This window comes from Pseudomonas sp. B21-015, from assembly GCF_024749285.1.
Classification (GTDB): Bacteria; Pseudomonadota; Gammaproteobacteria; order Pseudomonadales; family Pseudomonadaceae; genus Aquipseudomonas.
The window spans coordinates 2,803,236-2,860,906 of record NZ_CP087196.1; the positions used below are offsets into that span (position 1 = coordinate 2,803,236).

Annotated in this window: 6 protein-coding genes (2 of these 6 cut by a window edge); all 6 read left to right on the plus strand. The window is 62.6% G+C overall.

Features of this window, described 5'->3' with window-relative positions:
* On the plus strand, positions 1–13,410 hold the 3' portion of the coding sequence (locus LOY38_RS12665) for an amino acid adenylation domain-containing protein (protein ID WP_258700299.1). 6,567 nt of this gene lie to the left of the window's left edge; the window shows 13,410 of its 19,977 coding nt (coding positions 6,568–19,977); its start codon lies beyond the left edge, outside the window; the stop codon is at positions 13,408–13,410.
* A gap of 57 nt (positions 13,411–13,467) precedes the next feature.
* Positions 13,468–28,347, plus strand: a complete 14,880-nt coding sequence (locus tag LOY38_RS12670) for an SDR family NAD(P)-dependent oxidoreductase (RefSeq protein WP_258700300.1) — start codon at positions 13,468–13,470, stop codon at positions 28,345–28,347.
* Positions 28,344–40,430, plus strand: a complete 12,087-nt coding sequence (locus LOY38_RS12675) for an SDR family NAD(P)-dependent oxidoreductase (protein ID WP_258700301.1) — start codon at positions 28,344–28,346, stop codon at positions 40,428–40,430. Before LOY38_RS12670 ends, LOY38_RS12675 begins: the two co-directional genes overlap by 4 nt.
* Positions 40,427–41,836: a cytochrome P450 gene (locus LOY38_RS12680; protein ID WP_258700302.1), complete on the plus strand. Its 1,410-nt coding sequence runs from the start codon at positions 40,427–40,429 to the stop codon at positions 41,834–41,836. Before LOY38_RS12675 ends, LOY38_RS12680 begins: the two co-directional genes overlap by 4 nt.
* Positions 41,837–41,903: 67 nt before the next feature.
* Positions 41,904–54,281 carry an SDR family NAD(P)-dependent oxidoreductase gene (locus LOY38_RS12685; protein WP_258700303.1) on the plus strand — a complete coding sequence of 4,126 codons (12,378 nt, stop codon included), beginning with the start codon at positions 41,904–41,906 and terminating at the stop codon, positions 54,279–54,281.
* An 80-nt stretch (positions 54,282–54,361) separates the two neighbouring features.
* A protein-coding gene (locus LOY38_RS12690) for a type I polyketide synthase (RefSeq protein ID WP_258700304.1) crosses the window boundary here: on the plus strand, positions 54,362–57,671 show its start. Its footprint extends 4,304 nt past the window's final position; only the first 3,310 of its 7,614 coding nucleotides appear in the window; its start codon is at positions 54,362–54,364; the stop codon falls past the right edge of the window.

A 57,671-nucleotide genomic window follows, 5' to 3' on the forward strand; every position in this document is an offset into this window, starting at 1 on the left:
TTTGCCGACTCGCCGTTCTACATTCCTCAGCAACTGCAAGCGTGGCGTCGACCGCTGCTCAATCTCGATGGCCGCGAACGCGAGTATCCACTGGTAGCCTCGGTCTCGTCTTTTGGCTCTGGCGGATCGAACGGCCATGTGATCATCGCTCAATACGTGGCGCCTGTCCGGGACGAGCCGGTTGCCGGGCAGCCCGCGATCATTGTGCTGTCGGCCAGAACCCCGGCCCAGCTGCAACAGCAAGTCGAGCGTTTGCAGCAGTTCCTGCAACGGTGCGACACGGAAGGCGAGCTGCCGCGTCTGGCGGACCTGGCCTTTACCCTGCAACGGGGCAGGGAAGCGCTGGAATATCGCCTGGCCTTCAGCGTCGCCGCAATCAGTGAGCTGCAGGAGCGCTTGGCGCAGGGCCTGGCGCAACTGATCAAGGCCCCGGAGCACTTTGGCTGCTTCGACGGCCTGCATATCGGTCGGGTGCAAGACAACAAGGCCGCAATAGCGGTTCTGGCCCACGATGAGGACATGGCGGCAACGCTGGCGGCCTGGGCCGATAAAGGCAAATACCAGAAGTTGCTGGAGCTGTGGGTCAAAGGGCTGACGTTCGACTGGGCGCTGTTCGGGGCGGCGACCACGGGCGCGGCCAGACGGATCAGCCTGCCCGGTTATCCCTTCGCCCGCGAGCGGATCTGGGTGTCCGGCGACTTCCATTTTCCGCCTCAGGCTGAGCAGGTCGGCGAGGCCCGCTTGCACCCGTTGCTGCACCGCAACGTGTCCGATCTGTCGCAACAGAAATTCACCTCGGTGTTCAGCGGCAATGAGTTTTTCCTGAGAGATCATCGCGTGCGTAACCAGAAAGTGCTGCCCGGCGTGGCCTACCTGGAGATGGCGCGAGAAGCCATCAGCCGCTCCCTCGGCGAGCTGCCATCGTCCGGCGCCGTGAGTCTGTGCAATCTGGTATGGTCGCAACCGCTGATGCTCGGCGAGCAGGGCGATGAACCTGCCACCGTCGATATCCACATCAACAGCGTCGAGCCCCATCGGCTGACGTTCGAGATTCGCGAACACCAACAGCAAACCCTGTGTTGCCAGGGCGAAGCCGTGTTGCTGCAAAACTCGCTCGAACCGGCTGCATCGCTGGCGTCCTTGCAAGCCGCTATCAAGGGTCATCGCCTCGACGCCGATGCGCTTTACCGGCTGTTCGATAGCATCGACATCCACTACGGCCCCAGCCACCGACCGGTTCGCGAACTGCATATCGACGACGGGCAGTTGCTGGCGCGGATCGAACTGCCCCCGTCCCTGAGTGCCGGCCACCGACAATTTGTTCTGCACCCGAGCCTGATGGACGGCGCCTTGCAGTCGACTGTGGGCCTGCTGGTAGCAGATCAGCTTGGCCAAGGTGCAGCACCGCAACTCAGGCAAACCCGAGTGCCTTTTGCGCTGGCCCGGTTACAGCAGAGCGGTGGGGCACTGGGTGAGCAGATATGGGCTTGGGTGCGGCCCGGTGCCGAGAACACGGAGGCGGGGCAGTCGAGCTTTGATATCGACATTTACAATCAGCAGGGCGAGCATTGCGTCGCACTTCAGGGTTTTGTCTTGCGCGAAATGAAGGCGTCGTCACCGCTGGAGATGATGCTCGACGACCGCCCACAGACCGACTGCTATCTGGTGGAAAAATGGCGCCGGGTCAGTCCTCAACCGTTGCCACCAAGCAGCGCCCGGCTGTTGCTGATAGCCAATGATCCCCAAGGCCAGCAACAGTTGACCGCCCGCTATCCGCACGCCGTTTCGCTGTTGCTGGATGGCAGCGAATCCATCGAAAAACTCACCGGGCTGCTGGGCGAGGCAGGCCCGGTGGAGCATCTGCTGTGGCTGGCGCCGACGGAAAAGGCGATGGGCGAAAGCGCCGACGGCATGATCAACGCCCAGCAGACTGGCGTGCAGAGCTGCTTCCGCTTGATCAAGGCGCTGTTGGTATTGGCGCTGGATCAGCAACCTCTCAAATGGACGGTAATCACCCGCGCAACGCTGACGGTGTTCGGTGAAGCCAGCCCGCTGCATCAGGCCACCACTGAACCGGTGGCGCCCGCTCACGCCAGCCTCCACGGGCTGATCGGCGTGATGGCCAAGGAATATAGCCACTGGCTAGTGCGGCTGGTGGACTTGCCGGCAGGCGACAGCTGGCCGAGTCTGGATCTGTTGTCGTTACCCGCCGATCCGCGTGGCGACACGCTGGCCTGTCGTAACGACGTCTGGTATCGCCAGTATCTGGCGCCTTGCCTGCCGCCAGCCGAAGTGGCTGCCGAAAGTCTTTACCGCGATGGCGGCGTGTACCTGGTCGTCGGCGGCGCTGGCGGCATTGGTCGGCTGTGGAGCGAACACCTGATCCGCACCCGTGGCGCCCAGGTCATCTGGCTGGGGCGTCGCGAGCAGGACAGCCGGATTGACGCGGCGATCAGCGAACTGGCCCAGCTTGGCCCCGCGCCACACTACATCAGCGCCGACGCCGGCAACCACGCCGCGCTGCAACAGGCGGTGAAGCAAGTGCTGGCCGGGCATGGCCGGATTCACGGGGTGATCCATGCGGCGATCCAGCTTGAGGATCAAAGCCTGGCGCGCATGGACGCGCAAAAATTTGCCGCAGGCCTCGCCGCCAAGGTCGATGTCTGCGTACGGCTGGCCGAGGTGTTCGAACACCAGCCGCTGGACTTCATGCTGTTCTTCTCGTCGTTGCAAAGCTTCACCAAGTCGGCTGGCCAGAGCAATTACGCCGCCGGTTGCACCTTCAAGAACGCCTTCGGCCACTATCTGGCGCAACACCGTGGCTACCCGGTGAAGGTGATCAACTGGGGTTATTGGGGCGATGTCGGCTCAGTGGCCAGTGATGACTATCGGCGCAGAATGGCCGACGTCGGACTCGGTTCAATCGAAGGCGAACAGGCGATGCTGGCGCTGGAAACACTGCTGGGTGCCCGTGATGAGGGTGCCCCGCTCAGCCAGTTGACCTTCCTGCGCACTTCGCAGCGATTGAGTGACACGTTCAACCACCTGGCGCTGGCACGACATCCTGCCGGGCCTTTTGGTGAGTACGGCGAAATTCATCCGCCTGCCTACCCATCGCTGATCACCCGGATGCAGAAAAATCTACGGGTGGACAATCAGCAGGTTCGCAGCGCAACGGCACAGGTACAGACACACAAGGCGGCCCTCGACGAACTGCAAGTTCGCTTGCTCTACGCCCAGTTGCAGCAACTGGGCTACTTGCGTCGCGAGCGCGAATCGGTCACCGAAATGATGCAACGCAGTGGCCTGTTGCCGATGTATCAGCGCTGGCTCGACAAGAGTCTTGAGGAGCTGGCCCAACGCGGCTACGTGCAGCTGGAGGGCGACATCTGCCGTGTCACCCACCCGCAACCGCTGGCGGTCGAAGCCCTGTGGCACGAATGGGAAGCGCAACAGCCGGCCTGGCTCGAACAACCCAGCCTTAAAGCCGAAGCACTGCTCGCCGAAGCGACCCTGCGTGTATTGCCGCAGATACTCGATGGCCGGATCGTTGCCACCGACATCCTGTTCCCCGACGCCTCGATGTCCATGGTCGAGGGCATCTACAAAGACAATCCGGTGTCCGACTTCTTCAACGAAGTGTTGCTCGATGCCATGCTCGAATTTGTCAGGGGCCGTCTGGAACAGTCGCCACAGACGCCGCTTCGGATCCTGGAAATCGGCGCCGGCACCGGCGGCACCAGCGCGCGGGCCTTTGAAAAGCTGCGGCCGTATCAAGCGCAGATTGCTGAATACTGCTACAGCGACGTCTCCCAGGTGTTCCTGATGCACGCACGGCAGGTCTATGGTCCGCAAACCCCGTACCTCAGCTATCAGCTGCTCGATGTCGACAAGCCGCTGGCAGCACAGGGCATCATGCCCGGCGCCTACGATCTGGTGATTGCCACCAACGTCCTGCATGCGACGCAAGACCTGCACCGGGCCCTGAAAAACGCCAAGGCCGCGCTCAAACACAATGGCTTGGTGTTGATCAACGAGATTGCGCGCAATGGTCTGTTTACCCACCTGACCTTCGGTCTGCTCAAGGGCTGGTGGCTGTTCGACGACCCGGAGCTGCGCATGCCCGGCGGCCCGGCGCTCGCGCCAAAACAGTGGAAGCAGGTGCTGGAAAGCGAAGGGTATCGGCAGGTGTACTTCCCGGCGCTGGCCGACCACGACCTCGGGCAGCAGATCGTCATCGCCCAGAGCAATGGCATGGTCTGGCAGGACCGCAGCGATAAAGTCGAACCGGCCAGAACAGCGCCCGTCAACTGGGCGAAAGTGGCTGCTCAGGCGCCGCGAACGCCACAATCCGGCGTTATCGCAGCACCGATGGCCGAAGTCAGCAGCACGCAGCTCAAAGCCGAGACAGTCCGCTACCTCAAGCAGGTCATCGGCGGGCTGTTCAAAATTGTGCCCGAGCAGATCGACGCCCGTGAAGCGCTGGAAACCTATGGCATCGACTCGATTCTGGTGGTGCAGCTGACCAACCTGTTGCGCGACAAACTGGCAGGGATCAGCAGCACGCTGTTCTTCGAATACCAGACCGTCGAGGCGCTGGCAGATCATTTTGTCGTCACGCAGAAAGACCGGCTCAAGACGCTGCTGGGTCTTGATCAGACAACGGCAACCGTGGCGCCATCCGCAGTCGAAAGCGTCGAGCCATTGATCACACCGGGCAAGTCGCGCTTTATCGCCAAGGCAACCGACAACACGCCAGCAATGGCGCGCGGTTCAGATGTCGCCATCGTCGGTCTGGCGGGGCGTTACGCCAACTCCGACAATGTTCGCGAGCTCTGGCAGCACCTGAAAAATGCCGAGAACTGCATTGATGAAGTGCCGGCTGATCGCTGGGACTGGCATCAGTATTTTGATCAGGCACCGGGCACGGCGGGCCGCATCTATACCCCGTGGGGTGGCTTCATCCGTGAAATCGACAAGTTCGATCCGCTGTTCTTTCATCTTTCGCCCCGCGAAGCACTGAAAATGGACCCCCAGGAACGGCTGTTCCTGGAAGAGGCCTATCACTGCATCAGCGATGCCGGCTACACGCCGGGACGGCTGGCCGAACGGCATCGGGTCGGGGTGTTTGTCGGCGTAATGAATGGCACCTACGCCCGCCAGTCCACTTACTGGTCGGTGGCCAACCGCGTGTCTTATCAATTCAATTTCCAAGGCCCGAGCCTTGCGGTGGACACCGCCTGTTCGTCATCAATTACCGCGATTCATCTGGCGCTGGAAAGCCTGCACAGCGGTGTCAGCGACTGTGTGCTGGTCGGCGGGGTCAATCTGGTGGTCGACCCTGTTCACTACAGGGGCCTGACCGAGATGAAGATGTTGTCCGCAGGCAGGCAGTGCAAGGCGTTCGGCGCCGAGGCCGACGGATTTGTCGCGGGCGAGGGCGTGGGCGCATTGCTGCTCAAACCACTGGCGCAGGCCGAGGCTGATGGCGACCGGATCTACGGCGTGATCAAAGCAAGCATGATCAATGCCGGTGGCAAAACCAATGGCTACACCGTGCCAAATCCCTTGGCCCAGAGCCGACTGGTAGTTGATTCGCTGGCTCGGGCCGGTATCGATGCCAGAGCCGTGAGCTACGTCGAGGCCCACGGCACCGGCACCGCGCTGGGCGACCCGATCGAGATCGCCGGTCTGACGCGGGCATTCAAGACCAGTGTGCAAACGCCCGTCAGGCAGTACTGCGCCATTGGCTCGGTCAAATCCAATATCGGCCATTGCGAAAGCGCCGCCGGCATCGCCGGTATCACCAAGGTGCTGCTGCAACTTCAGCACCGCCAATTGGTGCCGTCACTGCACGCCGATGCACTCAACCCGGAGATCGATTTCGTCAACAGCCCGTTCGCCGTGCAGCAGTCGCTGGCAGAATGGTCGCGGCCGCAAGTGCTGATCGACGGCATGTTGCAGACGTTCAAGCGCATTGCCACGGTGTCTTCCTTCGGCGCGGGTGGCGCCAACGCCCACGTGGTGATCGAAGAATACGAAGACCACAGGGTGCGGCCACAGATTGCCGTCAATGAGCAGCAACCGGCGATCATCCCGTTGTCTGCCAGGACCCGCGAGCAATTGGTGCAGCAAGCCAGACTGTTGCTGGACGAGCTTGCGCAGGACGCACTTGGCGACGCCGATCTGCCGGCGCTGGCCTTTACCTTACAGGTCGCTCGTGAGGCGATGGAGCATCGCCACGGATTGCTGGTCAGTTCACTGACCCAGTTGAAAACCCGGCTGCGGGATTTCATCGACAACGGCGGCGCGCAGGCGCGTGGCCGGCTCAAGCCTGACGCTCAGGCTTCGAGCGCCGACATCGTCGGCTGGATCGAACGCGGCGAGCAACAAAAACTGCTCGACGCCTGGCTCAGCGGCGTCCCCCTGGATTGGCGCCTGATGTACCCGCAGGGCGCGCCCGCGCCGCTCAGCTTGCCGGGTTACCCCTTTGCTCGCGAGCGCTACTGGCGCGATCCGCAGCAATCAGTCGTGTCGGCTATCGCGAAAGAGGAACGGCTGCACCCACTGCTACATCGCAACGTGTCGGACCTGCGCGGCTTGCGTTACCTGACCCGGTTCACCGGTGGCGAGAGCGTGTTGGTTGAGCATCAGGTCAACGGGAAGGGCGTTCTGCCGGGGGCGGCGATGATCGCCATGATCCAGGCGGCTTTGACCGACGCCTTGGGCGGCGCGGTGCCTGCGGGCAGGTCGCTGGTGATTCGCAATCTGGCCTGGCTTCAATCATTCAGCATTGACGCCGCCAACAAGGGCGAGCTGTTCCTTGAGCTGTCGGTACAAGCAGAGGGCGAATACCAGATCGGGATTTGCTCCTACGATCGCGCCGGTCAGTTGCAGCTGCATTGCCGGGCCTTGGCGGCCACCGCCGTGGTCCAGGCGGCGCAACTCGACTTCAACAGCCTCGGCGCCCAAGTAATCGACGTTGAAGCCTGCTACCAGTGCTTTGCCGTGATGGGCATCGACTATGGCATCGGTCATCGTCGTCTGCTGTCGCTGTTGCGCCAGGACGATAAGGCGTTGGCGCGTGTCGCCCTGCAAAACCCGGCGTTGAACGCCGGTTTCGCCCTGCATCCGGCGTTGCTGGATGCCGCCATGCAGGGTGTCATGGCCTTGCTGTTTGATGAACTGGGCGAGCGTCCGGCGTTGCTGCTGCCCGACGGTCTGGGTGAATGCGTGTTGTTTTCCGACTGCCCGGCGATCCTGCAAGTGCAGATCCGCAGCGCCGGGACCACGCCGGGCGGTTATCGCTTTGATCTGGCGTTGTTCGATGAAAATGGCCAGTGCTGCGCGACGCTGAATCAGTTGTCGTTCAAGACCGTATCCGGGCAAGGCCTTGGCGCCAGCAGCGGACTGCTGTGTCACAAAAACTGGCGCGACGCTGAGCAGACGGGTACGTCAGTAGCGCAGGGCATTACTCAGGTGGTGCTGACGCACGCGTTTTACGACTTGATGGAGCCTCTACAGGCGCGGGGCATCAGTTGTTTCGCCTTGCCAGAGGGTGACTATCAACACGCCGCGCTGGCGCTTGCCGAACAGCTCAAATCCTTGCTCCGCACTGGCCAGCCCTGCCTGACACAACTGCTGGTCCCGATCAACGACCCACACGGTTATTGCGGTCTCGGCGGCCTGTTGTGCAGCGTCAGCCGCGAACAACCGGCGCTCATCAGCCAACTGATAGAAGTGGCACCGGGGCTCGACACGCAGCAACTGCTGACGCAATTGTCAGCCGAGGCTGCAGACCCTGGCGAGCGCCAACTGCGCTATCTGGCCGATGCCGGCACACTGCGCCGTCAGCAACTGAGCTGGCGCCACCAGCCGCTGGACCATGCTCCCGCGCCTTGGCGGCCAGAGGGTGTCTACCTGATTACCGGTGGTTTGGGCGGTGTCGGCACGGTCATGGCGCGAGCGATCATCGCTGCCGCGCCTCAGGCCCGTGTCGTGCTCTGTGGCCGCACGCCGACCGATGCACCGTCAGTGGTCGACAAGCTGGCGCAACTGGGTACTGGCGTTGATTACCGCGCAGTGGATCTGGCCGATGCCGATCAGGTTCAATGCCTGATCGCTGATGTCGTCAACCATCACGGCGCATTGCACGGGATCATCCATTGCGCCGGCATCACCCGCGACGCCTTGCTGACAGACAAACCCAGGGAGGACTTTGCCGCTGTGTTCGCCGCCAAGGTTGACGGCGTGCACCATCTCGACCGCTTCAGTGCCGGCTCGGCGCTGGATTTCTTCGTGCTGTACTCCTCGATTGCCAGCGTCCTGGGCAACGCCGGACAGACGGATTACGCCGCTGCCAACGGCTATCTGGACGCCTTCGCCAGCCTGCGCAATCAGCAGGTCGCAACGGGAACGCGGCATGGCCGCACGCTGGCGATCAACTGGCCGCTGTGGCTCGAAGGTGGTCTGCATATGAGCGATACGGCGCGGCGCGTTCTGGCGCAACGCACCGGCATCGAAGCGATGGCCAGCGCCACCGGCATTCAGGCGTTCTGTCAGGCGTTGCACAGCAATGAAGACCAACTGATGGTGCTGGCCGGCGACACCGACAAACTGGTCGCGTTGCTCAGCCACGAATCGACCCCGGCTGTCGAGGCAGCGCCTATAGACGGTGAAAACCTGCTGGCCTGGCTGCGTCAGTTGTTGGCCAATACGGTGAAGATCGGCCCGTCGCGGTTGGATAACGACGTGCCGTTTGAACAGTACGGCATTGATTCGCTGATGATCATGGAGATGACCGCCGCGCTGGAAAAACGCTTCGGCGCATTGTCCAAAACATTGTTTTTTGAATACCCGAGCCTGCAGGGCCTGGCTGACCATCTGGCCACGCGGCAGGCGCGAAAACCGCCACAGGAGCCATTGATAATCCAGCTGCGGACCTTGCTGGCGAGTACCTTGAACACGCCGCCGGAACAAATCGATGACCAGCAGTGTTTCGAGGACCATGGTATCGACTCGTTGCAGATCCTCGACCTCACGCGGCGCCTCGAACAACGTTTTGGCGCGCTATCGCCCGCGCTGCTGTTCGAGCATTCCAGCCTCCGGGCCCTGGCGGACTATCTGGCATCAAGAAACACCACGGCGGTTACCGAACCCGTCGCCGCAACCCGCGATCAACAGCGCCGGCTGTTCGACAGCCCCGCGTACCATCTGCCGCCGACCCCGCAGCAGCGCGACGATGTCGCGATCATTGGCATCGCCGGGCGCTACCCTGACGCCGATGACCTTGAAGCCTTCTGGCAGAACCTCAGCCAGGGCAAAAACAGTATCGGCGAAATTCCTCCCGAGCGCTGGGACTGGCGCGACTACTACAGCACTAACCGCAGGGTGAGCGGGGTGCACAACAGCAAGTGGGGCGGCTTTATTGACGGCATCGATCAGTTTGATCCGCTGTTCTTCAATATTTCGCCGCTGGAGGCCGAGCTGATCGACCCACAGGAGCGACTATTTCTGCAAACTGCCTGGGCGGCCATGGAAGACGCCGGCTACAGCCGCCAGCTCGGTGATAACGGCCAGCAGGTCGGCGTCTATGCCGGCGTGATGTACAGCGAATACCAACTGCTGGGCGCAGAAGCCAGCCTGCGCGGCGAGCGCATGGGGTTTGCCGGCTCCAGCGCGAGTATCGCCAACCGGGTGTCGTTCTGCCTCAACTTGCAAGGCCCGAGCCTGTCGCTCGATTCGATGTGTTCAAGCTCACTGACCGCTCTGCATCTGGCCTGTCAGGACCTGCGCAGTGGTCGCACCACCATGGCCATTGCCGGTGGTGTCAACCTGACGCTGCATCCCAACAAGTACCTGATGCTCAGCAGCGGCCAATTCATCTCCAGCCAGGGCCAGTGCGCCAGCTTCGGTGAAGGCGGGGACGGTTATGTGCCGGGCGAAGGCGTGGGTGTGGTGATCCTCAAGCGACTGGCGGATGCCGAGCGCGATGGCGATCAGATTTACGGGCTGATCAAGGGCAGCTACCTCAACCACGGCGGCAAGAACACCGGTTACAGCGTGCCCGATCCACGGGCGCAGCAGGCCGCGATCAGCGGCGCGCTCAAGGATGCGCAGGTTGACCCGGCGGCCATCAGTTACATCGAGGCCCACGGCACCGGCACTCGTCTGGGCGATCCGATCGAAATAGCTGGCCTGGCCAATGCCTTGGGTAAGCGCACACCTGCGCAGACCTGCTGGATCGGCTCGGTGAAATCGAACATCGGTCACTGCGAAGCGGCTGCCGGCATCGCCGGCTTGACCAAGGTGCTTTTGCAGCTCAAACACGGGCAAATCGTGCCCTCGCTGCACTCCAGGACACTCAACCCCTTTATCGATTTTGCGGCGACCCCGTTCGAGGTCAACCAGCACCTGCGCGATTGGCCGCAGCCGTCGCACGACGGTCAGCCAATGCCGCGCATCGCCGGGATTTCCTCGTTTGGCGCGGGCGGCTCCAACGCCCACTTGATCGTTGCGCAGTACTTGCAAGCGAATCGGGTATCCGTTGCCGATGGCAAGCCCGAAATGATTATGCTGTCTGCCCGCGAGCCTGAGCAGTTGCGCCAGACCGCCAGCCGTCTGCTCGCCAGACTGGAGCAGGCGCCGGCTACTCACAGGCTGGCCGCTATTGCGTACACATTGCAGGTAGGTCGCGAGGCGATGGAGCATCGCGCGGCATTTATCACGGCTTCGATGGCAAGCCTGCGCGACGCTTTGCGCGGTCTGGCTGGCGGCGACAGTCGTGGCTGGATTTGCGGTGACACGAACGCCAGCAGCGACCACGTCGAACAGTTCAAGAACCGCTTCCCGAGCCAGTGGCGCGAGCAGTTGGCCAGGTTGTTTGCCAACGGTGAGCAGCAACAATTGCTGGAGCTGTGGAGCGCGGGGCTGCGTATCGACTGGACGGCGTTGTGGGCCGCCAGCGGCGAGCGACGCCAGCGCATCAGCCTGCCAACTTATCCCTTCGCCACCAGCCGGTACTGGGCGCCCACGGGTGCCCGTTGCTTGACTTCGGCACCGATGGGCTTGCATCCGTTGCTGCATCGCAACAGTTCGACCTTCGACCATCAGCAATTCACCAGCGTCTTCAGCGGTGATGAGCCGTGGTTGCGCGACCACGTGGTGAACGGGCGTAAAACGCTGCCCGGTGCTGCCTGCCTGGAGCTGATCAGGGCGGCGGTGACGCATTCACTGGTGGGCGGTGAGGCGCAGGCCATGGTCATCGAGCAGCTCAACTGGCTGGCGTCGCTGACGGTAGAATCCGCACCGCGTCGCCTGCGGGTCAACCTGGAACGCGTGAATGGTCAGCTTGCGGTGACGGTGCTTGGCGAAGACGGCGATCAACCGCATTGTCAGGCCCGAGTGATAACGGATGTGCAGCCGGTAGCCGAGCGACTGGATCTGGCGCACTGGCGCGACCGCACTTGGCAACGGCGCCTGGACGACCGCGAAGTCTATCGATTGTTCGACCAGATGGGCCTGGCGTACGGCGCCAGCCATCGCGGTATCCGCCAGCTGCTGATAGCGGAGCAGGGCGGCCAGCGCGAAGTGCTGGCGCAGTTGAATCTGGAGGGCAGCTTTCCCGATGGCGAATGGTGGCTGGAGCCAGGGATGACCGACAGTGCATTGCAGGCCGCCATCGGCATGCTGCTGCCACTGGACGACAGCGGCGCTGCGCCGCTGTCGCTCGTGATGCCCTTTGCCTTGCAGCGGCTGGAGATTATCGCGCCGTGTCAGCGGGAGATGTGGGCCGTGTTGCGCAGCGACCTCGCCGACAACCCGGCTGGCCGGATCAATATCGATCTGTGTGACGATCAGGGACGTATCTGTGCACGGTTTGTCGGCTTGAGCTCGAGACAGCTTACGGCGGCTGCGAAAAAGCCGGTGACGAAACAAATACAGCAGCTAATGACGCCAATCTGGTCGGTGGTCGACGGCACGGTCAGCGAGCGGCAGCACATCCATGGCGCGAGGTTGATCTTCGGTGCGACCCCGGCCCGTCGTCAGGCGCTGGCCGAGCTCTATCCTCAGGCTGCATGGGTGGACGACTCGCCGCCCGACTACGAAGCCGAACTGCACGCCCGGCCCGGATTGGCCGAGGTCATGTGGCTGGCACCGCCCGACGATGGCAGCACTGACCTGATCGCGGCGCAACAGCACGGCATCGTGGCGTTGTTCAGGTTGATCAAGGCGCTGCTGAGTCAGGGCTACGGTCCTCGGCCTCTGCGCTTGACCCTGGTCACCAATCAGGCGATCGGCATCCGCCCCGGCGAGTCCTGCCGTTCGGCTCACGCGGCGGTGCATGGACTGGCGGGTTCACTGGCCAAAGAGTATCCGCACTGGATCGTGCAGCTCGCGGATTTGCCTGATGAGCGTCTGGCCTTGCTGGACGCAGTACCGTTCGCCGGCGTCGCCTCAGGTGAACTGCTGGCACTACGTCAAGGCCAATGGTGGTTTCGCCAACTGGCGCAGGTGAAGGCCGACACAACGCCAACCCGCCTGCCGGTCTATCGGGACGGCGGCGTCTATCTGGTCATCGGTGGTGCCGGGGGAATCGGGGCCGTCTGGAGCCGACACATGATCAGCCAACATCGCGCCCGGGTGATCTGGATCGGTCGCCGTGCGCTGGATGCGCAACTGGAAGCCAAACTTGACGATCTCACCGCCGTCAGCCTGATGCATGACGCCCCGGCACCGGTTTACCTGCAAGTCGATGCCGCAGACGAACAGCAACTGGCCATGGCGAAACAGCAGATCACCGAGCGTTTTGGCCCGATCAATGGCGTGGTGCATTCGGCCATCGTTCTCAAGGATCAAAGCCTGGCCAACATGGATGAGCAGACATTCACCAGCGTGCTGAACGCCAAGGTTGCCACCAGCGTGGCACTGGCCCGCACGTTCGGGGACAGTGCTGCCGCGCTTGATTTCGTGCTGTTTTTCTCCTCGATGATGTCCTTCAGCACCTCCGCCGGCCAAAGCAACTACGCGGCGGGCTGTACCTTCGCCGATGCGTTTGCCGATCAGCTCAGGGGCCAATGGTCGTGCCCGATCAAGGTGATCAACTGGGGGTATTGGGGCAGCGTCGGTACGGTGAGTGATGCCCGTTATCGGGAGCGGATGACCGCGCTCGGCCTGGGCTCCATCGAACCCGAGGAAGGCCTGCGCGCGCTCGAGCAATTGCTGGCGGGCGAGCTGCACCAACTGGCGCTGCTCAAGCTCTTGCAAAGTGACGAAATCGACGGGCACCACAGTCTGGCCGGTCTTCTCGGCCATGAACACATCGCGCTCTCTGCGCACACATCCGGCGCCATGGCGGCGATGCAGGACAGGTTAGGGGAAAGGCTGGCGGCGTTGGCAGCGATCATGTAACGCCCCAGGGCAAACACCCATTCACCCACAGCAGACGCGACACAGGGAAGTTGAAGCATGCAAACAGCTGCACATCAGACAACCGCCGCCGGATCCGGCGAACTCGATGCACTGGCGCGCCGCCTGCTGGCGAGCCAGTTGCAGGTGCTTGGGCTGTCTTGCGCCGAGGACCTGCAACGCCTCGCGACGCAGCACGGCCAGGTCACGCCGGATTATCTGCACCTGTGGCTGGCTGAAAGCTTCAAATATGTCGCCGGTATTGAAACCGGCGCTGCCGATGCGCTGTGGCAGCAGTGGAATGAGCGCTTGCCGGGCTGGTGCCAGGACCCGGATCTGGCGGCCAGGGCGCAGTTGCTCGACGCCTGTCTCAAGGGACTGCCGGCTTTGCTGCGTGGTGAACAGACCGCGACTCGCGTGCTCTTTCCTGACGGCTCGATGACGCTGGTAGAAGGTATTTACAAGAACAACCGGATTTGCGACTACTTCAATCAGGTGCTGATCGAGGCGGCGCTGGCCTTTATCGAAAGTCGTCCTGCGGGCGCCGAACCGCTGCGCATTCTCGAAATTGGCGCCGGCACGGGCGGCACCACCGCGGGCTTGCTGGCGGCGCTGGCACCGTGGCGGTTGCAGATAAGCGAATACTGCTACACCGATCTGTCGCGTGCGTTTCTGCAACATGGCGCCGACCAATTTGGTCGGGACAACCCGTTCCTGCAAACCCGGCTATTCGATGTTTCGCGCCCTTGCGCCGAGCAGGGCATCGACACCGATCATTATCATCTGGTGGTGGCGACCAATGTGCTGCACGCCACCCCCGAAATCCGCCAGACATTGCGCAACGCCAAGGCCGTGCTGCGCAAAGGGGGATTGCTGATGCTCAACGAAATCAGCGAAGCGTCACTGTTCACCCATCTGAGTTTCGGTCTGCTCGAAGGCTGGTGGCTGCACCGCGATGGCGTCCTGCGCATACCCGGTTGCCCCGGACTTTCGCCGGCTGGGTGGCAGGCGGTGCTGGAGCAAGAGGGCTTCAGCCCGGTGTTGTTCCCGGCCCGGCAGGCACATGACCGGGGTCAGCAAATCATCCTGGCCGAGAGCGACGGCATCGTGCGTCAGCCAGTCGCCAGCAGCGACCGGCCAACGGCACCGCCCGCCGATAACCGCCAGCCTCAAGATACGTTTACACCGAAGCATGACGAGACCGCTCCGGACGGCAGGTGGCGTCGGGTCGCCGACTACCTGCGCAATCTGGTCAGCTCCACGCTGAAGATCCCGGCAGAGAAGATGAGCCTGTCGCGGCCACTGGAGGACTATGGCCTGGACTCGATTCTGGTGGTCCGGCTGACTCATGCGTTCAGCGAGCATTTTGCAGCCATCGACAGCGCGTTGTTTTTTGAGGTGCCGACCCTGGCGGCGCTGACCGAGCATTTTATCCAGCACCGCGCCGACGAGCTGGAAACGCTGTTGGGGCAACCCGAGGTCGAATATCGCGATACGACGGCAAATATCACCGTTCAAGAGAAGACCTCAGTTCCGGTCGAGAAGGGCGATGCCAGCGACATCGCCATTATCGGTCTCGATGGTCGTTATCCCGGCGCGCAATCAATGAGTCATTTGTGGCGCAACCTGGCCGACGGTCATTGCGCCATCGACGAAATCCCCGCCGAGCGCTGGGATTGGCGGCGCTATTTTGATGCGCAGAAGGGCACGTCCGGGCATCTCTATACGCGCTGGGGCGGGTTTATCGAAGGCATCGATCAGTTTGATCCGGCCTTCTTCCGCATCTCGCGCACCGAAGCTGAACGGATGGACCCGCAGGAACGGCTGTTTCTGCAAGTCGCCTATCACAGCATCGAAGACGCGGGCTACAACCCGGCGACCTTGCATCAACAGGGCGAGGTCGGGGTGTTTGTCGGGGTCATGAACGGCAGTTACAACCCCATCAGCAACTACTGGTCGATTGCCAATCGGGTGTCCTACCAGCTGGATCTGCAGGGTCCGAGTTTTGTCGTCGACAGTGCCTGTTCGTCATCGTTGACGGCGATTCATCTGGCGGTCGAGAGCCTGACCAGTGGCAGTTGCAACATGGCGATTGCCGGTGGCATCAACCTGATCATCAATCCGCAGCACTACCTTAACCTGTGCGAAATGATGATGCTGTCACCCGGCGAACAATGCCGCGCCTTTGGTGATGACGCCGATGGCTTTGTCGATGCTGAAGGCGTCGGCGCGGTCGTGCTCAAACCACTGAACAAGGCGATTGCCGACGGCGATCGGATCTACGCGGTGATTCGTGGCGGCGCGATCAACGCCGGTGGCAAGACCAACGGCTACACCGTACCGAGCGCCGGAGCCCAGCAGCGAGTGCTGGAAAAAGCCCTGGCGCGGTCAGCCATCGACGCCAGCCGCATCAGCTACATCGAAGCCCACGGCACCGGCACCGCGCTGGGCGATCCCATCGAAATCAGCGGCCTGAGCCGGGTCTTTGCTCATAGCGCCGGCGCCCGCTGCGCGATCGGCTCGATCAAAAGCAATATCGGTCACTGTGAAAGTGCCGCCGGCATCGCCGGGTTGAGCAAGGTGCTGCTGCAATTGCAACACCGCCAACTGGTGCCGTCGCTGCATGCTGTGCAGCCCAACCCGAACATCGATTTCGAACACTCACCGTTTCGCGTGCAACAGCAATTGGCGCCCTGGGCTGCCAACGGCGCGACACGTATTGCTGCAATTTCCTCGTTTGGCGCCGGGGGGGCCAATGCCTCGTTGATTGTCGAAGAACACCTCGGCGCGACGGACTCACGCCCAGCCATGCGCGGCCCCTGGTTGATCCTGTTGTCGGCCCGTGATAGGCAACGCCTGACGGAATCAGCGTCGCGCTTGCATGCGTTTCTCGACACTGAAGACGCGCAACAGACGGTCATGACCGACCTGGCGTGGACCCTGCAAACCGGGCGCGAAGCGATGGCCGAGCGGCTGGCGCTGCGGGTTGAATCCATTGCGGATTTGCAGCGTTGTCTGGCGCTGTGGATTGCGCGCGAACCGCAAGACAACGTGTTCTGTGGCCATAGCGATCCTTATGACGCAGCGCTGGACGAGCCCATCTCGCTGCCGATCGATCACTGGCTGCAACATCAGCAGTTGACCGAACTGGCGACGGCCTGGGTACGTGGCGAGGCCATCGACTGGCAGCGACTCTATCTCGACAGTATGTATCGGCGGCCCATGCGGATCAGCCTGCCGGGTTATCCGTTCGCCAAAAACAGCTACTGGATGCCGGGTCTGGCACATCCAACAGGCGATGCGCCCCTCGTCGAAGCGCCAACCGAGCAGGACCTGACCGAGTGCTGCTACCTGCCGCGCTGGCAGGCTCAAACCGCAGACGAGCAGGCCGCGGTGCCAGGCGCCGGAGCGGTTGTGCTGGTGACTCTGGGCGAGTCCGGCAACGCGACCGGGATGCTATTGGCGGCACTTGCCGAGCATTATCAGGGCACCCGGAATGTGCTGCGGATCGACTGCGGTACTGGCGCCACGGCCGAATTAGCGGCAGGCCATTGGCATTGCAGTGACGATGATCCGGCAGGCTTTGCGCACATTCTTTCGGTCCTTGTCCCGGTGGCGCAGATCATGGTGATCGGCGCGCAATCCGCCAGCGACATGACGCCGTCGGCGCTCGTCGACAGCCTGCAACACCACGAGTTACCGCTGCTGCGGCTGTTCAAGGCGTTGCAACAGCAAGCGGTCGACGGCAGCGCGACGGACTGTTTCCTGTTGTCGTTTGGCCGCTACGCCTTTGCCGGAGCGCCGCAACGGGGCAATCCGTTGGGGGCGGGCATGGCCGGGCTGGGCTATGCCATGGCCCAGAGCGAGCACCGGGTGCACCTGCGCAATCTGGACCTCAACCTCGACGAGCTTGAAACGCCGTACAGCCGCCAACGGCTGCTCGCGCAGATCCTTGCCGAGCCTGCTTCAGAGCGCGGCGAGCTGATCAAACTCAGCCGCGGCGAGCGCTTTATCCAGCAGTTGATGCCCCTGGCTTTGCCGCCGAGTCGCACCAACACTTCGGTGCTGAAACAGGAGGGGGTTTACCTGATCCTGGGCGGTAGCGGCGTGATTGGTCAGGTCATCAGCCGTCAGCTGATCGAGCACTATCAGGCCCGGGTCATCTGGCTGGGGCGCAAGCCCGCCGAGAGTGAGCAGGTGCAACAGAGCCTGAAGACCGAGCAGTTTCGGGGCCGGGTCGATTATCTCCAGGTCGATGCGACAAATCTGGCGCAATTGCAGCAGGCCGTGGCGCAGATCAATCAACGGTACGGGCGAATCAATGGCGCCGTGTTCTGCGCCATGGTCTTCGACTTCGAGAACAGCATCCAGCACACCACCGAAGCCCAGTTCCAGCAGATTTTCGACATCAAGAGCCGTGGCAGCCTCCATTTTTATCAGGCTCTGGCCGAGCAGCCGCTGGATTTCCTCTGCTATTTCTCCTCCGGGCAGGGCTTTGCCTTTTCCGGCGCGGCGAAGCTGTCGGCCTATGCCTGCGGCATCACCTTTGCTGACGCTTTTGCCGAGGCCATCGGCCCGGCAGCGCGTTTTCCGGTCGGCGTGATCAACTGGGGGTTCTGGCGCGCTTCGCTACAAGCGCAAACGGTCAGCCAGCATCTGGACGCGCTTGATGACGACGAGGGCTTTGCCTGTTTCAGCCGCTTTGTCGCGCACCTGTCCAGCGGTTCGCTGCGCCGTTTACTGTGCATCAAGGCATCGCCGGCGGTGCGCCAATTGATGAACGTGCCTGAGGGTCAGCAGCTGCGGTTTGATCCAGGCGTACTGCCGCCAGTAGCGGCGCCGGGCGTGGAGCTGGAGCCCGCCGAGCGCGAGCTGTTGCAGCAGATCTTTGATCCGCAAACGCTCGATCAATCGATTGCCGTGCTGCTGTTGATCCAGTTGCAGACCCTCGGCATCTTCACCGTTCCCGGTGCGCACAGCGCCGAAGCCTGGCGTCAGCAGGCCGGGATCAGCGAGCGCTATCGCCGCTGGTGGCAGGAATGCCTGGCGATTCTGGTGGAGCACGGTTATTTGCAGCAGCAAGGTGCGGCGTTTGCCGTGGCGACGCCCATTGCCCGGACACGACACGCTGCCATCCTGGCCGCCTGGAAAGTCCAGCGCGATCACTATTTCGAGGACCGCGAGCGCCGGGTTCAAGTGACCCTGATCGATGATTGCCTGCTGCAGCTGCCGCAGATTCTCACGGGGCAGATTCAGGCGACGGACCTGATGTTTCCGGACGGTTCGATGGGCAAGGTCGAGGGCATCTACAAGCACAACACCTTGTCGGACTTCTTCAACGAGCAACTGGCGTCGCAGGTGATCGCGCATGTTCGGCGGCGGGTTTTGGCCGAGCCGGCGCGCCCGGTGCGCATCCTGGAAATCGGCGCGGGCACCGGCGGGACCACCGCCGCGCTGCTGGCCGCGCTGGAACCGCTGGCCGGGCATATCGGCGAATATTGCTACAGCGATCTCTCCCGGGCATTTCTACGGCACGGGGAAACCAGCTTCGCTGCAGGCCGGCCTTACTTCACCACGCAAATTCTCGACATCAGCCAGCCCGCTGACGGCAGTGAGGCGTATGACATTGTTGTCGCCACCAACGTGCTGCATGCCACCGCCAACATGCGCAGCACCCTGGCGCATGTTCGGTCGCTATTGCGCAGCGGCGGCTTGCTGGCGCTGAACGAACTGAACCGCAAAACCACCGCCGCGACCGTCACCTTCGGCCTGCTCGATGGCTGGTGGCTGTATGAGGATCCCGCGCTGCGAATCCCAGGCTCGCCGTTGATCGCCGAGCAGACCTGGCTTGAGTTGTTGTGGAGCAGCGGCTTTCAACAGGTCGATCTGCACCTTCCACCGGGAATCGCCCTGGGTCAACAGATCATCACCGCCCACGGTGACGCACTGACTCTGCACACCTTTGAGCCGCAACTGCCCGCCACGTCCGCACAAAACAAGGAGTTTACGTTGAACGAGCATCCTGCCAGCCGGACCGGAGCGTCTGTGGACGTTGCAGACAGACTGCAACACGTGATCATTGAAGCCCTGGCCAAAACCCTCAAGGCCGATGGCCAGAGCATCGCGCTGCGCACGCCGTTCTCCGATTACGGCGTGGATTCGATTCTTGGGGTGGGTTTCGTCAAACAGCTGGGCAATCAATTGGGGATCAAGCTCAACAGCGCGATCCTGTTCGAGCAGGCGACGGTGAGCAAACTGCACAGTTACCTGCAAAAGTCTTATGGCTTGCAGATTGAGCGAGCGCTGGCGGCGACAGCCACGAATAGCCCGCAGGCAGCAACTCCCCCCGCCTTGATGACCAACCCGGTCATGGCGGCTGCGCTGGCGGGCGAAGAAGAAACTCCGAGCACAAGTCCGCAGACCAGCAAAAACCGGCGAATTGCCGTGATCGGCATGGCCGGGCAGTTCCCCGGTGCCGATAACATCGAGCAACTGTGGGACAACCTGCTGGCCGGGCGCAACGGCGTGCAGGTACTGGGGCCGGACTATCTCGATTCCCGTGCCTACAGCGCCGACAAACAGCCGGGCAAAAGCTATTGCAATCGCGCCGGCATACTCAAGGACCGCGACTGCTTCGATCCGCTGTTTTTCAACCTTACCCCCCACGAAGCAGAGTCGATGACCCCGCATCAGCGGCTGGTGCTGCAAGAAAGCTGGAAGGCGCTGGAAGATGCCGGGTGTAACCCGATGACCCTGGCAGGTCAGGCGGTCAGCCTCTATGTCGGCGCCGAGCCGGGGGGCTATCACCACGACTCCTTTACCGGCAGCTCCGAGGCCATTGTCGCCTCTCGCTTGTCGTACTTCCTCGACCTCAAAGGCCCGGCGATGGTGGTCAACACCGGTTGCTCGTCTTCCGCGGTGGCGATCCACCAGGCCTGTGAAAGCCTGCGCCACGGTGAAAGCCGCATGGCACTGGCCGGCGGGGTGTATGCGCTCCTGGATCAACGCGGGCTGATCAGCCTGTCAGCCATCGACATGCTCAGTGCCAGCGGCCAATGCCATGCGTTCGATGCGGCAGCCGACGGCACCGTGATTTCCGAAGGCGTAGGCATGGTCGTGCTCAAACGCCTGGAAGACGCCGAGGCCGAGGGCGACCCGATCTACGCCGTCATCGAGGCGTCGGGGGTCAATCAGGACGGCGCCAGCAACGGCATTACCGCGCCCAATGGAGATGCGCAAGAGCAATTGCTGCGCGACACCTGGCTGAAATTCGGCATCGATCCCGCACAGATCAGCTATGTCGAGGCGCATGGCACCGGCACCCGGCTGGGTGACCCGGTCGAGGCCAACGCGTTGATCCGGGCGTTCCGCTCGTTCACCGACGCCCAGGGGTATTGCGTGCTGGGTAGCGCCAAAGCCAACCTTGGTCATGCTGCGGCGGGGGCCGGTGTCATCGGCCTGATCAAGGTATTGCTGTCGATCCGCCAACGCACGTTACCGGCCATGCCGGGCTTTGCGCAGATCAACCCGCTGATCGAACTCGAACATTCACCGTTCTACATCAACCGTCAGGCGCTCGACTGGCAAGCCAGTGGCGGCGAACGACTGATGGCGGCACTCAACTCCTTTGGCCATAGCGGCACCAACGCGCATCTGGTGATTGGTGAATACCAGAGCGCACAAACCGCAGGTCAGTGCGCAGCGCCACCTGCGATGAGCCGGGTCATTCCCCTGTCAGCCAAAACCGCCGCAAGCCTGCGCGACAACGCTCGGGCCCTGGCGCACTGGCTGGACAAGACCGAAGCGCCGCTGAGCCACATTGCCTTTACCTTGCAGACAGCCAGGGAGCCGATGCAGGTGAGGGCGGCTTTGATCGTCAGTGACGTTGCGCAATTGCGCACTCAACTGGCACGGCTGGCCAACGGCGAAAAACCGACTGTTACGACTGACGACGCCGGGCGGCTGGCCAACGAGTGGGTCGCCGGAAGCGATATCGACTGGGCGGCACTGTGGCCGACCGGCTCGGCCCAGCGTATTCATCTGCCGGCTTACCAGTTTGCCAAGGAGCGCTACTGGGTCGATCAGACGCCACAGCCCATCGTCGAGCGCGATACGCCTGAAGCGTCGAACGCAGTGGATGAGTCGGCCACCGGCCTGTTTCTGGCGCGTCCCGTATGGCAGGAACCGATGGGTGCAAGCGTTGATGCAGACGACGACATCGGCCAGCGCTTGCTATTGTGGGTCGGCTTCAGCCGCGAGCAAGTGGCGCAGTTGCAAAGCCTGACCAACGCCGCAGGAGCCGGCGTCAGCGGTGAAATTCTGGCCTGCGGCAAGACCGCCCCGGCAGCGCGTTATCAGGAGCTGGCGATTGCGCTGTTGCTGCGATTGCAGACGCTCAGGGGCCGGGTCCACATTGAACTGATGATCGCCGACCAGGCACCGGAACACCTGCTGTACGCCGGTCTCGACGGCCTGCTGAAAACCGCATGCCTGGAACAACCGTCACTGAGTGCCAGGTGCCTGATGATAAAGGTCGAGGTCGGCCAGCCATTGTCGGCTGCGCAGCTCAAACAGTTGACGATCACGCTTGGCGAAAGGCGTCAGCGCGCCCGTTCGGTGTTGCAGCGCAGTGGCCCACAAGGCGAGCACCAGGAACTGCAATGGCAGGAGCTGGCAGACGATGTCGCCGCCAGCCGTGAGCACGACCGCATTACCTGGAAAGATCAGGGGGTTTACCTGATTACCGGCGGCGCCGGTGGCCTGGGGCTGATATTTGCCGGGGCCATTGCCGAGCAATGCCGCAACGTCAAGTTGATTCTGATTGGCCGCTCGGCCCTCGACTCGCGCCAGCAGGCGCGCTTGCAGGAAATTCGTGACACCGGTGCTGTGGTCAGTTACCAGCAGGTCGACCTGACCGACGCCGAAGCGCTGGAGCAGTTGATCGACGACATTTGCGCCAGACACGGCAGCCTCAATGGTGTGCTGCATGGCGCCGGGATCAACCGGGATCGGCTGCTCGCGCATAAAACCCCACAGGAGATGGTCGAGGTGTTTGCCGCCAAAGTGGTCGGCACAGAGCTGCTGGACCGTGCTTGCCGTCGGCTATATCTGGATTTCTTTGTGCTGTTTTCATCCTGCTCGGCGGTGCTGGGCAGCATCGGTCAGTCGGATTACGCCGCCGCCAACGGCTTCGTCGATCACTTTGCCGAGCTGCGTAACAAACGCGTCGATCAGGGCCTGCGATTCGGTCACACGCTGTCGATCAATTACCCGCTGTGGCGCGACGGCGGCATGCAGGTCAGCGCCGCTGATTGCGCGCACATCCGCCACAAGACCGGCATGGCGCCGATGCAGTCGGTGCATGGCATCCAGGCATTGCAACTGGGCCTCAATGCCGGCCTGGAACGGCTGTTGGTGATCGAGGGCGATCTGGCGCAGATTCGTGCGCACTTTGGTGCCGCCGAGGAAGGCGATGCAGAGCCAGCGCTGACGCCGACTTCGGTCGCGATTGACCGCACGCGGCTCACTGGCGTCATTCTCGAACGGCTCAAAGCGGTGTTCTGTGCCGTCACCAAGCTGCCGTCGGCCCGGGTCGAGAGCCAAGCGCCGCTGGAACAGTACGGCATCGATTCGATCATGATCACCCGGCTCAACAAGGCGCTGGAGGATGTCTTTTCGGCGATGACGCAACTGCGCCCGGCAGAACGCCAGTTGTCGAAAACGCTGTTTTTCGAATACCACAGCCTGGACGCGCTGGCCGGCTATCTGGTCGCCGAATATCATCGTGCCTGCCTGCTGTGGAGCGGTCTGGCCGAGGTGCCGACGCCCTTGCCGACTGCGCCGTTTGTCAGTCAGACAACCCAGGCCCCAGCAGCGATGTCGGCCGCCGAGCCCATCGCGATCATCGGTATCAGTGGCCGTTATCCGCAGGCCGACAATCTCGACGAATACTGGCGCAACCTCAAGGAGGGCCGCGACAGCATCACCGAGATTCCACCGCAGCGCTGGCCGCTTGAAGGCTTCTATGTCGATTCGGTCGCCGAGGCGCTAAAGCAGGCCCGCAGCTACAGCAAGTGGGGTGGCTTCATTGACGGTTTTGCCGATTTCGATCCGCTGTTTTTCAATATCTCGCCGCGTGAGGCAGTCAACATGGATCCGCAGGAACGGCTGTTCCTGCAATCCTGCTGGCAGTCGCTGGAAGATGCCGGGATCACCAAAGCCGATCTGGCCGAACAGTATCAGGGCAATGTCGGGGTCTTCGCTGGAATCACCAAGACCGGGTACAGCCTCTACGGGCCGACGCTGCGGGAGCAAGGCCACATGGTCTTTCCGCGAACCTCGTTCGGCTCGACCGCCAACCGGGTCTCCTATGTGCTGGACCTCAACGGGCCGAGCGAACCGGTGGACACCATGTGTTCCTCGTCGCTGACCGCGCTGCACCGGGCCTGCGAAAGTCTGCGTCGTGGCGAGTGCCGGATGGCCTTTGCCGGTGGCGTCAACCTGTACCTGCATCCCTCCAATTACGTTGAGTTGAGCGCCGGACAGATGCTCTCCAAAGACGGCCGCTGCCGTAGTTTCGGCGAGGGCGGCAACGGCTTTGTACCGGGCGAAGGCGTCGGTTCAGTATTGCTCAAGCCGTTGTCCCGGGCACTGGCGGACCGCGACAACATCCACGCACTGATCCGCGCCGTGGCGGTCAATCACGGCGGTAAAACCAACGGTTACACCGTGCCCAATCCCCAGGCCCAGGCCAAGGTGATTCGCCTGGCCATCGATCAGGCCGGGCTCGACGCCAACCAGATCAGCTACATCGAGGCCCACGGCACCGGAACTGAACTGGGCGACCCCATCGAGGTGAGCGGCCTGAGCCAGGCCTTTGCGCTTGATGGTGTCGACCCCGGCCACTGCGCGCTGGGTTCGGTGAAAGCCAATATCGGTCATCTGGAAGGCGCCGCCGGCATTGCCGGGGTCAGCAAGGTCATTCTCCAGCTCAAACACAAGCAGCTCGTGCCGAGCCTGCATGCCACCACCCTCAATCCCAACCTGACGCTGGACGCCACGCCGTTTTACCTGCAACAGACGCTGGGCGATTGGCGCCCGGCAGATCATGGGCCGCGTATCGCCGGGGTCTCCTCCTTTGGCGCTGGTGGAGCCAACGGCCACGTATTGCTGCAGGAGCACGACGAATACCGCGAACTGCCAAACGCCAGCGGCGCCGAAGTGATTCTGCTGTCGGCTCGCGACGGCGAACGCTTGCGTGACTACGCGCAGGCGCTGCTGGCCTATGTGGATGCCCGGCCATCGCTGTCGGGCGCCGACCTGGCGAACCTGGCGTACACCCTGCAAACCGGACGGGAAATGATGGCGGCGCGGCTGGGGCTGGTGATTGATTCGCCCGCCGCACTGGCGACGAAATTGCGCACGTTTATCGACCGTGGCGCACAACCGGACGCAGGCCTCTACACCGGCGACATCCAGCGTAACCGCCTCGTTGCCCAGGCTGATGCGGAGCTGGCGCCGGTAACTCGCCGTTGGGCCGAGAGCGGCAAGCTGCACAAGTTGCTGGAGTTGTGGGTCAACGGCGAAGTCATCGACTGGTCACTGCTGCATGCTCAGCGTACCGGTCCACTGCCGTATCGGATCAGCGTGCCGGTCTACCCCTTTGCCCGCGAGACGTTTTGGTTGCCGGGTATTCAGTCGACGGCGGCGCCCGTCACTGAAACGGCTCTCACCGCACCGATGGCCTCCACCAACAGTGACCGCGTGAGCTATCTGGCGCGCTGGCAGGCCGACGGGCAGGGTGGTGAGCCACAGACTGTCGAGCACCGTTGCGTGCTGATTGTCGGCGATGCGTCGACCCGGCCAGCGGCAGAGGCGATCACCGCGCACTACCTGCTCAGCGCCGGTTTTGCCACCGGCGCAGGCCGGGTGATCCGTCTGGAGCCAGGCCTGCAAACGGTCTGTCTGGCACCGGATCACTGGTCGCTGGACGCGGCCGATCCGCAAGCGCTGGAGCAATGCCTGAGCGCGGGGCCGGCCATCGATTGCCTGTATTTCTTCGGCGGCAACGCCGAGGCCACTGACTGGCAAGCGCAGCTCGACAGCCCGAAAACCAATGAGAACCTGCTGCTGCGGTTGATCAAATGGCTCAAACAACACAGCCCTTGCCAGGCGATCGACAGCTACATCATCAGCCAGGACAACTTCGACATTACCGGCGAGCCAGTCAGCGCCGTGGGTGGCGGCCTGACGGGCATGGCCTATGCGATTGCCCAGGGCGAGCATCGGTTCCGGGTGCGCAATCTGGATGTCGACAGCCGTGAGCTGGCCGACAACCGGCGCCGGCCACACTTGCTGCGTCAGGTGCAGGGCGAGGGCGGGTTGGCTCGAGGTGAGGTGCTGTGCCTGCGCGATGGCGTGCGCTATCGTCAGCGCATTTTCAACCTGAGCTGGCAACCCCAGCCACCGTTGGCCGAAGGCCGGTTTGTCAGCTCGGGGCTCAAGCGTGGTGGCGTCTATGTGATTCTTGGCGGCAGTGGCACGGTGGGCTCGATTATCAGCCGCTATTTGCTGGCCGATTATCAGGCCCGGGTTATCTGGCTGGGACGCAGCGATGCCGACGATCCCAAGGTGCAACAACGGCTCGCGAAATGCCTGCAACGTGTTGATGGCACGGTCGATCCGGCGCAGTTGCAATATTTGCAGGCCGACGCCAACGACCCGGCATCGCTGCAACGGGCCGTGGCGCAGATCAAACAGCGTCATGGCGCGATCAACGGGGCGATTTTCTCCGCAGTGGTGTTCAACCATGAAGACCCGATCACCCGCATCCCCGAACCGCAGTTCGACGAAATCCTGCAAGTGAAAAGCCGTGGCGGTATCGAGTTCTACCGGGCACTGGCCCATGAGCCGCTGGATTTCATGTGCTACTTCTCGTCCGGGCAAAGCTTTGCCTTCTCCGGCGCGGCGCGGTTGGGCGCCTATGCCGCCGGCATCACCTTCGGCGACACGCTGGTGCGCAGCCTGCGTCGGCAGGCGGCGTTCCCGGTGGGCGCCATCAACTGGGGGTTCTGGCTGTCATCGCTGACCGAGCAACAGGCGGCGGACCCGTCTGCGCAACCGATGAGCCGCCACGCCGGAGCGCTGGAGGACCGCGAGGGCTTTGAGTGTTTTGCCCGCTTTGTCGAAGCCCTGAGTCACGGCCAGCTCGATCAGGTGCTGTGCATGGCCGCCTCGGCGCCGGTCCAGCAGTTGATGCAGCTGCAACCGGAACCGATAGTCCTTGGCGAGACCGGTGTTCAGCCGCCCGACGATGGTTTCGAGCGCTACCGTATAGCTGCCGCGCCGTTGCTGGCGGCTCATGATCCGCTGCCGTTTGACCGGGCCATGGCCGGGATGACGCTGGTGCAACTGTGCCGCATGGGGCTGTTCACCCAGTCGGGGCAGTTTGAGGACAGCGAAGTCCTGCGTCGTCAGGCCGGGATTGGCGAGCACTATGGCCGCTGGTGGGCGACCAGCCTCGAACTGCTGCAACAGCAGGGGCTGGTGCAGCGTCGGGGCACGCAGATCGCGATCACCGAGCACGCGAACCTTCAGCAACTGGAGCAACGCTGGAGCATGCTCAGGGATGAGTTGGTCGCCGTGCCGCAACGCAAGGCCCAGGTGGAACTGGTTGACGCCTGCCTGCAACAGCTGTCGGCAATACTCGGCGGGCGAACCCAGGCCACTCATGTCATGTTCCCCAACGGTTCGATGGACAAAGTCGAGGGCGTCTATCGCCACAACGCCTTGTCCGACTACTTCAATCAGGTGGTCGCAGGCGTGGTGCAGCAGCACATCGAAGCACTGTTGATCCGCGAGCCGCACCGGCAACTCCGTATTCTGGAAATCGGTGCAGGCACCGGCGGCACCAGCTCCATCGTGCTGCCGGCGCTGCAACCCTGGCGCAGGCAGATTGCCGAATATTGTTACACCGACATCTCCAAGGCGTTTCTGATGTACGCCAAAAAAACCTATGGTGCGGCCAATCCGTTCCTCACCTATCAGGTATGGAATGTCGAACAGCCGCCGCAAGCCCAGGGGCTGGAGCTGGGCGGCTATGACATCGTGATCGCCGCCAACGTGCTGCACGCCACCAGCAGCATTCGGCGCACGCTTGCACACGCCGCAGCGTTGCTGCGCCGTGGCGGCATTGTAGTGATGAATGAAATCAGCGACCGGTCGCTATTCGCCCACCTGACGTTCGGCCTGCTCAAAGGTTGGTGGCTGTACGAAGACCCCGAGCTGCGCATCTCCGGCACGCCGGCCCTGTATCCGCAAAGCTGGGCCAGTGTGCTGGGCGAGACTGGCTTTCATAGCGTCGCGTTCCCGGCGCAATGCGCCCACGGCCTTGGTCAGCAGATTATCGTCGCGCAAAGCGATGGTGTGGAGTGTCTGGCGGCGCTGGATAAGTCCGAAAAACCGTTCGGCAACCCTGAACGAATTCTGCAACCGGCATCTGCCACAACCGGCGACGGCCGTGAGGTGCTGACCGCGTTGGCGCTGGACGGTCTGGCCACTACGTTGCAACTGACGCCTGGGCGCATTCAGGTGGATCAACCCTTTGCCGACTACGGCATTGACTCGATCCTTGGCGTGAGTTTTGTCAGCCACATCGGCGAGGCCCTGGGCACGGAGCTCAACACCGCGTTGCTGTTCGACTATCCGTCGCTGGAAAGCCTGGTGGACTACCTGCTTGGCCAATACCCGGCGCAGTGTGCCCGGTTGGGCGCAGGGACAGCGCAGCCTGTTGCACCCGAGCCAGTCGCACCCGAGCAGCAACTCGAGGCAGCGTTTCTGTGCGGTGAACTGGCAATCGATGAATTGCTGAAAATCGTCAACGACAGCGCCTTGGCAAACCACGGCACAGCGCAGGCAACGACCGGGAAAGTACAATCATGAGCAGCCAAGCATTTCAATCCATTATCGCCCGGCTCCAACAGCGCCAGATCACGGCTGACGAGGCCCGGCAGTTGCTGCAACAACTCAAGGCTGGCGCCCAGGCCACAGTGGAAATACCGCCAGCCGCTCGCCCGCAGGCGCACGACGAGATTGCCGTGATTGGCATGTCAGGGCAGTTTCCCGCCGCCGACAACGTCGAACGCTTCTGGCACAACCTCAGCACGGGTAACGATGGTGTGGTTGAGCTGGGCGAGCGTTATCTGGACGCTGAGCGCAGCTATTCGGCCCAGCGCCAGCCCGGCAAGACGTATTGTAAGTGGGGCGGCGTCCTTGAGCGGCGGGATGATTTCGATCCGCTGTTTTTCAATATTTCGCCCCGCGATGCCGAGTCGATGAACCCGCATCAGCGGCTGATCCTCCAGGAGAGCTGGAAGGCTCTGGAAGATGCTGGCTACAACCCGAAAAGTTTTCGCGATCAGTCGGTGGGCATCTTTGTCGGCGCAGAACCGACCGGCTATTTCCACGAAACCTTTATCGGCGCCTCCGACGCGATCATTGCCTCACGGCTGTCCTACTTCCTCGACTTCAAAGGTCCGGCGCTGGTGGTCAATACCGGCTGCTCGTCCTCGGCCACGGCCATTCACCTGGCCTGCGAAAGCCTGCGCAATGGCGAGGCGGACCTGGCGCTGGCCGGCGGCGTTTTCGCCACCCTCGGCGAGCCTAGCCTGATCAGCCTGGCGCAAATGGACATGCTCTCGCCGACTGGGCGTTGCCATACTTTCGATCAGCGCAGCGACGGCATTGTGCTGTCCGAAGCGGTTGGCATGGTGACCCTCAAGCGTCTCTCCCAGGCGCTGGCCGACGGCGACCCGATCTACGGGGTGATCTGCGCCTCGGGCATGAACCAGGACGGCGCCAGCAACGGCATTACCGCCCCCAGCGGCCAGGCCCAGGAGCGACTGATCAGCGAGCTGTATCGGCGTTTCGCCATCGATCCCCGGCAGATCAGCTACGTCGAGGCCCATGGCACCGGCACGCCACTGGGCGATCCGGTCGAGGTCAACGCGTTGGTCCGGGCTTTCCGCCAGTTCACCGCCGATACCGGTTATTGCGCGCTGGGCAGCGCCAAGGCGCATATCGGTCATACCTCGGCGGCGGCCGGTGTGGTCAGCCTGATCAAGATCCTGCTGTCGATGAAGTACCGGCAGTTGCCCGGGGTATTGAATTTCGAACAGCTCAACCCACGGATCGAACTGGCGGGCTCGGCGTTTCATATCCATCGCGAGCCCCGAGAATGGCTCGGCAGCGGCCCGAAGATGGCGGCGCTCAACTCCTTTGGCCATAGCGGCACCAATGTGCACATGGTCATCCGCGAGGCCCCCGAAGTCGCCGCGCCGCCGGTTACCGACGAGGCGCGGCCCTGTCTGCTGCCACTGTCGGCGCGCACTGCCGACAGCCTCAAACGCTATGCCCGCCGGGTACATCAGGCACTGCGAGATCCGGCCCTGCGCCTGACGGACCTCGCTTACACCCTGCAAACGGGGCGGTTGGCGCAGGAGCATCGATTGATCTTCCTGTGCTCCGACAAGGACCAATTGCGGCAACAACTGAATGACTGGCTGGACGGCCGTTCGCCCCGGCACTGCTGGTCCGGGCAGATCGAAACGGGTGAACGTGCGGACATCGAGCTGCCTGCCATCGCCGACGCGGCGAGTCTGCAACCGCTGGCTGAGGCCTGGGTCACGGGCGGCAAGCTCGACTGGGCGCAATTCAATCGTCAGCACCGTGGCGACGCCCGCCGTGTGCACGCGCCGGTCTATCCGTTTGCCCGGCAGAATTTCTGGATACCGCCCGCGCAACGTGGCGCGGCGGGAGGCGAAGTCAGCGCCGGTGCCGTTTCCAACATCCACCCTCTGCATCCATTCCTGGCGCGAAACACCTCAGATCTGCACCGCCAGCGCTTTAGCAGTGTGTTTGATGGCGAGGAGTTTTTCCTCAAGCAGCATGTGGTTGGCGGGCAACGAATTTTCCCCGGCGTCGCGCATCTGGAAATGGCCCGGGCGGCGGTGGCGATGGCCACGGCGGGGCGGCAGCCGTCATTCAGTCAGGTGGTGTGGTTGCGGCCATTGATCGTCGGTGCCCAGGCACGGCAGGTCGATATCGAGCTGACGCTGGAAGACGACGAGCAGATCCGCTTCGAGATTTCCAGTCGCGAGATTGATTCGCTCACCGGCCAAACCACGGGTGAACCGCTGCTGCACAGTCAGGGGCTGGCGGGTTTTGCTTCGCCATCGGCGGCGCATCAGGTTGATCTGGCAGCGCTCAAGGCGCGGATGACCGGCGGCCAGTTGAGCGCTAAACAGTGTTATGACGCCTATCAGGCGATGACGTTTGAACACGGCCCGGCCTATCAGGGTCTGCAATCAGTGGGCCTCGGGCGTGGCGAAGTGTTGGCGCAACTGCTGCTGCCCGCTTGCCAGCGCGACAGCTTTGAGGGCTATGTGCTGCACCCGTCGCTGATGGATTCGGCGCTGCAGGCAGCCATCGCCCTGAGTCTCGGTGCCGACGTGGTACTGACCGAAGACGACCGGCAGCAACTGCCACCGTTGACGCGCCCGACGCTGCCGTTTGCCCTTGAAGGCTTGCAGATACTGGATCGTTGCAGCGAACAGATGTGGGCCCGGGTGAGTTACGCCGAACGCCGCGACGATCAGCAGGCCGACAGCGGTTTGCAGCGCTTGAACATCGAGCTGTTCGATCAGCAAGGCAAGCTCTGCGTGTTGATGCAGGGTTTCACCTCACGGGTTCTGGGCAACCAAAGTGAGCCGGCAACCACTGACCAGCCATTGATGGAAACCCTGTTATTCCAACCACAGTGGATTGACGAGGCGGCACCGTCGGTTGAAGCGCCCGGCTTCAGTCAACGCCTGATCCTGCTCAGTGGCTTTGATTCCCGGATCGCCGCTCAGGTGCAACAACAACTGGCCGCTTGCCGCTGCACGGTGCTGGACGTTCCCGAGCAGGATTGCGCCGTTGATTATCAACAGACGGCACTCGCGCTGTTGCAAAAAATCAGGCTGCTGCTCGGCGCGGGCGGCGGACGGCGGTTGCTCCAGCTCGCCGTGCATGACCCGAATGGCGAGCGGATGACCGGCGGCCTGGCGGCGATGCTGCGCAGCTTGCAGCTGGAAGTACCGGATGTGACCGGGCAAGTGATCGAGCTGGACGAGCAACAATCGCTGGCGCAGCGGCTGGCGGAAAATGCCGCCGCCGGCGATGTCGGGATTCGCTACCAGGCGGGCCGGCGCCAGGTGCAACACTGGCGTCCTTGCCCGGCGGTGGATCTGGCAATTGACGCGCCGTGGAAGGACCGTGGTGTGTACCTGATTACCGGTGGCCTCGGCGGTCTGGGGCGGTTGTTTGCCCAGGCCATCGCCGCCAGTGTCAGTGACGCCACCTTGATTCTCACTGGCCGCTCAGCGCCGGTCCCGCAGTTGCTGACCGGGATTGACGCGGGCCGCAACCGGGTCGAGTACCGGCAGCTGGATGTCAGCGACGCTGAGGCGGTACAGCGCCTGATCGACGGGATTGTCGGCGAACATCATGGCCTCAACGGCGTGCTGCACGGCGCCGGGGTGATCCGCGACAGCTTGCTGATCAATAAACAGGATGAAGAACTCAAACAGGTGATGGCGGCCAAGGTAGCCGGCACCCGCAATCTGGACCTCGTCACCGCCGGATTGGCGCTGGATTTCTGGATCTGTTTTTCATCCGGGACCGGCGTCGTCGGCAATGCCGGTCAGGCCGACTATGCGGCAGCCAATGCTTTTGTCGACCGCTACGCCGCCTACCGCAACCGATTGACTGCCCAAGGTCTCCGTAGCGGCCAGAGCCTGGCGATCAACTGGCCGTTGTGGAAAGAGGGCGGCATGCGGGTCGACGAAGCGACCGCGCAGCAGATGGCGTACAGCACCGGCATGGTCGCCATGCCGAGCAACGCCGGGATTCATGCCCTGCGCCAGTGCGTTGCGCTGGCGCTGCCGCAGGTGCTGGTGATGCACGGTCGGCGAGCGCCGATCAGCGCGCTGGTGACGGGGCGTGGCACTGCCGAAACGTCGAAGCCGCAAATCGTCGCGCAGGTAGCCCCCGACCATGACGCACCGTTGACCGAAGCACTGCACCGGGCGCTGATCGAGCTGGTGTCTGCGCAGATGAAAATCCCCGCTGGCGAAATCCGCCTCGATGTCGAGTTCAGTCAGTACGGCTTCGACTCGATCAGCCTGACCACGCTGGCCAACACACTGAAACAGCAATGGCGACTCAATCTGGCGCCGACGATTTTTTTCGAACACGCCACGGTTGGCCGTTTCGCCGCCTACCTGGAACGCGAGCACCGCAGTGCGCTCGCGACCAGACTGGCGCCGCAACAAACAGCAGCGCCGGTAGCGCAACCCCGGCAACGACACCCGCAAGCAGCAACAGCCCGGCGCCCGCTGCAAACCGCCAGCGTTGTCATGGCTAAACCGTCTGTCACCGAAGCTGACGATGACATCGCAGTGATCGGCGTCAGCGGCCGTTTTCCGATGGCCGAGGACATCGAGCAGTTTTTCCATAACCTCAAGGACGGGCGCGACTGCATCAGCGAGATTCCCGCCAACCGCTGGGACTGGCGCGAGTACTTCGGCGATCCGCACCGCGAGGTCGACAAGACCAACGTGAAGTGGGGCGGCTTTATCCACGGCGTCGATCACTTCGACCCGCTGTTCTTCGCCATCTCGCCACGCGAAGCACAATTGATGGACCCGCAGCAGCGCCTGCTGATGACGTACGTGTGGCTGGCCATCGAAGACGCCGGCTACGCCACCGCTGATCTGGCGGGCAGCGACACCGGGATTTTCGTCGGCACCGGGGTGACCGGCTACAGCAGCCTGATCGCCAAGGCCGGCGTACCGGTCGAAGGCTATAGCGCCACGGCGATGGTGCCTTCGGTCGGCCCCAACCGCATGAGTTTTCTACTGGATTTTCACGGTCCCAGCGAACCGGTCGAAACCGCCTGCTCGTCGTCACTGGTGGCGATCCATCGCGCAGTGCAGGCGATGCGCAGCGGTGATTGCCGGATGGCGGTGGTCGGCGGGGTCAATACGTTGATCGCGCCCGAGGCGCAGATCAGCTTCAGCAAGGCCGGCATGCTGGCCCTGGACGGGCGCAGCAAGACCTTCTCGGCCCAGGCCAACGGCTATGCCCGTGGCGAAGGCGTCGGGATGATCGTGCTGAAGAAACGCAGCCAGGCCGAGGCCGACGGCGACCACATTTATGCGCTGATCCGCAGCACCGCAGAAAACCACGGCGGCAAGGCCAACTCGCTGACGGCGCCCAATCCACGCGCCCAGGCCGAGCTGTTGAAGTCGGCTTACCGCAAGGCCGGGGTCGATCCGCGCAGTGTCGGCTACATAGAGGCCCATGGCACCGGTACGGAATTGGGTGACCCGATTGAAATCAACGGCTTGAAAATGGCCTTCCGCGAACTGGCCGAAGAGTTTAGCGCCGATGAACCGGGACAGGGCTTTTGCGGCGTCGGTTCGGTGAAGTCGAACATCGGCCACCTTGAACTGGCCGCCGGGATTGCCGGGGTGATCAAGGTCCTGCTGCAACTCAAGCACAAGACCCTCTTCAAGAGCCTGCACAGCGAACAGCTCAACCCTTATATCGAACTCGACAACAGCCCGTTTTATGTGGTCCAGCAAAGCCGTCCCTGGGTCGCGGTCAAGGACCGTCACGGCAATGAGTTGCCGCGTCGGGCGGGTGTCAGTTCGTTCGGTTTTGGCGGCGCGAATGCACATATTTTGCTGGAGGAATATCGGGCGTCGCCGCCGGCTCGCGACGAAGTCACGTCGGGTGCCAGACCGTTTCTGCTGTCGGCCAAAACCCCGGAACAGCTGCGTGAATCCGCGCGTCGCCTGGCCAGTTTCATCGCCGCCGCGCCTGCGCAAAACCAGCACTACCTCGATGAGCTGGCTTATACGCTGCAAGTTGGCCGCGACCTGATGCCGGAACGTGTGGCGCTGTTGAGCGATTCCCTGAGTGACCTGCAACACCAGCTCGGCGACTTCGCGGCATCAGGCAAGGCGCTCTATCGTGGCACCAGTGAAGGCGACAACCCGGCATTGGCGCTGTTTCGTCAGGATGAGGACATGGCTGCCGCGCTTGCGGCCTGGATCGACAAACGCAAGTACCACAAGTTGCTGGAACTGTGGGCTCAGGGCCTGACGATCGACTGGCGTCAGTTCTACCGTGACGGTCAAACGATGCGCCGCCTCAGCCTGCCGGGTTATCCCTTTGCCCAGGAACGCTACTGGGTCACGGATCTCGCCACCGGCCAGGTGGCCAGCCCCGTTCAAGGTAGCGTGTGGCTGCACCCGATGCTCGAACGTAATACCTCGGACTTTTATCAGCAGCGTTTCAGCAGCCGTTGGCAGGGTGACGAGAGCTGGTTTGTCGATCATCAGGTCCACAGCCGCAACACCATGCCCGGCGTCGGTTTTCTGGAAATGGCCCGGGCGGCGATTACCCGGTCGCTGGATTCGCAGGCACTGGATGCCGGCTTGCTGCAATTCAAGAACATCGTCTGGCTGACGCCTTACACGCCGACATCGCAAGACAACGAACTGCATATCGAACTGACGCTTGAGCAGCAGAAAGTCGACTTCAGAATTTACTCGCAGGTCGAGGGCGTAGCGCTGGAACACTGCAAGGGTAGCGCGCAGGTGATCCCGGCGGCCGATGTGCAACCGCTGGACCTCGACAGTCTTTGCGCGGCGCCCTGGCAGCGCAGCCTTGAAGCGGATGGGGTGTATCCACTGTTTGAAGCGATGGGCATTCACTACGGTCCCGGCCATCGTGGTGTTTCGCGGCTGTGGCTGGGTGAGGGCAGGGTATTGGCCCGGCTTGAGCTGGCTCCGGGGTTGTTTGACGGTGATTGGGTGCTGCATCCGGGCATGCTCGATTCCGCCGTTCAGGCTTCGATTGGCCTCCTGCTAAACAGCGACGGGATGGGCGAGACGCTGTTGCCCTTTGCCCTTGAGCAACTGAACGTATTTGGGTGTTGCCAGCCGCTGATGTGGGCACTGATCAGCGTCGATGGGCGCAATCCGGGCAGCGCTGTGCAGCGGATCGATATCGACCTGTGCGACGAGCAAGGGCAGATCGCCGTGGCGTTACGCGGGTTCAGCTCGCGGCCAATTCGGGCCGGGCGCGACCGTCCGGCGCCAGTCAGCGCCGATCAGTTACTGCCGGCGGGCCTGAGCCTGCTCGCGCCTCAATGGCTGATTGCCGATAGTCCGTCGTTGTCGCTGCAAGCGTTGCCGACTCTGGCCATTGGCGCAGCCGGTGAGCGCCACGACTGGCTGGCCGGACAACATCCGCAGATCGAATTCTTGCCGTCGCAGGCGTCCACCATTGACGGAATCGCCGCCCAGCTGTCGGCTTGCGCACCGTTCCAGCGCCTGATCTGGCTGGCGCCGGCAGAACACAGCACGCTGATGCTGTTCCGCTTGATCAAGTCGCTGTTGCAGCTGGGTTTTGCCCAACGAGCGTTGCAGTTGCAACTCATCTTCACGGCCAGCATTGCGCTGCACCCCGATGAGCCGTTGGCGCCAGAGCAGACGGCTTGCCATGGCCTGGCCGGGTCGTTGGCCAGAGAACAGGAACAGTGGCGGGTTGAACTGATCGATCTGCCGGCGGACAGCCAACAGCTGCCGCAGACAATGCTCGAGCCAGCGTTGCCCGGTGAATGCCTGGCCTGGCGTGAGGGCGAATGGTTTCGCCAACGTTTGTTGCCGCTGACCGAGCGTGCGCAAACAGCCGCTGGCGCTGTGCATTACCGTGAAGGCGGCGTGTACGTGGTGATCGGCGGCGCCGGTGGCATCGGCGAAGTGTGGACACGCCATTTGATCAGCCATTGGCGTGCCCGAGTGATCTGGCTGGGCCGCCGCGTTGCTGACGATGAGATCAATCACCAACTCGCGGTGCTGGCGCAATTTGCCCGGCAACACCACGCGGCGCCGCCGCTGTATCTCCAGGCCGATGCCACCGACGCCGGGCAACTGACCCGGGCCAGGCAACAGGTGGTCGAGGCCTGCGGGCCGATCAATGGCTGGGTGCACTCGGCACTGGTGCTGGACGATGCTCGTCTTGCGCAGATGGACGAGGCGCAGTTCAGCGCCGTGTTCGACGCCAAGCGGCTGACCAGTATTGCGATGGCGCAGGTCTGTACGACGGCGGACAACCCGGCGCTGGACTTCGTACTGTTTTTCTCGTCAATGATTGCCTTCAGCCGAGCCGCCGGCCAGAGCAACTACGCCGCTGGCTGCGCCTTCGCCGACGCCTTTGCCGCTCAACTCGATCAGCACGGCCCATGTCCGGTCAAGGTCATCAACTGGGGCTATTGGGGTTCCGTGGGCGTGGTTGCCGATGCGGGTTACCGGGCGCGGATGGCCGCGCAGGGGCTGGGTTCCATCGAACCGCAAGAAGGGATGGCGGCACTGGATCGCCTGCTGACCAGCCCCTTGCCGCAGTTAGGACTGATCAAACTGCTGGCGCCGATGGCCATCGCCGGCATCGACAGCGGCTGGAAGCTCGATTGCTACCCGGCGCAGGAGTCACTGGCGTCCGATGACTGGGCGCAGGTCGCCCGGCACTGCGCTCCGGCGCCGCAACATCATCCGGCGGCCAACGAGATGAACCGGCTGTTACTGACGCAGACCTTCGCCTGCCTCGGTGAACTGGCTGCTGGCGGACCGCTGACAGAGCAACGGATCGCCGCCGAGCCGGCAGTGGCGGCCAATCTGCAAGCTCACCCGTTTTACCGTCGCTGGCTGCGCGAAAGCCTGCGTTTGCTGACGGACAACGGTGATATCGATGCACACGGCCAGTTGTTGTCGGCCCTACCTGACCGGGGGGCACTGTGGTCGCAATGGCAGCATGCCAGCGAGCAGTGGCGCCGCGACGCTGATTTGCACGCTCAATTGCAACTGGTGCAAACCTGCGTTCGCGCGCTGCCGGCGATCCTGCGCGGTGAGCAGCAGGCCACCGGGGTGATGTTCCCTGACGGCTCAATGACACTGGTGGAGGGCATCTACAAAAACAACCGGGTCTGCGACTACTTCAACGCAGTGCTCGGCGAGGTGGTGGCCGATGTCGCGCGCGTTCAGGCGCAGAGGGGCAGGCCGCTGCGGATTCTGGAAATCGGCGCCGGCACGGGCGGCACCACCGCCGGGCTGATCGACACACTGCGCCCGTGGCAACAAGGGATCGGCGAATACTGCTACACCGATGTGTCCCAGGCATTCCTGCGCCATGCCGAAACGCATTTCGCGCCTCAGGCGCCTTACCTGCGCACGGCGATTTTCGATGTCGGCCAACCCTGCGCCGAGCAAGGCATCAGCCTGCAACACTATGACCTGGTGATCGCCACCAACGTGCTGCACGCAACGCCCGATCTGCGGCGCACGCTGCAAAACGCCAAAACCGCGCTGCGTCAGGGTGGTCTGCTGTTGCTCAATGAAATCAGCGACCGTTCGATGTTCACCCACCTGACCTTTGGCCTGCTCGAAGGCTGGTGGCTGCACAACGACACGGCGCTGCGCATCCCCGGTTGCCCCGGCCTGTATCCCGAGCGCTGGCAACAACTGTTGCAGGCGCAGGGCTTTGACGACATTGCCTTTCCGGCTTCGGCAAGTCATCCGTTGGGCCAGCAGATCATCGTCGCCGCCAGCGATGGCGTGGTGTGCCTGCCCGCGCGGGCCGCCGTTGTCGTGGCGGTCGCCGAGCCGCAGGCGCCAGGTCCTGTCCCGACAGCAGATGTCGATGAAGAAGTGTTGGCGGGGCAATGTCGGCAACTGATCACCGAGGTGCTGTCGAAGCTGGTGAACATGGCGCCCGAGCGTTTGCAGCGCGACACCGCGTTTGATCGCTACGGCATCGATTCCATCTTGCAGATCAGCCTGATTCAGGCGCTCGAGAAACGCACCGGCGAGCTGTCGCGCACCATTCTGTTCGAACACAACACCATCAATCAGCTGACGAATTACCTGCTGACCGAACATCGTCCCGCGCTGGTCAGCTATTTTGCGCCGGTCCGGCAGGTTGAACGCCCGGTGGCAGCGCAGCCCGTTGCGCCGCTCGCGGTCGGTCGTCACACCCCGGTCAGGCCCGCGCCGCCGCAGTCAAACAGCGTTGAAGCGCCGGCAACAAACCGCGACATTGCAATTATCGGGGTCAATGGCCGCTACCCGATGGCGGCTGATCTGGACAGCTTCTGGGACAACCTGCGCAATGGTCGTAACTGTGTCAGCGAGGCCGATGGTCGACGTTGGTCAACGGCCTTGAACGCAGATGAGTGCTACTACGGCGGCTTCCTGGAACAGGTTGAGGCCTTTGATCACGGCCTGTTCGGGATTTCCGATACCGAGGCGCAGCACTTTTCGCCAGAGTTGCGGCAGATGCTGGAAGTGGCCTGGCTGACCTTCGAAAGCGCCGGTTACAACAGCGATGCGCTGGCCCGGTTTCAGCAGGGCGATACGGCGGCGGTCGGGGTGTTTATCGGTTCGATGTACAACCAGTCGCCGTTGCGCGCAAGCAGTCCTGCGCACGCGGCGATCAAGGCCAATGTCACCGACTGGCAGATCCCCAACCGGATTTCCCACTACTTCGATCTCAAGGGCCCGAGCCTGGCGGTCAACACGGCGTGCGCCAGTTCGATGTCGGCGATCCACCTGGCCTGCCAGAGCATTTTGCAGGGCGACTGTGCGATGGCGATGGCCGGTGGCGTCAACCTGATCCTCGATCCGTCCAGATACCAGACCCTCGAGCTGGCCAACTTCCTCGGCAGTTCGGACCTGAGTCGCGGCTTCGGCCAGAGCGACGGCATGCTGCCGGGTGAAGGCGCCGGCGCCGTGCTGCTCAAACCATTGGCGGCTGCGGTGGCCGATGGCGACCGGATTTACGGGGTGATCAAGAGCACCGGCCTCAACCATGGCGGCGGCAAACTGATGTACTCGGCGCCCAACACCCGCCAGCAGACCCGCTTGATCGCCGAGACCATCAAGCGCGCCGGCCTGCAACCCGCGCAAATCAACTACGTTGAAGCGGCGGCCAACGGCTCGGAGCTGGGTGACCCGATTGAAGTGGCGGCGTTGAAAAAGGTCTTCGGCGAACTGCCGCCCGGCACCTGCGCGCTGGGCACGGTAAAGTCGAATATCGGTCACCTAGAGGCGGCATCGGGGATTTCCCAACTGACCAAAGTGCTGCTGCAACTGCAACACCGGCAGTTGGCGCCTTCGATCAATGCCGAGCCGCTGAACTCGCATATTCGCCTCGAGGGCAGCGCCTTTTACCTGCAACAGCGGGCCTCGCCCTGGGTGGCTGATGGCAGCGGCCAGCCGCGCCGTTGCCTGATCAATTCCTTTGGGGCCGGCGGCACCTACGCCAGTCTGGTGGTCGAGGAATATCAGGATGTTCGACCGTCGTTCACAAGGACGGGCGGCGAGCAGCTGTTGATTGTCGCCGCGGCCAGCCGGGGCAGCCTATTGGCCTATCTGAAAAGTCTCCAGACATTAATCGTTGCGGATTCGACTTTCGATCTGTCAGATCTGGCCTACAGTTTAGCCCTGCGTGAGCACCGTCTGGCCCATCGCGCCGCGCTGGTGGTCGATAACAGCCAGCAACTGCGGACACGGTTGCAATTATTGCTGGCGGGCACACCGGATACGGGCTGTTGGCTATCACCGGTTGATGGCATTGAAGAGGGCGAGCCTGGGACCGCGTCGGGGTCACTGATGCAAAGGGGCGAAGCCTGGAGTCGCGGTGCCGGGCTGGATATCCCGGCGCTGTACCCGAGCGGCGGCAATCGAATGGCGCTGCCCGGTTATGAGTTTGAGCATCCACTGGCGCCGCCGCAGTCTGGCACAGCGCCACCCGCGTTGTTTTCCAGTGAACTGTATCGGCGCATCAGCAGCGGCGAACTGGACGCCGCGCAATTTGAACGACTGCTCACCACCTCAACCAATGAACAGGGAACGTTATGAGCCAGATTCAAGACACTACCGTACCCGCGCAAAGTGATGCAGTTGTCGGCCAGCAAGCGGCCAGGCTCGCTCATCCGGTTGCCGGCAACGTGAAGATGAAAGACGGTTTCCCGGTCATGCCCGGCAAAATTCCCTTGCTCGGTCATGTGCACAAGATCGGCAAGGACGCGCTCGGTGAGCTGCGTCAGGCCGAGGCGGCGTGCGGGCCGATCTTCTGGACTTATTTCGGCACCCAGCTGCCGGTGCTGCAAATCATGGACGAGGCAGGCCTGGAGATCCTGCAGAACAAGTACACCGACAATTCGTTCCTGCGCGAACAGATGCCGGTGATTACCGGAGAGGCCATGAACGCGTTTGACGGCCCGCGCCATCGCAATGCACGGCGGGCCAGCACCGATGCGTTTACCCCCAAGGGGCTGACCCGCGCGCAGGTGGGCCAGTTCATCGTGGAAACCATCGATCAACGCCTCAAGCACTGGAGCCGCGAAAGCAAACTGGCGATATTTCCGCAGACCAAGGACATCGCCCTGGAAGTAGTGTTCCGCATTCTGGGCATTGAGACGCACGAGCTGGAGTTGTGGCGTCACCAGTACGAAGAGTTTTTCCTGGGCATGATTCCACTGAAGGTCAACTTGCCCGGGTTTCCGGCGTGGCGCTGTCGAAAGGCGCGGGGCTGGCTGGAACAGCGGGTGGCGCAGATTGTCGCCACCACACGGGCCAACAATGACCACGACAGCCTGGTGGGCGCGATGATCTTCGGCCGTGATGACCACGGCAACGGCATGTCCGAGGTCGAGTTGGTGCATAACATCCTCGGCCTTGGCTTTGCCGGTTCGGAAACCACCGCCGCCGTGATGGCCTGGTCGGCGTTGATGCTGTCGCAGCATCAGGAAATCTGGCAGCAGTTGTGCGAGCAGGTCGCGGGGCTCGACAGCATGCCCTTTACCCACGAGGAACTGGTCAAACAGGTACCACTGGCCGAGGGGATATTCCGCGAAACCATGCGCCTCTATCCACCGGCGCCTTTTGAAATGCGCAAGGTACACACCGAGTTCGAATTGATGGGGCGCACGATTCCGGCCGGGGTGATGGCCGGGGTCAGCCTGCTGCATGTTTCGCGCAACCCCGAGCGCTACCCGGATCCCGACAGCTGGCAGCCGGAACGCTGGCTGGGTCTGGACCGTGCGCTGAACCAGGTGGAAACCTGCCAGTTTGGCGGCGGTCCCCACGCGTGCCTCGGGCGGCATGTCGCCGCGCTGGAGATCACTCTGTTTATCGCGATGCTGGCCCGGGAGCTGGGGCCCAAGGGCATTGTGCCGCGTCTGGTGGGCAAGATGCCGCCGCCGGCCTACTTGCCATTTTTACGTCCCTCGAACAAAGCGTTCCTCGACCTCAGCGGCGCCTGATCGGGCAGGGCGCACATCGTATTTGCGGTATTGCAGGCACTATCAGAACCAGGGATTGGAGAGAGCAGTGGACAGTAAAATCAGGGTTCTGCACGGCAAAATCCAACGGCAGGAAATCAGCGTCGAACAAGCGGCGCTGGAATTCGAGAAGCTCAGAGCCGGCGCTCGCCACGACCCGGTGCCGCGACTGATCGAGGCACCACCGGCCAGCGCCGACCTGATCGCCGCCGCTGTCTATCGCTACGATGAGCCGTGCCTGCGCGATCACCAGTTCAATCACCAGCAGATCCTGTTGGGGCTGACTTATGCCAGCCTGGCGCTGGAGCACGGTCTGGGTCAGCTCTCCGAGGGTGAAGCGCTGCAACTGAAAAAACTGACGTTTGCCGCACCCATTGCGCTGGTCGAGGGCGAGCAGCTTGAAGTGGCGATCCGTGCCAGCCAGCCCGGGTTCGAGGCCGTGTGCCGCCGTACGCCGCTGGCGCCCTGGCAAGTGGTGGCCAGTGGCGAACTGTCGGCGGTCGCTGTTGAACGCCAGCAAGTGTTGCCTGCTGAACTCATGACCGGTATGACGGCGGTGGAATTGGCTTCGATCTACCAGATCAGCGAGCACATCCACATTGGCGAGAGCTATCGCACCCTGCAAGCGCTCTACCAGCAGCCGGACGGCTGTCAGGCGCTGTCGCGGGTGGAGCTGAGCGATGCGCGCCACTACGGCCTGCATCCATTGCTGATCAACAGCGCTTTTCTGACAATCATTCCTCTGCTGGCCGGGGAGCAGCTCGCCAGCCATTACATTCCCCTAGGAATCAAGTCCCTGACGTTTCATCGGCGCCAGGCACCGGCAACCGGCTGGATCCACGCCCGTCTGGTGAAGAACTCCGGCGAACTGGTGTTGTTTGATGCCGAGCTGTACGGCGACGACGGCGCATTGATTGCTCAGTTCAATGGCTGCTCGTTGAAGCGGCTGCGCGGTGCCAATCTGGTTGATCAGGCTGAGCCGCGCGCGGTTGAGATTGTCGGCAGCAGCGTAGCGGTCGAAGACTATCTGCTGACCCAGTTGCACGCCATCGGCGCCAGCCAGATTGGAAAAAAACAACGCCAGCGCAACCTGATGGACTTGGGACTTGAGTCCATGCAACTGGTCAATCTGGCGCAACGTATCGCCAGCGCGGCGCAGATCGAACTGGAACCCACGGTGTTTTTTGAATACCCGAGCATCGCCGAGCTGGCGATGTTTCTCTGGCAGGAGCACCGCACGGCGTTCACCCCATTGCTGGGCGAGCAGGGCATGACGACCGGGATTATCCCGGTGACTGAACCCGCCGCCACTGCGCACAGCAGTAGCAATCCTCAGACCGATATTGCAATCATCGGAATGCACGGGCAGTTCGGCGAGGCCGGCGATCTGGATCAGTTCTGGCGCAACCTCTGGCAGGACCTCGAACTGATCAAGCCAGTGCCGGCGGATCACTGGGACATTTCTCCGTGGTTCGATGCCGATCCCGACGCCAAAGACAAAACCTATTCCCGCTGGGGCAGTTTCATCGACGACGTCGACAAGTTCGACGCCGGCTTTTTCAACATGTCCCGCCGCGAAGCCCAGTGGATGGACCCACAAGTGCGGCTGCTGCTGCAGAGCGCCTACACCAGCGCCGAGAATGCCGGGGTGATCCAGCGCTTGCGCGGCAGCAATACCGGCGTGTTCATCGGTTCCTGTTTCAACGAGTACGTCGACAAGATAAGCGAACTTGGCCTGCCAATGGACCCGTACATCGCCACCGGCAGCGGCACCATCGCGGCCAACCGGATTTCGTTCTGGTTCGACTTCAAAGGCCCTAGCCTGATGTTCAACACCGCCTGCTCCTCGTCGCTGGTTGCGTTGCATGCCGCCTGCGTGGCGTTGCGCAACGGCGAGTGCGCGATGGCCTTTGTCGGTGGTAGCAACTTGTTGCTGTCGTCCTGGCACTACCGCTATTTTTCGGCGATCCGCGCGCTGTCGCCGACGGGGCGTTGCCACACCTTTGACGCCCGCGCCGACGGCTATGTGCCGGGTGAATGCGTCGCCACGCTGTTGCTCAAACCGTTGTCACAGGCGCTGGCCGATGGCGACCCGATCCACGGCGTGATCAAGGGTTCGGCGGCGCTGCATGGCGGTTACACACCTTCGCTGACGGCGCCGAGCGTGGCGGGAGAGGAAAACGTGATCGTGCATGCCTGGCAGAACGCCGGGATCGATCCGCGCACCCTGAGCTACATAGAGGCCCACGGCACCGGCACCCGACTCGGCGATCCGATCGAGATCAATGCACTCAAACGCGCCTTTGCGCGATATACCGACGATCGGGGTTTCTGCCATATCGGCTCGGTCAAGGCCAACATCGGCCATACCGAGGGCGCAGCCGGCATCGCCGGGGTGCTCAAAGTGCTGCAGCAGATGAAGCACCGGAAACTGCCGGCGCTGGGGCATTTCAAAGAGCAGAACGCTCATATCAAACTCGAAGACTCGCCGCTGCTGATCGACACCGAGGGCCGCGACTGGCCGGAGCAAGGCACACCACGGCGGGCCGGGATCAGCTCCTTCGGCTTTTCCGGCACCAACGCCCATGCGGTGCTGGAGGAGTATCGCGAGCAACGCCAGTTCGCCACGCATCAGGGCCAGCAGGTGCTGGTGCCGTTGTCCGCACGCAATGAACAACGCCTGCGAGAGCAGGTGGTGCGGTTACTGGAACACCTGGAGCAGCACACGCCGGACCTCGCTGCACTGGCGTACACCCTCCAAACCGGGCGAGAGGCGATGGCGGCGCGGGCGACTTTCATGGTCGACAGCCTTGAGCAGTTGCAACACCGGCTGCAAGCCTGGATCGCTGGCGAGCGCGATATCGATTTTGCTGCACCGGTCATGAGCGCCGAACAGGCCCTGGCCGGTGCTGACCTGCGGCAGCTGGCAGCGCTGTGGCTTGCGGGTGCTGACAACGAGGACAATATCGACTGGTCGCGTCTCTATGGCGCGGGGCGGCATCCCGCACGAATCAGCCTGCCGGGTTACGCCTTTGCCAGGGAACGCCACTGGTTGGAAGCGCCGATGCCAACCGCCGCGGCAGCGGCCGCCGACAGCACGTTGCTCACTTACACCGAACAATGGCTTTCGGTCGAGGAGCCGGTTGGAGGGAGCGGGATAAAGCGGGTGATCTGCCTGTTGGCTGAACCTCGGCTACGCCAGCAACTGGCCCGTGAAATCCGCGACCTGAGCCCGCACACCGAGCTGCTCTTTATCGCTGCCGGTGACGCAAATGGTCGCGATGAGGATGGCCATTACCGCGTAGCGGCGCACGACCTGCAACAGTTGCAGGAAGGACTGCAACAGGCGCTGTCGACCCACGGCGCAACCCGGATTGTGTATTTGTGGGGCATGGATGATCGACGCTGGATTCGCGACAGCAGCCCGATAGTTGCCTTGCTTAAGGCCATGGCTGCCACCACGACGCCTATCGAACGCTTGCTGCTGGCTGGCCGGGCTGACGATGCGCTTGAACGATGCCACCTTGAGTCCTGGATAGGCATCGAACGCTCCCTTGGCGCGGTGATGGATTGCCCCGTCGAGGTGGCCATTGATTTGCCTCACCGTGACGCCGACGACAACCGCTGGCTGCGCCGCGTGTGGCTGCAACTCAGCGGCAAACCGGCGGGCAGCAGGTTGTATCAGGACACGCTGACCCTGCGGCCGGTCTTGACGCCGACCCTCGCCGAGCCCGCCGTCGAGCCGCTGGCTCTGGATCAACTTAATACCCTGCTGATCACTGGCGGACTCGGCGAACTGGGCTTGCTGCTGGCGGGCGAACTGTCGAACCAGGCCAGGCAACGCGGCAGCGGTCAACTGAATCTGCTACTCAATAGTCGCTCGCCATTGTCGGCGGCCACACAGGCGCGAATCGATGCGCTGAGCCATGAATGCTGCAGGGTATTCCATGTGCAGGCCGATTGCGCAGATCGTCTGGCACTGACGGCTGCACTGGTTGAGGTGCTGGCGCAGAGCGGGCCGATCGACGGCCTGATTCATGCCGCCGGCCTCAAGGCCAATGGCAGTGTATTTGCCAGTTCACCTGCGGATTTCGATGCAGTGCTCAACGCCAAGATCAAGGCCACACAGGTGCTGGACGACGTGCTGGCGGCGCAACCGCTGGCGTTGATCTGCCATTTCTCCTCAAGCTCGGCATTGCTGGGGGATATGGGGGCGTGCAGCTACGCGATGGCCAACCGTTTCCAACAGACCTATGCGCGTTACGTCCAGACCGGGCGCGCACGGCGGGTCGTGGCGATCAACTGGCCGCTGTGGCGTGACGGCGGCATGGCGGTGGGCGAGCGCGAGTCGACCGAGTTCTACCTCAAGTCCAGCGGCCAGCGGATGCTGGAAAGCGCCGAAGGCCTGACATTGCTGCGCCGGATCGTCAGCAGTGACGTCGAGCAGGTATTGGTGTTGGCCGGGCAACCGGCGCGGTTGCAACAGCTGGTAGCCGGGATCAACGAACCGGCGCAAAAAACCAGGGCTGAAACACCGCCGGCAGCCCCCGCACGCAACCCGGCGCACCGCCGTCCCGAACTCAAAGGGTTGAGCCTTGCGCAGTCGCTGTTATGGGACTTGCGGGAACTGGCGAGCCGGCCGCTGAATGCCGAACGGCAGACGCTCGGCGAAGACACCAATCTGGCCGATTTCGGTTTCGACTCCATCAGCCTGGCGGAGTATGCCGGGCTGCTGAGCCGGCACTTTGCCCTGAAGTTGACCCCGGAAGTATTTTTCAGCCATTCGACTTTGGCAAAACTCGCCGCGCATTTGCTGGAACAGCACCGGCAGGCGGTAGAGGCCTGCTACTTGCGTACCGTGACCTGCGCACCTGAACCGTTGCCGGGGCTGGCCAGTGCGATCACCTCAAGCCCAGACACCAACGCCATCGCGATCATCGGCATCAGTGGCCGCTTCCCCGGCGCCCGTACGCCCGATGAATTGTGGCAATTGCTGGTCGAGGGCCGCGACATGGTCGGCGAGATCCCGGCCGAGCGTTACGACTGGCGCGAGCATTATGGCGATCCGCGGGAGAACCCGGCCAAGACCCGCTGTATCTGGATGGGCAGCGTGCCGGGGATCGACGAATTTGATCCGCTGTTCTTCGAGATTTCACCGCGCGAGGCAAACAATCTTGACCCCCGGCAGCGCCTGCTGTTGCAGGAGTCCTGGAACGCCTTGGAGGACGCCGGCATCGGCCCGCGTCACCTGGCAGCGCAGCGGGTCGGCATGTTCGTCGGCGTCGAGGAGGGCGACTTCCAGCGACTCGCCGGCGAAGAGAGTCTGACCTCCAGCCATAACGGCATTCTCGCGTCGCGGCTAGCGTACTTTCTGAACCTCACCGGGCCGACCATGGCGATCAACACCGCCTGCTCGTCGGCACTGGTGGCGCTGCATCAGGCGGCATCGAGCCTGCGTAACCACGAATGCGAGATGGCCATCGCCGCTGGCGTCAATCTGATTTTCTCGCCAGACGCCTTTATCGGCATGACCCAGGCGGGGATGCTCTCGCCGGATGGCAAGTGTTTCACCTTCGATCACCGGGCCAACGGCATGGTGCCGGGCGAGGCGGTGTGCTGCGTGCTGCTCAAGCCGCTGGCCCGTGCCGAGGCCGATGGCGACCGGATTTACGGCGTGCTGCGCGCCAGCGGCATCAACTACGACGGCAAGACCAACGGCATCACCGCGCCCAGCGGCGTTTCGCAGCAACGCCTGCTGGAAGACGTTTATCGCCGCGCCGGGATCGACACCCAGACAGTGGACTACATCGTCACCCACGGCACCGGCACCCAGCTGGGTGACCCGGTAGAAATCAACGCCCTCAACGATGCGTTCCGGGGTAACACGGCGGGCCATTGCGCGCTGACCTCGACCAAGACCAATCTGGGCCACACTTTTGCCGCCTCGGGGCTGGTCAGCGTCATCAGCCTGTTGCAGGCGCTGCGCCACGAAACCATTCCGGCCAGCCTGCATTGCGAGCAGGAAAACGACTATATCCAGTGGCAACAGAGCCCGTTCTACGTCAACAAGGCCAGCAAGGCCTGGCCGCAGGCAGGCCGCGACCGCGAACGCATCGGCGCGGTCAGCGCCTTCGGCATGAGCGGCACCAACGCTCACGTGGTGTTGCAAAGCTACAGCCAGCAGCACGATGGCGCTGCGCTGCGGCGACCTTGCTACTTGCTGGTGTTATCGGCCAAGACCGCCGAAGCCTTGCAGGAAAAAGTCGCACAACTGAACGTGGCGCTGGAGCAGGGCGGCTACGTTGATGAGCAGTTGCCGTCGATCAGCCATACGCTGCTCGAAGGTCGGCATCACTTCCGTTATCGCCTGGCCTTGGTGGCGGCGGATCTGGAAGAAGCGCGCTACGGCCTGCAGCGTTATCTGGTCGGCGAGAAGCGGCCCAACCTGTTTGGCGGTGAAGTCGAGCGCGAATTTTCCCCACGCAAAACCGTCAGCCGTTATATCGAACAGTTGCTGGGCGACAGCCTCAGTGCCGATGAAAACGAGCTCCGCGAGCTGCTGTCGGGGCTGGCGGATAGTTATCGTCAGGGCTATGACATCGACGGTCGGCGCCTGTTTGTGGCGTCGCCGCCACGTGTATCGCTGCCGGGTTATCCGTTTGCTCGCGAGCGTTATTGGCCTGAAATCCATCAGCATTCACAGCGCGATACTGGCCAGGGTGTGGAGCGACTGCACCCGCTGTTGCATCGCAATATCTCAACCTTGGCTCGTCAGTGTTTTGTCAGCCGCTTCAGCGGTCGCGAAAGGTTTCTGGTCGATCACCGGATCGGCGATCAACTGATTTTCCCGGGCACCGCTTATCTGGAAATAGCTCGCGAAGCGATTGTCAGGGCCAGCGAGCTGCCAGCGCAGCACATCACGCTGCGCAACATGGTCTGGTTGCGGCCACTGGCATTTGCAGTTACCGGCGACCCGCGCGAGACCGAGCTGTTCTGTGAGTTGACGCTCAAGGCCGGCGATAACCTGTCCTTCAGGATTTACAGCCTCGACGGCGTGACACAGCAACTGCATGCCCAGGGCGACGCGCTGCTGGCAACCGTTGCCGCTCCCGCGCCACCAGTGCTTGAGCTGGCGCAATGGACGGCTGAGTGCAACCTCGGCGAGCGCAGCCACGACGCGTTGTATTGCGACTTCGAGTCCATGGGTGTGCATTACGGCAGCAGCTTCCGTGCTGCCGGCCAGATCCACATGGGACGCGACCGGGTGCTAGGCCAATTGTCCGACGCAGCGCTCGATCCGCAGATGGACGGCGTGCTGCTGCCACCGGGAATACTCGACAGCGCGCTGCACATCGCCGCTTTACTGGGTTCCGGGCAGCAAGCTGCTGAACCGGCACTGCCGTTTGCCCTGGAAAGCCTGCGCCTGTACGGCTCGGTCGAACAATCGCTGCGCCTCGGGCCGCTGACAGTGATCGCGACGCGCCACGCGATGCCAGACGGCGCTCCGGTCGAGAAGATCGATCTACACATCTGCAATCACGCCGGTGAATGCCTGCTGCAACTGGAGGGCTTCAGCTCGCGCCGGACCGGCGCTGAACGGCACGCGATTCAGGCACAGGACACGACGCAGCCGAGCGAAGCCCTTGGCCGTTTGATCCGCACCCCGTTCTGGCAGCCCCTCGACAGTCCCGGCGAAGCGCTGCCCGTTGATGTCCGGCCGCACCTGCTGCTGTTGGGGTTGCCCGACGCGGTGGTGGCCGAGCTGCGTCGGCAGTTCGGCACCCAGGTCAGTGTTTTGTCCGGTGCGGCGGGCGAAACCAGTGCTGCGATTTACCAAGCGGCGGCGCTGGCGCTGCTCAAGTGCTTGCAGCAATGGGACGCCAAGGCTGGCGACTATCTGCAACTGTACGTCGGCCAGGGCCAGGATGACCTGCGCCTGAGCGCGCTGGATGCGCTGCTGAGCACCGCGATGATTGAAAATTGCGAGTTGAAGGCCCGACTGGTGGCGGTTGATCCCGACATGGGCGACGCGGCGATGAGTCGTGTGATCGCCGAGCAGAGCCGCTTCCACTGCCAGCAACGGGTGCGGATCTTCGCCAGCGGCAACCTGTATGGCAGTCAATGGCGTGAGCTGGCCGCGGAACCGGTGCAAGACCCTGAGCCCGTGCCATTTCGCGATGCCGGTGTCTATGCGATCACTGGCGGTGCCGGGGGCCTCGGATTGATCTTCGCGGAACAGATCGCCAGCAGTTGCCACAACCCGGTGCTGTACCTGGCGGGCCGCTCGGTGCCGAGTGCGCCTGCACAACAGAAATTCGAGCAACTGGAGGCGCTCGGCGCCCGCGTGCTTTACCAGCCACTGGACGTCAGCGACGCAACGGCGGTCGGGCAGTGGATTGACGGCATTTACGCCGAGCAGGGCACCCTGCACGGGGTGATCCATGGCGCGGGGGTGATCCGTGACAGCCTGATCATGCACAAGTCCGCCAGTGATTTTGAACAGGTGCTGGCGGCGAAAGTGGCCGGTGTCGAGGCGCTGGACCGGGCCATCGGCGAGCGGCCGCTGGACTTTCTGGTGTGCTGTTCGTCCCAGGCGGCGATGGGCAATTTGGGGCAGGCGGACTATGCCTGCGCCAATGCCTGGATGGATGCCTTCATGCACTACCGGCAAAACCTCACCGCCGATGGCAAGCGCAAGGGGCGCTCGCTGAGCATCAACTGGCCGCTGTGGCGCAACGGCGGCATGCGCCTGGCGCCGGTAATCGAGCAACAGATGCGCGAACAGTTCGGCATCGTACCAATGCCGCTGGAAGAGGGCCTCGGTAGCCTGCGGCGGCTGTTGACGAACTCAGTCAGCGCTCAGGCGTGGGTGGTGTATGGCGAATCATCGCGGCTGGCGAGTATGGGTCAAGCGGCGCCTGCCCAGCAGCAAACCCCAGTAAAACCGGCGCCGCAACAATCAGGCAGGACGACGAGGCTCAGCGACAGCGAACTGCGAAAACACATCGAAACGTTTGTCACCCGGATCATCGCCAAGGTGACCCAGATTGACGCAGCGAAAATCCATCCGGCGGAGAAGTTCGAAGTCTATGGCTTTGATTCGATCATGGCAGTGGGCGTGACCAACGAGCTGGAAAAACACCTCGGTTCTTTGCCCAAGACCCTGCTCTTCGAACACGTCAACATTGCCGGCATGGTTGACCATTTCGCGGTGAAATATCGCGACCGGTTTGCCGCGATGTTCGGCGATGATGAGCAGCCGCCGCTAAGTGCTTCGGTCGCTCAAGCACCTTCAATTGAACCGGCGTTCAATCGTTTCGCAGCCGCCAGCCAACCCGCCACGCCAGTCTCCCCTGCACAGATCGAAGACAGTGATCTGGCGCAGTACGTCGCCGTGATCGGCCTGGGCGGTTATTACCCGGGTGCGGACAACATGGACCAGCTGTGGCAGAACCTCGCCAACGGCGTCGACTGCATGAGCGAGTTCCCCGCCGAGCGCTGGGACCACAGCAAGCTCTACTACAAGAACCGTGACGTGCTGGGCAAGACCACCTGCATCAACGGCTCCTTCATCAAGGACGTGGACAAGTTCGACTACAGCTATTTCAAAATGCCCAAGGTCTATGCCGATCACATGTCGCCGGAAGTCCGGCTGTTCCTTCAGGCGGCGGTGCATACCTTTGAAGACGCCGGTTATTCGCGTGAAACCCTGCAAAGCCGTTATGGCGGCAACGTCGGCGTGTTGCTGGGCGCCATGACCAACGACTATCACTACTACGGCTTCGAGCACAATTTGTCCGGCGGTTCGATTGCGTCGGGTTCGGGCATGGCAACCATCCCGATGACGGTATCCTATTTCTACGGCCTGACCGGGCCGAGCCTGTTTATCGACACCATGTGCTCGTCGTCCTCGACCTGCATTCACACTGCGTTCCAGATGCTGCGTCACGACGAGACCATGATGGTGCTGGCCGGCGGCCTGAACCTGATGTACCACCCCTATACAGTGGTCAATACGTCACAGGGCAACTTCACCTCGATCACCTCCGAGTCGGTCAACAGCTATGGGGTTGGCGCCGACGGCACGGTGATCGGCGAAGGGGTCGGGGCGGTGCTGCTCAAACGCCTGGACCGGGCAATTGCCGATCGCGATCAGATCTACGGCGTGATCAAGGGCTCGGCGATCACCAATGCCGGCGAACGCAACGGTTTCAACGTGCCCAACCCGGACCTGCAAACCCTGGCGATCCGTCAGGCGATGGAGCAGGCCAAGGTGCACCCATCGTCGATTTCCTATGTGGAAGGTCATGGCTCAGGCACGCGGCTGGGGGACCCGATCGAGGTGCTGGGGCTCAATAACGCCTTTAACCGCGACACCGACGACAAGCAGTTCTGTTACCTCGGTTCGATCAAGTCGAACATCGGCCACCTGCTGGCTGCATCGGGCGTGGCCGGGTTGACCAAGACCCTGTTGCAACTCAAGCATGGGCAGATTGCACCGTCGATCCATTCGGGCCTGCTCAATCAGGACATCGACTTCGCCGACACACCGTTCGTGGTGCCGCAGCAGTTGACAGAATGGCGTCGCCCGGAACGGCTGATCAATGGAGAAAAACAACGGTTTCCACGACGGGCCGGGCTGACTTCGATTGCCGCAGGTGGCATGAACGCGCACATGATCGTCGAAGAATATCCGCAGCCAGGGGACAGCGCCGGGCAGATTGCCGATGACCGCCTGGCGTTTGTGTTCTCGGTGCACAAGCTGTCGGTACTGGTGGAAAACCTGACCCGTTTCAGGGACTGGCTGGCGAGCAGCGAGGCGTCGTTGGCACAGATCGCCTATACGCTGCAGGTCGGCAAAAACAACCTGCGCAACCGGTTGGTGATTCGCTGCGACAGTCGACCAGCGCTGCTGGACGCGCTGACGTCCTGTATCGAAGGGCGTTATGACAGCACGACGTTCTACCGCTTTCAGGAAAACGATGCGGCGCAGCTACCAGAGGTGGATGGCCCGTTGACGCCGCTGTTGAGCCAGTGGCTGAACGGCGATAACCAGGTCGATTGGGCCAGCCTGTATGGTCAGCAGCCACAGCGCATCAGCCTGCCGGTTTACGGTTTTGAAAAAAACCGCTGCTGGTACACCGAGCCAGGCTACGAGTCGGCGATCATCAATCCCTTGATGTTCACCAAAAAACTGCACCCGCTGGTGACCGAGAACTGTTCGACGCCGCAACCGGGCGCGCTGTTTCGCAGCGACTTCGTCCAGGCGCAATTGCTCGATTACGTTTACAAGGCCGCAGACGGGCAACGCATCAGTGCCTTCAACTTTGCCGACGTCGCGTTGGCGATACCGGCGCTGGTGTCGCGGTTTGACGGTTGCACGCTGTCGGTGTCCTGCGCGTTCGAGCACTTTATTGCCGACTGGGCGACGGTTACCGGGCTTGCGTACCGCTTGCTGGAAATTGACGAAGGGCAGTTGGAGCTGGAGTTCGATGTGCGACGCCAGGGCGAACAGTCGGTCAACCTGGGGTTTGCCCTGATCAACCCGTTGACCGGCAACGAACCGGCATTGGCGCAGTCGTTGCTGGACGCCGCCAGTGAGCTGTTGAACCGCCAGCCAGGGCACCGTGGTGGCGATGGCGCGTCGGGCACCGCCGATGTCAACCGGCGACTGGCCCAGGCTGGCTACGATTTTTCGCCCTACCTCGACAATGAGGGCGAGCTGGTGATCAGCCGCAATGGCTTGCTGCTGGAAGGCCGGCCACCGGTCAATCGGCACAATCACCATGCCGGCAACGTTCAGTTGTCGCCTTATCTGGCGACCACCCTCGACAAGGCGTTTTACCTGTTGCTCGAAGAGCTGGGGCTGCCGCAAGGCCGGGTCATTGTGCGCAATATCGAGCAGCTGTGTTGCTACGAACAGCCCGTCGGCAACTTCTCGGTGATCCTGACGCAGATCGGGCTCAACGCTGATGTGCTGTCGTTCAGCGTGCTGGTGCTGGATGAGCAGGCCCGGATTTACCTCAAGGCTGATCGGGTCAGCCTGCATCTTGGCGAGCAGGAACTGGCGAACATCCGCCGCGATCACCATTGGCTGGCTGGGAGTATTGCAGCGGTCGTACGGCCATCGTTTGAGCCAACGACTCAGCCTGTTGGTGCCATTGCGCAAACGCAGGGTGGCGATGGTGAAGCCACTCTCGGCGAGCGAATTCTCGCGTTTATCCAGCAAGAGTTGCAGCACAAGCTGGGGTTTGCGCCGCAGGAAACTGGCGAATCGGCGCAGGTCCATGACCTGGGGCTGGACTCGATCATGGTGGTGCAACTGACGGACAGCGTGAACAAGCGCTTTGGCACCAGACTGATGCCCGACCTGTTTTATGAAAAGCAGCAACTGGGCGAGTTGGCGGCAAAGCTGCAAGCCGTTTAGAAACCATTCAATTGATCTGAAGAATTGACCCGGCAGGCCATGCCGCCGGGTAAACCAGGACGGTAAGGGCATTCAGAACAATGAACGACTCAACATCGAACAATGCACATGACATCCGCCTGCCTAATCAGCGGCCCGCTCAACTACACTCGACCACGCCGGCGCAACGGACCCGGCGGCAGATCGGCGAAGGGCCACAAGGCACCGCTCCATCGCGAGCGCCGACTGCCAGGGTGGCGATTGTCGGGTTCGCCGGGCGTTTTCCCGGCGCCGACAATGCCGAGCAATTCTGGCAACTGTTGATGGAGGAGCGCTCGCAGATCAGCGAACTGCCATATTGGCATTTGCCGGGCATTGCCGAACGCGCTTACCTGCGCCAGACATTCACCTGTCCGGGCGGTTTCATCAACGACCCGACCGCATTCGACGCCGACTTCTTCAACATCTCTGCACGCGAAGCCGAGGCCATGGATCCGCAGCATCGTCTGGTGCTGGAGCAGACCTGGGCCGCTTTCGAAGATGCCGCTATCTGCCCGCAGAACCTGCGCGGCAGCAATACCGGGGTATTTATCGGCATCTCTTCCGCCGACTACAACGGCCTGCTGGCCCGTTCCGAGGCCGGCGCGCACGACGCCACGGGCAATGCGCACTCGATCATCGCCAACCGCATCTCCTACCTGTTCGATTTCCATGGCCCCAGCGCGCCCATCGATACCGCCTGCTCCAGTTCACTGGTGGCGGTACACAGGGCCGCGCAGTCGATCCTCAACGGCGACTGCACGGTGGCTGTCGCCGGCGGGGTCAATCTGTGCTTTGAACCGATGGTGTTTATCGGTGCGGTCAAGGCCGGCATGCTCAGCCCCACCGGGCGCTGCAAGGCCTTTGCCGCCGATGCCGACGGCTATGTGCGCGGTGAAGGCGTCGGGGTGTTGGTCCTCAAGGACTATCAGCAGGCATTGGCCGATGGCGACAATATTGTCGCGACAATTATCGGTTCCGCGGAAAACCACGGCGGCCACGCCAACTCCTTGACCGCACCCAATCCCAGAGCCCAGGCCGACCTGATCAAACAGGCCTGCCAAGGCATCGACATCAACAGCATCGGTTACATCGAAGTCCACGGCACCGGCACGCGCTTGGGCGATCCCATCGAGATCAGCGGACTCAAGCAGGCCTTTGCCGAACTGGGCGCCAGCGCCGAGCAGCGCTGTTACCTAGGTTCGGTGAAAACCAATATCGGCCACCTCGAATCCGCTGCCGGCGTCGCCGGGCTGATCAAGACCTTGCTGGCCCTCAAGCAGGGGTACCTGCCCAAGAGCCTGCATAGCGAACAGCTCAATCCGTATATCGATCTGGCCGGCAGTCCGTTCGAGGTTTTGCAGGCTGGCCGGGAGTGGCCGCAGCCGTCCGACCGCCAGGGCAACAAGGCGCCGCGCCGGGCGGGAGTCAGTTCGTTCGGTTTTGGCGGGGCCAATGCCCATGTTGTGCTGGAGGCGGTTGAGCCTTTGACCACCGTGACGGAACAGGGGCACGCCGCGACGATATTTCCACTCTCGGCTAAAACCCCCGAAGCGCTGCAGTCGCGGGTTGAACAGTTGATCGATTTTCTGCAATGCCAGCCTCAACTGCCGTTGGTGGATGTCGCCGTCAGCCTGCAACTGGGCCGTGAGGCGATGGAATACCGGCGGGTGATTGCGGCGGACAACCGCGACAGTCTTTTGAGCCAACTGCGTGCCAGCGAAACCGGCGAGGGCGGCAAACCTGCCAGCAAGATTGCGCCGGACGAGGTGATTCGGGCGTTGCAACAACAGGATATCGACAGCGTGCTGGCACTGTGGCGCCAGGGCGCAACCGTGGACTGGCGTCAGCTTTGCCAACATGCTCAGCCGCGCCGAATCCCGCTGCCGACCTACCCGTTCAGCCGCGAGCGGTACTGGATCAGCGAATCACCTGCGGTCGAACGCATGGGCGAGGCGTGGCTGCACCCACTGGTGCAGCGCAATACGTCGGACCTGGCAGGCCAGCGTTTCACTAGCCGGTTCGACGGCAACGAATGGTTTTTTGCCGAACACAGGGTCAACGGTCTGAAGGTCCTGCCCGGCGTGGCTTATCTGGAAATGGCCAGGGCTGCGCTTAAGCTGTCACTGACTGATGACGGCGCGGTGGTCCGCCTGAAGAACATTGCCTGGCGTCAACCGATGCGCCATGACGGCGGCGAGCTGGCCATCGATATCGATCTGGCCGAGCAGGACAACGGCGAGATCCGTTTCGAGATTCGTGGCGCGACGGCCGATGGCCCGAGCTATTGCGCCGGTGTGGCGACAGTTGGCAGCGCCGAGAGCCTGGCGTCGCTGGACCTTCCAGCCATCGCCGTGGCCACTGCCGGGCAGCGACTGGCACCAGAGCAGTGCTACGAGATTTTCGGCGAGATGGGGCTGGCGTATGGCGTGCGCTTTCGCCGGATCAGCGCGTTGCAGGCGGGCAACGGTCAGGTGCTGGCCAAACTGGTGTTGGCGGGTGAAAACGCTGGGCGCGGTGAATCACTGCTCCTGTCGCCCGGTCTGCTTGATGCTGCGTTGCAGGCCGCACTCGGACTGGCGTTACTGGAGCCGACCCAGCCGGGCCAGCAGCGTCAGCCTCTGGTGCCGTTTGCGCTGGACACGATGATTTTTGGCGACCTGCGCCTGCTCAATCAGCCCTGCCATGCATGGGTGCGCTATAGCGCCAGTCACCAGCCGGAACGGATCAATAAACTGGACGTGGACATCTGCGATGAGCAGGGCCGCGTGGCACTGCGCCTGCAAGGTTTTTCGTCGAGAAGACTTGAACCGGCAGCCATGCCCATGCTGACCATGATGCCGGTCTGGCATGACAAAGCGCTCGTCAACAATGCTCCGCGAAGCTACGCCCGGCAGGTGATTGTGTTGGCCGCAGATCAACCTGTTGCCGTAGACGAACTGGTGGATCGCTGCCAGGCGCTGGCGGGAGGCAGTTGTCAGATCCACATCGAGCGGTTGCCAATGGCTTCGAATGATCCCGCAATCGCTCTGCCATTGCTGGCCGGGTTCCTGATCGACCTCGTGCAAACGTGCCCGGCGGACACTCTGGTGCAACTGGTCCTTTGCGACCTTGATGAAACCGACGCGGTTTTCGCCTCGCTGCTGGCGCTGCTGAAGACAGCAAAAAACGAAGGGCTGATCGCCGCCGTGCAGTCTATCGAGGCTCGCGGGAGCCTCTTGCCGCAGTGGCTGATCGACAATGGCCATCAGAACGATGAACGGGTGCGTTACCAGGGCGGTCGACGTCAAGTGGCGTCCTGGCAGGAAGCTTCGCTGCCGGATGCTGACGCCGCGCCGTGGCGCGATGGCGGCGTTTACCTGCTGACCGGTG

Excerpts from the sequence above, each read along its gene's own strand:
- LOY38_RS12670 (WP_258700300.1), top strand. The coding sequence starts at position 13,468 with ATGCAAACAGCTGCACATCAGACAACCGCCGCCGGATCCGGCGAACTC.
- LOY38_RS12675 (WP_258700301.1), top strand. The coding sequence starts at position 28,344 with ATGAGCAGCCAAGCATTTCAATCCATTATCGCCCGGCTCCAACAGCGC.
- LOY38_RS12680 (WP_258700302.1), top strand. The coding sequence starts at position 40,427 with ATGAGCCAGATTCAAGACACTACCGTACCCGCGCAAAGTGATGCAGTT.